Raw genomic sequence first — 55,873 nt, 5'->3', positions numbered from 1 at the left:
CGCTTCGCCGGGCCGTTCTTCTTGAAATCGCGCGCCAGTTCAGCAAGCGCCTTCCAGGTGATCTGATCCTGTGGAACGGAAACACCCGCTTCTTTCAGCGTGTCGGCGTCATACATCATGCAGAAGGAATTGAGCCCGAGGCCGACGCCGTAAAGCTTGCCGTCGATACGGCAGAGATCGATCTCACTTTTGCCGAAGGTGGAAAGATCAAGCGACTTGCCGACGAACTGATCCAGCTCCATGCAGGCGCCTCGACCCGAATAATCGGCGATGGTGGAAGGTTCAAGCTGGAAGATATCGGCGACGTTTCGCCCCGCCATCGATGTCGCAAGCTTGGTCCAGTAATCGGAACCGGCGATCATTTCACCGCTGATCTCGGTCTGCGGATTGGCCTTCTGGTAAAGGGCGATCACATCGTTGGTGCGCTTGCTGCGATCGGCAGATCCCCACCACACGCAACGAAGCCGGGTTTCAGCCGCAGCCGCGCGAAAACCGCCCGCCGCAGCACCCAGGCTCGCCAGCGCCGCCGTCACCAAAAACCCGCGTCTATCAATCATTTGCATCTGCTCCTCCCGCGTTTTGCAAATTTTTCTGATATCACTTAAATTCTTGCAAATTTTCTTTGTTTGCAATATTTGCATCATAATAGATTTTTTTGCAAGCGCAGGAGCCGATATGAACGATACGCCCGACATCAGCCGTCCGCGCCAGTCGGATATCGCCCAGCGCGCCGGGGTTTCCATCAGCACAGTCTCGCGTGTTCTCGCAGGGGAAAAAGGAATCAGCGCGTCGATCCAGACCAAGGTTCTGGGAGTTGCGGCGGAGCTCGGTTACCCCTTGCGACCGGCAACCAATCAGGCGGCGGGTGTGCAGCTAGAAGGCAAGACAATCCTCGCGCTCATGTCCGCGGAAAGGGCGACGGGCGATATTGGCGCGTTTTATCACGATATTTTCGATGTGCTGCGCAGCCTCGCCCAGACGGACGGTTTCGAACTCGACATCAGGCTATTGCACCAGAAGCAGATCGACGATTCCCTGATCCAGCGGGTCTGTGAGGTGGACGGCCTCCTGGCCATCGGGCTCGATCCCGAGGAGGAGATCATCCACCGCATCACGCAGGGCGTACTGCAACCTGTTCTTGTCAACAGTGCTGACCCCTCCATGATGCTCGATTGCGTTTCGCCGTCCAATTTTTACGGCGGCGCGCTGGCGGCCCGGCGGCTTCTGGAACTCGGCCATCGCAAGGTCGCCTATATTGGTCCGCATCATCGCCACACCATCAGGGAGCGCATGCGCGGCTTCCGCCATACGATCCTTGAGGAGAAAGGAACGACCTATGAGGAGTTCCTGCTTTCGACGGCAGATAGCGGCTTCGGGCAGGCGGGCGACGCGGTTCGCCAGCTGCTGGCCAAAAACCCTGAACTGACAGGCATTTTCTGTATGAATGACGCAATTGCCCTTGGCGCACTCGGGGCAGCGCAGGAGCTGGGCCTCGGCGTTCCCGACGATCTTTCCATCATCGGTTTCGATGACCTGCCCTTTGCCGAACTTTCCACCCCACGTCTCAGCACGATCCGGGTCGATCGCCGCGAAATTGCGCGCGAAGCGGTTGACCTGCTGCGGCGGCGCCTGACCGAGCCTTCCGCCAATGCCCGTCAGGTGCAACTTGGCGTGCAGCTGGTGGAAGGACAGACAGCCGGCAAGGCGAAAAAGACGGGAAAGGCGACACGCGATGCATGACACCATGAGCAGACCCCATATGGCGCGATTTAATCCGCTGCACGGCAATCCGCTCAAAAGCCGCGCCGATGTCCGGCGGGCGCTGGATGATAGCTTTGCGCCGCTTCTTCCCTATTTCTCGCAGGGTGGCGCAAGGGTGACGCTCAGCGGAGCGGCCGCGCACTTCGACCGGGCCGCGGCCGATCTGGAAGGCTTTGCCCGACCGCTCTGGGGCATCGCACCGCTTGCGCTGAGTGGCGATCGTTTCGACCATTGGCCGCTTCTCGCCCGGGGCATAGCCAACGGCACCGATCCTTCCCATCCTGAATACTGGGGTGATGTCCGCCAGAAGGATCAGCGGCTGGTGGAGCTCGCTGCAATCGGTTTTGCACTGCGGCTTGCGCCGCAGCATCTGTGGGAACCACTGTCCGATACACAGAAAGACAATGTGCGCCGCTATTTGCTGACCGCCCGTGAGCGCGGTTACGCCGATAATAACTGGAAGTTCTTTCGCATCATGGTCGACATGGCGCTGGATCATCTCGGTATCGAATTCGATCGCAGCCTGACCGAAACCTTCCAGAAGGAGCTCGACGATTTCTATATATCCGACGGCTGGTATCGCGACGGCAACTATCGCCGCATCGATCACTACATTGCCTTCGCCATGCATTTCTACGGGCTGATTTACGCGAAACTCAGCAAGCCTGATGACGCCTATGCCGAGCGTTACCGGCAGCGCGCACGGCTTTTCGCTGGCGATTTTGCCAGCTGGTTCGATGAGGATGGCGGAACCCTGGCTTTCGGCCGCTCCATGACCTACCGTTTTGCCTGTGGCGGTTTCTGGGCGGGCCTTGCCTTTGCCGACGAGGAGGCGCTGCCCTGGGGCGAGATCAAGGGCCTTTATCTGCAGCATCTGCGCTGGTGGGCCAAAAAGCCGATTGCCGATCGCGATGGCGCGCTCTCCATCGGCTACGCCTATCCGCAGCTCACCATGTCGGAAAGTTATAATTCGGCAGGTTCGCCCTATTGGGCTTTCAAGGCTTTCCTGCCGCTTGCCCTGCCGGAAAGTCATCCCTTCTGGCAGGCGGAGGAAAGGCTGCCCGAACCGTCCGCAAGCCCTAAGCCGCTTGTTCATCCCGGCATGGTGATGATGCGGACGAAAGGCAACGTCACGGCGCTCTCCAGCGGCCAGGAAAATCTCTCCATGCGCGGCGGGCCGGAAAAATACGCAAAATTCGCCTATTCCTCCCGCTACGGCTTCGGCGTGGAAGTGGACGAGCGTGGCTTCAAGACCAACGGTTTCGACAATATGCTGGCCTTTTCCGAGGACGGACTGCATTACCGCGTGCGCGAGACCAACGAGAAGGTTCTGCTGGCGGGAGCAAGCCTGCGGGCGACATGGAAGCCGTTTGCCGATGTCGCCGTTGAAACCACGCTGGTTGCGGCTGGCGACTGGCATATCAGACTGCACCGGATCACCTCTGCCCGCTCCCTTTGGGTTACGGAAGGTGGTTTTGCGATCAACCGCAACGATGGCGACCGCGACGCCGTGAGCGAAGAGGCCGGACGGGCGACGACGGATTGTGGCACTGACATATCGGCAATCATCGATCTCGGTTGGAACATAGACCGGCACGGCGTGGCGCTGAAGGCACTGCCCAATACAAATCTCATCAACGCCAAGACCACCGTGCCGCAATTGCGCGGCCAGATCGCCGCCGGCGAGAGCGTTCTGGTTTGCGCGGTCTTTGCCGGAGTGAGCGGCCCGGAAGGCGAGAAAGCAATGGCTTCGGTTCCAGCCATTCCCGACCTGGAGGCGCTTGATCGCCTCTTCGCGAGAGAGGGCGTGCCGGTCAGCAGCATGGCGGCCAGGGGAGAGCCGCAATGACGAGCCCGATTCCGCGTCTCAGCATAGCCATGGACCCGGAACGGACCGAGCATGTGCTGACATCGCAGGCGCTCGACAGGTTGTCAGAGAGGGTCGAGATTCTCGACACAGGCACAATCCGCGATTTCCACGATCCCGCGGTGAAAGAGCAGCTGGCGAAGACGGATATCCTCCTGACCGGCTGGGGCTGTCCGGATATCGGCGCGCAGGAACTGGCGCTGATGCCCCGCCTCAGGCTCATCTCCCATGCTGCCGGCACGGTAAAATATTTCCTGTCGCAAGCGGTGTTCGATCGGGGCGTTACGGTGTGCAGCGCCGCAGAGGCGAATGCGCAGCCGGTCGCAGAATTTTCTCTGGCGATGATCCTGCTGGCCGGCAAGCGGACCTTCGGCTTCAGGCGTCTTTATCTGGAGCATCGCGACCGAGCCCCGGTCGAGCGATTGCAGGCGCAGGCCATCGGCAATCTCGGCCTCACGGTCGGCATCGTCGGCGCGTCACGCATCGGACGTCGCGTCATTGGTCTATTGCAGCCCTTCGATCTCAATCTCATGCTTTTCGACCCGCTTCTCGGTGCTGCGGAAGCGGAAAAGCTCGGCGTCCGTCTTGCCTCGCTCGAAGAGCTGATGGCGGCGAGCGATGTCATTTCCCTGCATGCGCCCTCCCTGCCGCAGACGCGGCACATGATTGGCGCGGCAGCGCTTGCCCGCATGAAGGACGGCGCAACCCTGATCAACACGGCGCGCGGCGCACTTGTGGATGAAGACGCGCTTCTGGCCGAACTGAAAACCGGACGCATCGAAGCCGTCATCGACGTGACCGATCCCGAAGTGCCGCCGCCGGACTCACCCTTTTACAGCCTGCCGAACGTCTTCCTGACGCCGCATATTGCCGGCGCCACCGGTCTCGAACGGGCGAGGCTCGGCGACATGGCGATTGCCGAAATCGAACGCTTCTGCTGCGCGGTGCCTTTGCAGCAGCAGGTGCGGCCCGAACATCTGGACCTGATCGCGTGAGACCTTTCGAACCCGGCCTGTGCTCCGTCACCTTCCGCTCCCTGACGCCACAGGTCGTGATAGAGCTTGCGGCCAGCAATGGCATCAGGGCAATCGAATGGGGTGCGGATGTCCATGTCCCGCCGGGCGACCTCGAAAATGCGCGGCAGGTTGCTGCGCGGACGGCAGAAGCGGGCCTCTCCGTCTCGTCCTACGGCTCCTATATCTTCGCGCCGGATTTCACACCTGACGATGTGACCAGTGTGCTCGAAACCACAAGGGCGCTCGGCACACAGCATATCCGTATCTGGCCGGGGCAACGCAAACGTCCATCCGCCGATTACACACCCGCGGAACGCCGCGCGGCAACGGAAGCGCTGGCGACAATTGCTCACCGAGCGGAAGACTACGGCATGACGATCGGCCTCGAATATCACCCGAATTCGCTGACCGACGCCCTCCCCTCCGCCCAGCAGCTGGCGCAGGATTTGCCGATGCCCAACCTGTTCTTCTACTGGCAGCCCGCCCCGGGCCTGCCGCTGGAAGAGGCACTCGCGGAAATATCCGCGCTCGGCCCGCGCATCTGCCATCTGCATGTGTTCGCCTGGCTCGCCGACGCCAGCCGCCTGCCGCTTGCCGACCGCGCAGACTACTGGCGGGCGTGCATCGCGGCTTTGCCTGAGGGCGAATGGACGAGAACCGCCTATGCGATGCTGGAATTCGTCAGGGGTGATGACATCGGCCAGTTTGCGGAAGACGCGCTGACGCTTCGGAAGATTCTCGACAGGTCTTAGATCCCGCCTGCTCATCATAAATATCCTGCAGCCGAACTTGCCATAGTGAAAATTATGCACCATATTTATTGAGGATATGGGTGCTGGATGGGCAAGCTGGTTCAAATTGGAAACATGATCGTACGCGTGTATGCGAACGATCACCTGCCACCACATTTCCACATCATAACACCTGATGCGGATGCCCTTGTCCACATAGAAACTCTGGAAATCCTGCGTGGCAAACTATCCCGCAGGGCGGAGGCCGAAGCTTTGGCATGGGCGAAGGCCAATGGGAGCCTGATTGTTGAGGAGTGGAATCGCACTAACCCGCGTTTTCCTATTGCAGCTAAGGGAAGCAAGTCATGACACCACGCGTCAAAGCCATCCTGCCCACCCTGCCCAGCTCACTCACGATCGACTGGGCCGATGGCAGACGGTCAACCGCCAATCTGACGGGGTGGATCGCGACGGGAGGAGAGTTACTCGCTCCCCTCCGTTCAGCGGGTATCTGGGAGACTGCGAAAGTCACCGACTATGGCGCCAGCGTGGAATGGGAAGGCGATGATCTCGCAATCGACTCCTATCATCTTTACCAGATCGCCGAGGACCAGCGCGACTTTGACGTCGACGACCTGCGCAAATGGCAGGAGGACATCGGCCTTTCCAACAATGAGGCGGCGGATTTTCTTGGTGTGACCTTGAGGACATGGAACAACTACCGCGCTGGCACACCGGTAAGCCATGCCGTGAAGATGCTGCTACGAGCAAGCCAGCGCGACCCGCTTCTATTACATGCTCATTTCCGCCCCCGGCGGCCGGGACGTCCCAGGCATGCCGCATAAGACAGTTCCTCTGCGGCACTATATCCGCCGTCCATCCGCCCCGAACAGATGCGTCTTGCCCAGATCGAAGGCAAAGGGAATCGTTTCGCCGATGCGGATATGGCGCTGGCCATCGAGAAGCACGGTCGCTGGCTGGCCGTCGGGGGTGCTGGTGTAAACCACCGTCGAGCCGCCGAGATGTTCCACGAGCTGGATGGAAGCTTCACCGAGCGAGGATTGGGCCTGCGGGTTCACATGTTCCGGGCGCACACCGAAGGTGAGCGGTTCCCCCTGCTGAGCAGTGACCGGTTTTTCAAGCACGATGCGCTGTCCCGCCACTTCGATGGTGCGGTTGGAGGCGTCGCCTGAAGCCACTTTTGCGGAGAGGAAATTCATCTTCGGTGAGCCGATGAACCCCGCGACGAACTGGTTTGCGGGATTGTTGTAGAGATCGAGCGGGCGGCCGACCTGCATGATGCGGCCGTCGCGCAGCACGACGATCTTGTCGGCCATGGTCATGGCTTCCACCTGGTCATGCGTCACATAGATCATGGTGCTGCCGAGCGTCTGGTGCAGCTTGGCAATTTCGACGCGCATCTGCACGCGCAGTTCCGCATCGAGGTTGGAGAGCGGTTCGTCGAAGAGGAAGATTTTCGGCTCGCGCACGATGGCGCGACCGATGGCGACACGCTGGCGCTGGCCGCCGGAAAGTGCCTTCGGCTTGCGCTGCAACAACGGGCCGATCTGCAGGATATCGGCGGCCTTCTGCACCCGCGCCTCGACTTCCGGTTTTTTGTAGCCCGCCGTTTCCAGCCCGAAGGCAAGGTTCTTGTAGACACTCATATGCGGATAGAGCGCATAGGACTGGAAGACCATGGCGATGCCGCGCTTGGAGGCAGCGGTTTCGTTGACCCTCTCACCGTCGATACGCAGATCGCCTTCGGAGATTTCCTCAAGCCCGGCGATCATGCGCAGAAGCGTGGATTTTCCACAGCCCGAAGGGCCGACGAAGACGGTGAATTCGCCCGGCTCGATCTTGAGATCGATGCCGTGGATGACCGGAAAAGCGCCGAACCGCTTGACGATTTTTTCGAGCGTAATGCTGCTTGCCATGCTGTTTCTCCCGACTGTCGCGCCGTATGCAGGACGGCTGCGACAGTGTTGATTGTCTTAGAATACGTTCCCGATCCGGGATCCGTTCAGCGTTTCATTCCCGTCGTCGCGATGCCTTCAATCAGCAGCCGCTGGAAGAACAGGAAAAACAGGAAGACCGGCACCAGTGACAGGTTGGACATGGCGAAAAGCGAGGTCCAGTCCGAGCTGCCGGTGGAATCCACGAAGGACCTGAGACCAAGCTGCACGGTGTAGGTGTTGATGTCGTTCAGATAGATCAGCGGACCGAAGAAATCGTCCCAGGTCCAGATGAAGGAAAAGATGGCGGCCGTTGCCAGAACCGGCAGCGACAGGGGCAGCATGATCTTCCAGTAGATACGGAAGGGCGAGCAGCCATCCATGACAGCCGCTTCATCCAGCTCACGCGGAATACCGCGGAAGAACTGCACCATCAGGAAGATGAAGAAGGCGTCCGTCGCGAGATACTTCGGCACGATCAGCGGCAGGGATGTGTTCACCCAGCCCATTTCCAGAAACAGGATATATTGCGGGATGAGCACAACGTGATAGGGCAGCATCAAGGTGCCGAGCATCAGCGCGAACCAGAAATTGCGCCCGCCGAAGCGAAGCCTTGCAAAAGCGAACGCTGTGAGCGAGCAGCCGACCACGTTGCCGATGGTGGCCAGCACCGAAATGAAGAAGGAGTTCCAGAAGAACTGCCCAAAGCTCACCTGCAGCCCGGTCCAGCCTCTGATATAACCGCCGACATCCACCGCCGAGGGAATGAGCGAGGATGAGCCGAACAGCTCGTCCTGCGGCCGGAAGGAGCCTGAAATCATCCACAGGATCGGATAGAGCATCGCAAAGGAGGCGATGATCAGCGCCGTATGGAGCATCACCGATTTCAGCGGCGAGCGTTGCGGGCCTTGTCCCGGCCGGGGAGCGGTAACAGCGTCAGTCATCGTAATGCACCCAGTATTTTGCGCTGAGGAACGAGAAGGCCGTGAACAGCGAGATGATGATCACCAGGATCCAGGCAAGCGCCGAGGCATAACCCATGCGGAAGAAACCAAAGGCTTCCTGGTAAAGATAGAGCGTGTAGAACAGAGTCGAATTGATCGGCCCGCCGGTGCCCTCGGAAATGATGAAGGCCGGCGTGAAGGCCTTGAAGGCGTCGATCGTCTGGATCACGGCGTTGAAGAAGATGACGGGCGTCAGAAGCGGCAGCGTAATGCGGAAGAACTGCCGCACCTTGCTTGCGCCATCGATTTCGGCGGCCTCATACATGTCCTGCGGAATTTGCCTCAGACCTGCGAGGAAAATGATCATCGGCGAACCGAACTGCCAGACCGACAGGATGACCAGCGTGTAGATCGAATAATCCGGATTGGAAATCCAGCTCGGCCCTTCATAACCAAAGGCCTGCCAGAGTATTATGTTGACGAGACCGTCAGAGGCGAAAAGCTGACGCCAGAGAACGGCAATCGCGACGCTGGAGCCCAACAAGGACGGCAGATAGAAAATCGCCCGATAGAGGGTCAGGCCGCGGATGCCGCGGTTGAAGGCGAGCGCCACCAGCAGCGCGAAAATCAGCTTCAGCGGCACCGACAGCAGCACATAGGTGAAGGTGACCTGCATGGCTGCGGCAAACTTCGGGTCGGCCGTGGCGATGCGCACATAATTGGCCGCACCCACCCAGTCCGGCGACTGCAACAGGTCGTAGTTGGTGAAGGACAGATAAAGCGACGCAAGCGCCGGGCCCAGCGTAAGGCCGAAAAAGCCGATCAGCCAGGGCAGGAGAAACAGGTAGGCGTGAATGTTGCGGTCGAAGATCCGCTTCAGGCCGCCCCGTTTCGGGAGAGCCGCGCCACGGCTCTCCCCCACAAGAGTTTCAGATCGAAAGGCCATAAACCATCACTTCCGTTTGATAACGGTTTCGGATTCCTTGACGAGGCGGTCACCGCCTTCTTCCGGGGTGATCTTGCCGAAGCCGACTTCTTCCGCCGTGCGTTTCAGGACAAAGGCGAATTCCCCCGCACCCGGAGGTGGCGCCGGCGGCAGATCGCCGACGCCGGGTGTAATTTCGGCGATGTATTCCACCATGCTCTTGCTGACTTCATCGAGTTTCGGGGTCAGCGCGTTGCGCATGGATTCCGACGCCGGAACGCCGCGCTCCACGCCGAGAATATCGATGCCTTCCGGCTCGGCGACGAGGAAATTGATAAACCCGACGGCCTGTTCGATACCGGCACTGCCATTGGCGACGCTGATGAGCATGGAAGGTTTAAGGTAGTGGCCGGAAGGGCCGTCCTTCGTGCTCTTCGGATAGGAGCTGATGGCAAGTTTGGCCTTGTTGAGCTTCTGATACCCGACGAACTGGTTGGAATGGGCAAATGCGGTTGCCGCTTTGCCCGTCGTCAAAGGGTTGGTTTCGATATTGAGCTGGTCGAGCGCCTGCACATCGGCGGGCACGCAGGCACCACTCTTGCGCAGATCCGCCCAGAGCGTGAACCACTTGGTCGCGTCGGTCGGATCGAAGCCGATGCCGCCATCCTGCGTGTAGAGTGACTTGCCGTTCTGGCGCAGCCAGTTTTCAAAGCTCGGCTCCACGCCGCTCGCATCGGCTGTGGCGTAATAACCGGGCTTCGGCTTGTTCTTGCTGAGCTTGGCGGCATTTTCGGCAAACTCCTCCCAGGTCTGGCCGATGGCCGGCGGTGTCGCGCCGGATTTTTCCCAGGCCGCCCTGTCAAAGAAGACGGCGCTGGAATTGACCCCCAGATTGATGCCGTAAAGCTTGCCATCGACCCTGCCGGAATCGATGTTCATCTTGCCGAAATCCTCGATCTTCAAGCCCTTGCCGATGTAATCATCCAGCGGCGCCAGCGCGCCGCGCCGGCCATATTCGAAGATGTAACGATAATCCATCTGGATCAGATCGGGCGCATTGCGGCCCGCCACCTGCGTTGCAAGGCGGGGCCAATAATCGCTCCAGCCGGCGAATTCCCCGGCGATGTCGAGATCGGGCTTCACCTGCTTGTAGGCTGCTATCGCCTTGTTGGTGCGATCGGCACGCTCCTGCGACCCCCACCACAACATGCGAAGGCGCGCGGCCTGCGCCTGCGCCGAACCACCTCCCAATGCTGCAAGCGACAGGGCCGCAAGCCCTGCCGAAAGCACAGTTCTCCTCTGAAGCATCACGGGCATTGGCAACTCCTCCCTATTGACTGCCAATTGATGATGAACGCAAACGACACTTGCCGTTTTATAACTAATTGGTTACATGGGAACACCGATCGCAAACATTGTCAAGCGGGTGCCGAAATGGAAGAAACGACTAAGAACCAGCCGTCCGATCCGGGCCCCGATCCGGCCGTGGAGGAAACGGTGCCGCCAAAGCGCAAACGGGCCACAGCTCAGGTGCGAAACCCGGAAAGAACCCGCGCCGCCATTCTTGAAGCTGCCCGCCGCGAGGTGGCCGCCAAAGGGCTGGCGGGGGCCAGAATCGATGTCGTCGCCCGCCGCGCCGGGACCAACAAGAGGATGATCTACCATTACTTCGGCGACAAGGATGCGCTTTATCTCGCCGTTCTGGAAGACGCCTACCGCCATATCCGCCACACTGAAAGACGGCTTGATCTGGCCCGTAAGGCCCCGTCCGAGGGCTTGCGGGAACTTGCGCTTTTCACCTGGCACTACTTTCTCGACCACCCCGAATTCCTGAGCATCCTCGCCACGGAAAACCTCAATAAAGCCCGGTATCTCAGGCAATCACCGACGATCACAGCGATGCACTCAAATTTCATTTCCGAGCTTGAGGACGTGCTGCGGCGTGGCAGCGACGCCGGCGAATTCCGTGACGGCCTCGACCCGATCGACGTTTATCTGACCATCGCTTCGCTCGGCGCCTTCTACCTGTCGAACAGGTTCACCCTGTCAACGATCTTCCAGCGCGACCTGACAGACCCTGCCGAGCTGGAGCGATGGGGCCAGCACATCGTCGACACGTTGCTTGCTGCAGTGCGGCGGGTCTGAACGAGCCAAACCGGATTCCTGTTTAACTACAGCGATGACGCGCCATTCGCATCCGCGAAGCGTGTCATTTTCTTTTGCGGCGCAGCGAATAACTGCAAGGGCGAGCCTTCAAACCTCATCAATTTTTCCTGTCAAAAAACACCTTGACAGATCGTGTTCTTCGCGATCACAAATAACCAAATGGTTACAAATTACCATGTTTGACGGAAGCGGCCTTGCGGGAAAAGGTCGCCTTGGGAGGAAATTCATGAAACGTATCGGCGTCATCATGCACGGCATCACCGGCCGCATGGGTTACAACCAGCATCTCGTGCGCTCCGTTCTCGCCATTCGCGATCAGGGCGGCGTGCTTTTGAAGAACGGTGAAAGGGTGATGCTTGATCCCATTCTCGTCGGCCGCAACGGCGCGAAGATCGAGGAAATCGCCAAAAAGCATAATGTCGCGCGCTGGACGACCGATATTGATGCCGCTCTCGCCAACCCTGACGACACACTGTTCTTCGACGCTGGCACGACACAGATGCGTGGCAGCCTTTTGGAAAAAGCCATCAAGGCCGATAAGAACGTCTATTGCGAAAAACCGATTTCGGACACGATGGATGAGGCGCTGGCGATTGCCCGCCTGGCCGAAAGTGCGGGCATCAAGCACGGCGTGGTGCAGGACAAGCTGTTCCTGCCCGGCCTTCGCAAGCTCGCCATGCTGCGCGACAGCGGCTTCTTCGGCAAGATTCTCTCCGTGCGGGGCGAGTTCGGTTACTGGGTCTTCGAGGGCGACTGGCAGCCAGCGCAACGCCCCTCATGGAACTACCGCCTGAAGGATGGCGGCGGCATCATTCTCGATATGCTTTGCCACTGGCGTTATGTGCTCGACAATCTGTTCGGACCGGTGAAATCCGTGAGCTGCCTCGGCGCGACGCACATTCCGGAGCGTTTCGATGAACAGGGCAAAGCCTATAAGGCGGATGCGGACGACGCCGCCTACGCCACCTTCGAACTGGAGGGCGGAATTATCGCCCACATCAACTCTTCATGGGCGGTACGGGTGCGCCGTGACGATCTCGTCACCTTCCAGGTGGACGGCACTCACGGCTCGGCCGTCGCTGGCCTGACGAAGTGCTTCACCCAGCACCGCACCAACACGCCGAAGCCGGTATGGAACCCCGACCAGCCGCAGACCATCGACTTCTACAAGACCTGGCAGGAGGTGCCGGACAACGTCATTTATGACAACGGCTTCAAGGCACAGTGGGAAATGTTCATCCGCCACCTCGTCGATAACGACCCGTGGCCTTATGGCCTGATGGAAGGCGTGAAGGGCGTGCAGCTTGCCGAGCTGGGGCTGAAATCATGGAAGGAACGCCGCTGGCTCGACGTTCCCGCCCTTTCCTGAGGAGGCTGACATGAGTGAACTCAAGCTTCCGAAGGACGACCGCAGCATCGAGGTTTACAGATTATCCGGCACGCCGGTCGCGGTTGAAAAACGAAGTGCCGCCGATTTCAACCGCGTCGCTTTCGCAGCCGCCCACGTGGTGGCCGATCCGCTTGCCGACAACGACCCGTGGCTGACCCCCGCGATCGATTGGGACGCGACCTTGCGGTTCCGTCATCGCCTTTGGGACCTCGGCCTCGGGGTCGCGGAAGCGATGGACACGGCTCAGCGCGGCATGGGGCTGGCATGGCCGCAGGCCCAGGAGCTGATCTCCCGTTCGCTCAAGGAAGCCGCCAGCCGCAAGGATGCGCTGATTGCCTGCGGGGTGGGCACCGATCATCTGAACGGCAGCGGTTACGATCTGAACCAGATTGTCCACTCTTACCTCGAACAGCTTGATTTTGTTCAGGGAGAAGGCGGGCGCGTTATCCTGATGGCCAGCCGCGCGCTCGCCGCCGCCGCCCGTTCGCCCGATGATTACCTCAAGACCTACACCAGGGTGCTTTCCCGCGCCGAACAGAAAGTGGTGATCCACTGGCTGGGCGAAATGTTCGACCCGGCGCTCGAGGGCTACTGGGGTTCGGGCGACCATATGACCGCCATGGACACCTGCCTTGCCATGATCGAGGAGAATGCCGACAAGATCGACGGCATCAAGATTTCACTCCTCTCCAAGGAAAAGGAAATTGCCATGCGCCGCCGCCTGCCCGCTGGCGTGCGCATGTATACCGGCGACGATTTCAACTATGCCGAACTGATCGCCGGCGACGAGAAGGGCCATTCGGATGCGCTCCTCGGCATTTTCGACGCCATCGCGCCTGCTGCATCCAAGGCGCTGGCCAGCCTGAAGCGCGGTGCCGACAATGAGTTCTTCGATATTCTGGAGCCGACGGTGGCGCTTTCACGCCACATCTTCAAGGCGCCCACCCGCTTCTACAAGACCGGCGTGGTGTTCCTCGCCTATCTCAACGGATTGCAGGATCATTTCACCATGGTCGGCGGCCAGGAAAGCACCCGTTCCACGCAGCATTTCGCCGAGCTTTTCCGGCTGGCGGACAAGGCCAACGTGCTGGCTGAACCTGACCTGGCGACGCACCGGATGAAGGCATTTCTCGCCGTCCGGGGTATCAGCTGAAGCAGAACGAGGGAGGATAGAACATGAGCCTTGAAGGCCTTTCCATCAATTTCGCGACCGTGCGGCAAGGCGCAAATTTCGGTGCCATCGTGGATGCCTGCCTCGCCCATGGCATCACCACCATCTCACCGTGGCGCGAGCAGGTGAACGGTATCGGCCTTGCGGAAGCCGCCCGCATCGTTGAGCGGAACGGCCTGCGCCTGTCCGGTCATTGCCGCGGCGGTTTTTTCCCGGCTCCTGACGCTGAAGGCCGACGTCTCGCCATCGAGGACAATAAGCGCGCCGTCGATGAGGCCGCCGCCATGAAGGCCGACTGCCTTGTGCTTGTCGTGGGCGGCCTGCCCGCCGGTTCGCGCGATCTGAAAGGTGCGCGGCAGATGGTGGAGGACGGCATGGCAGAACTTCTTCCTTATGCGCGGGCTGCCGGCGTGCCGCTCGCCATTGAACCGCTGCATCCTTTCTATGCCGCGGACCGCGCCTGCATCAACACGCTGAAACAATCGCTCGACCTCTGTGACCGGCTGGGTGCCGGCACCGGCGTGGCCATCGATGTCTATCATGTCTGGTGGGACCCGGAACTGGAGGAGCAGGTGGCGCGGGCCGGCAGGAATGGCCAAATTCTTGCCCATCACATCTGCGACTGGCTGGTGCCAACCACTGACCCGCTCAACGATCGCGGCATGATGGGAGATGGTGTGATTGACCTCAAGGCATTTCGCGCCATGATCGAGGCTGCGGGCTTCCACGGCCCGCAGGAAGTGGAAATCTTTTCGCATCGCTGGCAGGCGCGCCCGGTGGACGAGGTCCTCGCCACCGTGGTCGAGCGTTTCAAGACTGTTTGTTGATAGATCCGGGAGAGAGACAATGCCTGAAAGGGTGAAACGCAAACGCTATGCGCTGGTCGGCACCGGCAATCGTGGCACCACCATGTGGGGCCGCGAATTGCTGGCCGGCTGGAGCGACTATGTCGAACTCGTCGGCATTTGCGACCTGAACCTGATGCGCGCCGAGCGCGCGCGCGCCATGATGGGATCGAGCGCCCCGCTTTACGACGATTTCGACCGGATGATGGAAGAGCAGCGCCCGGAGCTGGTGATCGTCTGCACGCCCGACGATACGCATGACGACATCATCATCCGCGCGCTGGAAGGCGGGGCAGACGTCATCAGCGAAAAGCCGATGACCACCACCCCCGAAAAGATTGACCGGATTCGCGCAGCCGAGGCCAAAAGCGGCCGCCGGGTCGATGTCTCCTTCAATTATCGCTTCTCTCCCACCGCCGCCCGCATCAAGGAACTGATCGACGAAGGCGCCATCGGCACCGTTACCTCGGTGGATTTCCACTGGTATCTCGATAACCAGCACGGCGCGGATTATTTCCGCCGGTGGCACGCCTTCACCGAACATTCCGGCAGCCTGTTCGTGCACAAGGCCACGCACCATTTCGACCTCCTTAACTGGTATCTCGACTCCGACCCCGTCGAGGTGAAGGGCTTCGGGCAATTGCTGCATTATGGCAAGAACGGCCCGTTCCGCGGAACGCGCTGTCGCACCTGTCCGCACAAGAATGAGTGTGATTATTTCATGGACCTCGGCGCCGATCCTTTCCTCGATGCGCTCTACGAGGACCCGTCGAGCATTGACGGATACATGCGTGATGCCTGCGTCTTCCGGGAGGACATCGACATTCCCGATACCATGAGCGCTTCGATCCGTTATGCCAGCGGCGTGCAGGTTTCCTATTCACTCAACACCTATATGCCGATAGAGGGTCACCACATCGCCTTCAACGGCCACAAGGGTCGCATCGAGATGCGCCAATATGAAAAGCAGCCCTGGACGGAGCCGCCGGCCGATGAAATCCTGCTGGTGAAGAGCTTCGGCGGCGGTGTTGAGCACATCTGGGTGCCGCATGAGCCGGGCGGCCATTATGGCGGCGACAACCGCATGCGCGACATGATCTTCAAGCCCGGCTCCAACGACCGGCTGCGGCAGCGGGCTGGTTCGCGCGCTGGCGCCATGTCGGTTCTGACAGGCGTGGCGGCACTGAAAAGTGCGCTGGAAGGCGGCTCCCAGCCGGTGAAATCCCTGCCCCTCTAGCTGCCTCAGCCCGTGGCGCCATCCGCCACGGGCAACCACCAAAAAGAACGGGCGATATTCCGCAGATTACGCACTCCTTCCATACCGATAAATTGATTGCCGGGGGAAGAAAGAGTGAGTCATGTCCAGTTTGCAATCCATCGTTCCGCTCATCATCATCGGCGTCAGCCTCGTCGTATTCTTCAAATGGGTGGGGCGCGACATGAATCGGGAAGAGAAGAAGCCGCGCTCCCGCCGCTGACCGATCACGCCCGCCCGCGCCCTTGCACGGTTACGGAACCTCGTCTTGCCGTCAGCGTTTCCCTGTCAGAAGGAGAACGCCATGACGCAAGAGCAAAAGACGAAAAACGACGACAACAGGGCTTCGAAGGCCAGCGACATTCCTCCTGCAGGCCCGCACGCCAAACCTTCTCTGACCGACCATGAAAAGACACCAGGCGCAGGAAGCCTGCCGGATGGCGACAGCAAGGACGTCACGCCTGGCGCCGGCTGATGACCATTTGCGCCGAAATATCATACATTTATTATATTTCGGCGCATTAACAGTAACTTAGCCCCCGAACCGTCGCGAAATACCTGTTTCTTCACGGTGGTCATTGCAAAATCGAAAATTGAGCTTATATTTGCCTTATCGACCATTGCTTGTGACGTCGTTCTGGAACAGACTGTTCCCCGTCGGATTTCCTCTCAAATAATCGATCTTATCCCGCAAGGTATCGCGGGAACCACAACGATTCTACGAAAGGAAATCGTTATGAACACTGGTACTGTAAAGTGGTTTAACGCCACCAAGGGCTTCGGCTTCATTCAGCCTGACAATGGCGGCACGGACGTTTTCGTCCACATTTCCGCTGTCGAGCGCGCTGGCATGCGTTCTCTGAACGACGGCCAGAAGATCAGCTACGAGATCGTCCAGGACCGTCGGTCCGGAAAGAGCTCTGCCGACAACCTTCAGGCAGCTTGATATTCGTCATTTTGGCACCGCAGACCACGGATGTACTGGCTGCGCTTGCCGATGACTGTGAGAGGTCGGGTTAAAGCCCGGCCTTTTGTTTTTGGGCCATGGAGGTCCTCATGCGTAAAAATTCCTATCATTGCGGTGACACCGTCTTTTTGAAGTCCGGCGTCCTTGGCAATGCACAGCCCGATGGTCCCGGCCGGATTGTGTCAGTCATGCCCGAAGCCCAGGGAACGGTTCGTTACAGGGTGCGTTTCCAGCACGAGAATTTTGAGCGCAGCGTCGCACTCGATGAGATAGATGCGTCGATGTCGACGGCCTCGCGGCTAGGCAAAGGCGAAAGCCTCTCGCCACGCGAAACCGGATCAAGCTGGATCAACCTGAACACAATCAAAATCAGAAAGTAGCGGAATTGGCCGCTTAAAGGAGATAGTCTTGCAGGTACTCGTCAGAGACAACAATGTTGAACAGGCCCTTCGCGTCCTGAAAAAGAGAATGCAGCGTGAAGGCATTTTCCGCGAGATGCGCGCCCGCGAATCCTATGAAAAGCCGTCGGAAAAGCGTGTTCGCGAAGAAGCCGAAGCCGTACGCCGCCACCGCAAGCTGGAGAAAAAGAAGATGCAGCGCGAAGGGCTGCTGCCTGCGCCCAAAAAGGCCGCCCGTACCCGGTAAACGCCCTACACCGCACTTCCGCGAAGGAGACTGCCATGGCCGCCACGAAAGAAGTTTTTTTCAAGCCCGGTAAACTGTCCGCTCAGGACAAAGCATCATTGACCGACAGCGCGGCAAAGCAGATCATCAACGCCGAAGCCGACCAGCGCGCCCGCAAGACGGAACGCCTTCGCCAGCTTCGCGAGGCACAGGAAGCGGCGGTTGTCGCCGCCGATCCGGTGCCCGCAAAGAAACGATCCGGTAACAGATAGCGGGCGCTTTTACATCGCCCGGTCAACGCAGGAGGACGACACCATGGCAAAGGGTCAGTTGCGCAGTAACAAGGAAATCCGCAAGCCGAAGAAGGACAAGACGAAAACACCCGCCGCGGCGCCAGCCGGTTCGCAGGTGAAGTTCGCAAACGCCACGACAGCGGATGGCAAGAAGAAGTAGGGCACGGTGTCGGCGCGCAGGTCACGACGATAAATCTCTCGTCTGGGAGACCGGACTTGTTTTGGCCATATTGCTCTTCTATATATCTCTCATAGCAACTGCTGGTGAGCGCGAATGAAATCGTCGTTCGCAGTTGTTCTAGTCGCTTCAGACTTTTGACCACGGATGTACTGGCACTGGTGTTGAGAGCGATATGAGGAAGGTCGGTGCAATATTGCCCCGGCCTTTTTTGTTGCCGTGAGCAGCCGAAGATAAATATGCACGACTGCCGCCGACTGCGACGGAATTAACTTGCCTATTCCGCCCAATGGGCGCACCCTCCCAATCACTGAAAAGGGCGTTACCGCCGCTTTACGACGGCCGCTGAAGCCCTCGTCCTGCTCATGTCGTTGACCCGCAGGAACGATACGGACCCACACGACATGAATGTCCAAGGCGCGACGCTTTAATGGCACGGCCTGTCGCTCGGATGCACGGAAGCGGCGTCGCATGACATCCGCAGCGACGCGAGACACCACAGTTTTGGTGAACCCCATAGAAAGGAGGACGTGATGTCTTCCGCATATGAAAATTGCATCATTTCGTCACAGGACCTCAAGATGCTCCAGTCGGTGCTGGCAGACCTCGGTTATGACCGGCACACCATGGACGAGGAGGTCATGCTTTACAACAATGCCGCCCGAAAGGTGATCCAGCTGTTTCAGGGCGGGCTGACCGACCCTGCCGAGCTTTCGAAGGAAATGCGCTTTCTTTTTGGCGTTCATAAACATGAACGCAGTAATTCATGGAAACCGTTGCCACGTTACGCGATCCAGGGGCTGCCGCCTCTCTATCGATAACGGCGCTCTTCCATTCATGACGACGGGAAACCAGGCCTTCAAAATCACCGATGAAAATAACGGCTTGGCAAATGATGTATATCAGGCAACACTGAAATGGATACCTCCGTGCGCCGATCAGGCGGCACGAAGGTGACGGATGGAACATGCGCGCTGAAGGCCGGGACAGGCCTCGACGTCAGCGGGTTTCATACCGGCGAGTTTGCGTCTGCGTGGAGAGAGAGTATGACGTATGACTGGAGCGGCCGCAGAATGCGCCGCATGCGAGCGGCGAAACTGACGATCATCAGCCTTGTGGCCGCCTTTGTGCTGACCGCGCCTATCTTTGCCCACTACTGAATTTCAGGCCCGCTTGTTTCGACTAGACGGGCTGGCGGGTTTCTGCGCGTTTCCGCAGGCGGTTTTTCACCCATTTCTGAACGGGCTGATCGTAACGGACCGTCAGCCACCATGAAATCCACGTCGTGCCGATGAGAAACAGGACGCCGGCTGGCAGGGCGATATTCTGCTGCGTGATGGACGGGATCAAAAACTCCGTCCATGCCAGAAGCGGAATATGCAGGACATAGACGGCGTAAGACGCCGTACCAAGAAACCCCGAAAGTGCACTCACCATGGGGCCCGGCACCGTTCGGCTGGCCACGAACAGCAGCAGCGGCCAGAGGAGCAGGACGATTGCGAGGTCGAAGAAGGGCCGGACTTCGCGTGATACGGGCACGGCAAGGATAACACAGACGAGCACCAGACACAGCGCGGCCTGGACGGGCTTCAGCTCCGGCACACGGTTGCGGAACCGGTAAACCAGCACGCCGGCGAAAAACGAAAAGAATACCCGGCCCATGCCGGCATACATTTCATGCCAACGGAAACCGAGATGCAGCTTTCCAGACGCGGCGGCGGCCACCACCAGCACGATGGCGCTGGCAACGATGACGGCTGCGATCTGTTTCACCGTCGCCCGCACGCCCCAGCGGGCATAGACCACGTTCACCACCAGTTCGTTGAAAAGCGACCACGCCGGGCTGACGAGAAACAGCGCGCCATTGAGGGTCAACGTGAAAGGCGCCGGCAGAAAGAGAAGCCCCGTCACCAGCGCAAAGGCCAGTTCACCGGGATCGATGAGACGATGCAGATCGTCGATCGGCGTCGGCAGACCCAGCACATAAAGGCAGATGAAATAGGCCACCATCAACGCCAGTGCCAGCACATAAAGCGGATAAAGCCGGGCGAAGCGCGCCTTCATGAAAAAGCCGGGCGTGATAGCCCCGTCACGCAATCTGACGCCATAGGCGTGAGCCAGCACGAAGCCGCTGAGAGCAAAAAACAGATCAACGGCAAGATAGCTCGAGGCCGGATCCCTGCCGAAAAACTGCTCGGCATGGCGATGGACGATAAAGAGCGCAGCCACGCCCCTTATGCCGTCAAGCAAGATGAAGCGTTCCGGGGATGATGGGGCCATGGCGTTGATGCTCAATGAGATAGCGGCAATTGTTCAATGGAAACCAGCTTTACCGCGTCCCGGTTCTCCGCTTCCAGTCACAAACCGTTTAATCTTGCAGTCGCCGCGAATTTTTCCGGACATGGGCTCGAGGCCGGCACCCTTTCGCAGCGGAGAAAGGCGTGCTACGTCCGGATGTCATCGATGTTTCGACCCCGTGACACAGCCGTGTTGTTCCTGCAAATGTGTGATTTTGCAAGAACAAGTTCCGGCAATGTCCATGGGGCAGGTTCGGCGACAACCACTCTCGCGGAGCCTTCTCATGCCCACAATTGCCGAACGTATCAGAAAAATCATCGTGGACCAGCTTGGCGCAGACCCTGCCGCCGTCGTGGACGATGCCAGTTTCGCCGACGATCTCGGGGCAGACTCTCTGGAAATAGTTCAGGTGGTCATGGAGATCGAAGAGGAATTCGGGGTGGAGATTCCGGATTCCGCCGCAAATACGATCCTGACCGTCGGCGACGCCATCCGCTTCATCGAAAAAAGCACGCCCTGACGGTGAAGCGCCGGAGGCGGGCCTGATCCGCCGATAGCGTCGCAACCGGGCCAAATTTCGGGGTGTCCCGCTCTAACTATCCTCCTCATCGAGGTGGTGGCACATCAGACCAGCAGGAAATTTTCGGCAAAGGCCATCATCAGGGGACCCACTCCCTTGGCGTCATCGCTAACCACTGGCTCGGTCAGATAATATTCCGGCGAGCCGTCGCGATAATTGCCCTCGAAACCACCAAGTCCAGCGACGTGTACGATGCCGGCAAGACGAGTGACACCGTCTTCGCCCGCCAGAAGCCGGGTCTCCAGCAGAGCCGAAAGCGCGCGACGACCTGCGGACAAAGCCGCGCCCGCCGCCTCTCCCTGCAGCAGCCCAAGACGGACCGCACGCAGCAGCGCATAGGAGAACATGGCGGAGGCGGATGTCTCCTCGTAATTGCCCGCCAGATCCGGATTATCGAGAACCTGCATCCACAGACCGGCGCCTGTCTGGCGTGCGATGATCTCAGCCAGGAGGCGCCGTGTGCTCTGTCGCAATTCATTTGTCCGGCCATCATCGGGCAGGATCGTGAGCGCATCCACCAGCGCCATGGCCAGCCAGCCGACCGCACGGGCCCAGACGGCCGGCGATTTGCCGGTCTGCGGATCGGCCCAGCGTTGGGTGCGGCTTTCATCGTAGCCATGAACATAGAGCCCGCCGGTATCCGCCGTCAGGGCAAGTGCCGTTGAAAACTGCCTCAGCGCGTCGTCGATCAGTTCGGCCCGCCCCGTTGCCTGCGCATATTCAATCTGGAACGGAAGACCCATATAGAGACCGTCCAGCCAGACCTGATGCGGATAGCGTTTCTTGTGCCAGTAATTGCCGCAGGCGATGCGTGGATGGCTGCGTAGCTGCCCCGCCAGATGGTCCGCGGCAGCGAGATACCGTGGGTCGCCCGTTTCTTCCGAAAGGGGAAAGAGGATACGGCCGGCAAGAATATGGTCGATATTATATTCCTGCGGATCGTAACCGGCGAGCGCGCCGTCGGTCGCTATCTGCACATCGGCGAGCCGGTGCAGATGGTCGCTCCAGCGCGCCTCTCCGGTGGCCTTGGACAGCTGCTGCAGGCCGCGGTAGATGCATCCATCCTCATAACACCAGCTGCCGCCCTTGTAATGCCTATAACGACTGCAGAATTGCTCAAAATATTCAGTGGCTTTCATGGATTTTCTCAATCGCGATCTGAAACAGTGGAAATGGAAGCGTCGCTCAGCATGGCGGGATCGTCGCAGACTATATGTGTCTGTTCGACAACAATCGCCTCATGGCGCATGGGACGAACCCGGTCGGCCATGATGGGAGGCGCGGCGATGGCCGATGGATCGCGCGAGACGATGGTGAGATTGCGGATGGCGACATTGCGGATGGGTGCTTCGGGAAGGCCGAGAAAGACGCCCGCAGCATGGGCGAGATTGCGTATTTCGACATCTTCCACGATAATTCCATCGATGAATGGCGTGCCCTTGTCGATCGGCGCCGGCTGCCGCGACTGTACCCGTTCGTCATGTCCATCAGCATCGCAATGATAGTGTGCATTGGCGGAAAGCGCGGTTTGCACGCCGTCCAGCAGCACCCGGCGCATGGCGATATTGCTGACGATGCCGCCCCGTCCGCGCCGCGTCTTGAGGCGCAGGCCGCGATCCGTGCCGACCATGTCGCAATCCTCCACAGATACGTCATGCACGCCGCCGGACATTTCCGAGCCGATCACCAGCCCGCCATGGCCGCGCTCCATCAGACAATGGCGCACACGAATGCCACGGGTTTCCGCGAGATGATCGTCCTCGCCATCCGGGCCGCGCTTTCCTGCCTTTACGGCGATGCAATCGTCTCCGACCGAAAAACGAACGCCCGATATCGTGACGTTGCGGCAGCTTTCAGGATTGAAACCATCGGTGTTCGGGCTGTCATGCGGCGCGTTGATGGTGAGGCCGGCAGCGATCAAGTCTTCGCAGCCCTGCGGATGGATTGTCCATGAGGCGGCGTTTTTTATCGTAAAGCCGAGAAGCTGGATCTTGTGGCAGGAAACGAGATGCAGGCCGCGCGGCCGCCGCGCGCCGTCACGTGTTTCTTTTGGCCAGCTCCACCAGTCACCCCTGTTGCCCGAACCATCGAGAACGCCCCTGCCCTCAATGATGAGATTATCTGTCCCGATGGCGTGAACCGGCGCGGCGAAACAGGCATCCGGCAGGCCCTCCCAGCTTCCGAGCATATGGCCCGCATCATCGCGTGCCGGCAGGATCGGCCACCCTTTGCGGCTCGAAGGGGCGCGCAGCACGGCTCCCTCGGCAAGATGGAAGGTCATGTTGCTTTTGAGGCGGACAGGGAAGGACGTCCACAGACCGGCCGCAAGCTGCAATGTGCCGCCATGCGGCACCGCAGCCACCGCCCTTTCCAGCGCCTCGGCATTGGCACGCGCGCCCTCTTCATCATCGAGCGCGACATCCGGCGTCAGGGAGAACGCCGCAGCCTCCACAAGCCCGGCGCAAGGGCTGGTTCTGAACTCCAGCGCTGCGAACCCCTCGGCCTCGAACAGATAGCAGGTATCCGGGAAGAGATCATGCAGCAGCGTCACCACGGTCGCAGTTTCGCCGCGCCGCTCGTCGCCTTCCGTCGACGACAAACGCCACTCCGTCCTCGCCGGAAGGAAATGGCGAGCGCCGGGTGCGGCGAGGCAAAGCGCTGCCGTTCGCGCTGAAGACGCGATGATAAGAGGTTCGTTCATGTTCATTTCCCGTCTTTCGTCCCTATCCGGCCAGGCCCTGGCGGACATGCCTCGCATGTTCCGGCAGCCGGTCAGTGAGCCCGCCGCCACGGACGCGGCGGCGGGAGATTGCCGTCAATCGAACTTCGCCAGAACATCATTGGTGGAATCGACGATCTGCTCGGCCGCCTCCTCCGCCGTCAGCTGGCCATAGGCATATTCTTCCAGCGTATCGATGAAGGCCGAGCGGATTTCCGGATGTTCGTTGAAGGGCGATACCACCGGCCCGGATGCGGCCATGACGATGGCATTGGCGGCTCGCACTTCCGGCTCGCCCTTGTCGCCCAGACGTGCAGCCGCAGCCTTGGATGCCGGCAAACCACGCGAGGTGCCGAGTGCGTCGATACCCTCAGGCTCGTTCAGCAGGCAGTTCAGTATCTGCGCCGCTGCTTCCGGGTTCTTCGAGTTTTTAGAGATCGAGAACACCATTGAAGGCTTGCGATAGACCCCTTCGGTCACCGCGTCTGCAAGCTTCAGCATCGGCACGGGTTTCAGAACCTGCCCCTGCTTCAGGGGATCGGCATATTTTGAATAGGTCGAATCCCATTCATAGGAGCCGGCAATGCGGCCTTCAGACCAGGACGGCTTTTCATAAAGATTGACATTGCCATCGGCCGCTTCCTCTTTCTGGGAGCGGATGGATCCGGTTTCGACCAGCTTGCCGACAAAGGAGATGCCCTCGGCCAGTTCCTCCGGCGTCCAGGCCACGCGGTTTGTCTTGGGATCGACCAGATCCTTGCCGGTTTTCTGCACAACGGCCAGCGTCACCAGAAGCTGGGCGGTCTCCTTGACGGCGTTGAAGGTATAATAGTCCTTGCCGAGCTTTTCCTTGATGGTCTTCGTCGCCGCGAAGAACTCATCCCAGGTCTTCGGAATTTCGACACCCGCCTTTTCGAAGGTCGTGGCATTGAAGAAGAAGACGCGGCCGGTGGTGGAAACGGAAAGCCCCTGCAGCACGCCGTTCATCGACCCCGCCTCCAGATCGCTCTCGGCCCATTGGGAAAGATCCAGCGGCTTCATCTGGCGCAGATCGGCAAAACCTTCGCCATTCTTGGAAAACAGCGGCAGCCACGGCCAGTTGACCTGAACGATATCAGCTTCCGTCTTGCCCGCCATCTGGGTGGTGAGTTTTTCGAGATAACCGTCGAAACCGGTGAACTCGCCCTTGATCGTGTGGCCGTATTTCTCGCCACAGGCGGCAATCGCTTTCTGGGTGGCGACATGGCGGCTCTCGCCGCCCCACCATGACATGCGCAGTTCCGCGGCACCTGCCGCAGGTGTGGTCGCCATCGCCACATAAGCGGCACCGGCAAGCATCGCCATCATTCTGGTCATCATCTTCATTGTTCTTCTCCTCCTCGAAAAATCAGGCACGCCCGTCCGCTGCTCACAGCGAAACGTTGCGCCCATCGGCCTTGTCGAAAATATGCAGCTTCTCCGGGTCCGGCTTCAGGCGCAGAAGACCATCGCGGCCGAGCACCTCGAATTCCGCCGCGCCGACGACGCTGACGACCTTCTGGCCGCCGAGATCGGCGTGCAGATAGACCTCGTGGCCCATGAATTCCGCATTGGTGAGTTTCGCCTGCAGCGCCGGACCATCGGTCGCCTCCGCCAATGAGAGATGCTGCGGACGGATGCCGATGACGGCGTCCGTGGGTCTCGCCGATAGTCGCTGTTCCAGATGCGCGCCGATCGGCAGGCGCTGACCGGCGATCACGAATTCAGTACCCTCGATTGCCACATCCACGAGGTTCATTTCCGGCGTGCCGATGAAGCCGGCGACGAAGAGATTGGCGGGATGGTTGTAAAGCTCCTTCGGCGTCGCGACCTGCATGATGCGACCTGCCTGCATGACGCAGATGCGGTCACCCATGGTCATGGCCTCCGTCTGGTCATGGGTGACGTAGATAACAGTCGATGACAGGCCTTCCGCTTTCAACTGGCGGTGCAGATCGGTAATGCGAACCCGCATCGAAGCACGCAGCTTGGCGTCGAGATTGGACAGCGGCTCATCGAACAAAAACACACCCGGTTTCTTGATGAGCGCACGGCCGAGCGCCACACGCTGCGCCTGCCCGCCGGAAAGCTGCTTCGGCAGACGGTCGAGCAGCGGCTCGATCTCCAGGATGCGCGCGACATTGTCGATGGCCTTCTCGATCTCCGGCTTGGCGACACCGGCGATCTTCAGGCCGAAGGCGAGATTGCCGCGCACCTTCATATGCGGATAAAGCGCATAGTTCTGGAACACCATGGCAATGGAGCGCTTGCCGGGCGGCAGATCGTTGACGCGCTGATCGCCGATCAGGATTTCACCACCGGTGATTTCCTCCAGCCCCGCCACCATGCGCAGCGTCGTGGATTTGGCGCAGCCCGAAGGGCCGACGAACACCATGAACTCGCCATCCTCGACGTCGAGATTGATGCCGTGCACCGCCTTGAAGCTGCCGCCATAGACTTTTTCGAGATTTTTAAGTTGAACGCTTGCCATTTTCAGCCCTTGACCCCGCCAGACGAGATCCCTTCAATGAAATACCGTTGCGCCGCGAAGAACACGATCAGCGCGGGCGCGATCGTCAGCACCGACATCGCCAGGATGCGGTTCCATTCAAAGGCTTCGGTGGTGTCGATGGAGAGTTTGAGCGCCAGGCTCACCGGATATTTGTCGACCGAGGACAGGTAGATCAGCGGACCGAGAAAGTCGTTCATCGTCCACATGAACTGGAACAGGCAGACCGAGATCAGCGCCGGCGCCAGCATCGGTACGACGATGTAGACCAGTGTCTGCAGGCTGTTGGCGCCGTCCACCCGGGCGGCCTCTTCCATGTCCGAGGGCAGCGAGCGCAGAAACTGCACCAGCATGAAGACAAAGAAGGCATCACCGGCGAAAGCCGAGGGCACCCAGAGCGGCAGGAAACTGTCCAGCCAGCCGAGATCGCGAAACAGGATATATTGCGGAATGCGGGTGACGACATTGGGCAGCAGCAGAATGGCGATGACCGAGCCGAACAGGATCTTCTTCAGCGGAAAATCGAAGCGGGCAAAGGCATAGGCCGCCATGGTGCAGGAAATCGCCGTGCCGATGACCTTCGGCAGGATGATCAGGAACGAGTTCCAGAAGAACCGGCCGAAGGTGTAGGGCGTCGAGGTTTCCCAGCCGCGGATATAGCCATCCAGCGTCGGGTTTTCCGGGATGAAACCGGCACCGGAGAAGATTTCCGAATTGGTCTTGAAGCTTGCGCCCACCAGCCAGATCAGCGGATAGAGCATGACGAGTCCGACCGCGAAGAGAAGCACGTAGCGGACCGAGGTAGAAAGCAGCCTGAGCCGCGCCCGGCGGGCCGCCTGCATGTCGTTTAGGGTTGCGATATCGGTCATGGCATCAGTTCCGCTTGTCGCCGGCGTAATAGACCCACTTCTTGGAGGACCAGAAGGCCACGAGGGTCAGCACGGTGATGATGATGAAGAGCACCCAGGCGATTGCGGAGGCATAGCCCATGTTGAACTTCTTGAAGGCCTCGTCGTAGATATAAAGAGGCAGGAGATAGGTGGACTTCAGCGGCCCGCCCTGGGTGATGATGTAAGGACCGTTGAACTCCTGGAATGCCTGCACCATCTGCATGATGAGGTTGAAAAAGATCACCGGCGTCAGAAGCGGCAGGGTGATGAAGAAGAAGGTCCTCACCTTGCCGGCACCATCGATGGCGGCCGCTTCGTAAAGCGATTTGTCGATGGATTGCAGGGCCGCAAGGAAGATCACCATCGCCGAGCCGAACTGCCAGCAGCGCAGCAGCGTGATGGTGAAAAGCGCATTGCCCGGATCTCCGAACCAGTCCACCGGCGACAGCCCCACGGCGGCAAGCGCCATATTGGCAAGGCCTTCGCTGGCGAAGATATAGCGCCACAGAACCGCAATCGCGATCGAGCCGCCGAGGATGGACGGCACGTAAAAGGCGGTGCGGAAAAAGTTGATGAATTGCAGCTTGTAATTGAGTATTGCCGCGATGAACAGCGCAAAGGCAAGCTTCAGCGGCACCGTCAGAAACACGTAGAACAGGGTGACGTTCAGGGATTTCATGAAGGTGCGGTCGCGGGTGAACAGCCGCTCGTAATTGGCAAGCCCTGTCCAGCTGGGATCGCTCATCAAGTCGTAACGGGTGAAACTGAGATAGAGCGAGCCAAGAAACGGAATGGCCGTGAAGACCAAAAGCCCGATGATGTAAGGCGTCAGATATCCCAGCCCCAGGAAGCGCTGAGATTTCATGATGCTCCTCCCCGCGTCCCGGCGGAACGCGACTGACAGAATACAATTTCGTACAAGTGATTCTCCCGGAACGGCCAGCGGCGGGCGCAATAAAGCGTATTTCCTCGCCGCGACCGATCTCCTCCCTCATTGATACGGCGCGTAAAAGCAATTTATGCGGTGACAAAACCAAATTTCAGCGCCAAGGTGAATTAACAAAGACGAGGAAAAAGATGGACGAAATCGAAGGTGGCATCCTGTCATCCGTTCCGCCTGCGGCGCTCGACCTCAACCTGACGCGCGCGACGATCAAAATGGAGCATTCGCGCACCTGGCAGATCGACAAATCCAATCCGGTGGACGATCTCATCATCTGCCTGGAAGGGCGCGGGCACTATCTCGTTGATGGCGAAGCAAGGGTACTGGAGCCCGGTGACGCCATGCTTATTTTCCGAGGGCAACGCTTTGTCGGGTGGAACGAGCAGGCCGTGACCTATCGCGGCGTGGCGCAGCATTTCACGCTCGATATTTACGGCCGCCACAACCTGATCGCGCAGATGGACCTGAAACCGAAACTGCGGCTAAGCCGCTGGTCGCTTCTGGAACCGCTGGTGCGCCACTACCGGCAGAGCGCGCCTCCTTCCTCCGTCACTCTGGGTCAACATCATCTCTTCATGGTGCTTCTGATCGCCTTCATCGATGACGCGTTTCTGGGCTGGGTCGACCGCCCGAGTTTTCAGCCGGAGGGTACGGAAGGCCTCGACCTTGCGGTGATGAAGGCGATCACGATGATTTCCGCCAATCCGTTGGACCCCGACATTGCCGGGCGGGCCACCGATGCAGCGCCCTATAATCGCGATTATTTCCTGCGGGAATTCCAGAAGCGGGTGGGACGGACGCCGCGCAAATATCAGGAGTTCAAACGCATGGAACGCGCCATGCATTTTCTCGAGGCCGGACTTTCGGTCTCGGCAGCGGCGGCCGAGGTGGGTTATGGCGACCCCTATTATTTCTCGCGCATGTTCAAGCGGACATTGGGATTAAGCCCGCGTGACCATATGAACCGGATACGCCGCAGCCGGCACGGCAACCTGATGGCATTTGACGAGCATGAGCAGCAAAGGCTGCTTGCCGACGAAACGGAAAAGGCCCCGGCATAACGGGGCCCCCTCGTTTGAAAGCGCTGGAATTACCGGAACAGTGACGGCAACCACAGGGACAGCGACGGAATATAGGTGACAGCAAGCAGCACTGCGATGCTGGCGCCGAAGAACGGCCAGATCGTCCGCATTGCCTCCCGTATCGATATGCCGCCCACCGCGCAGCCGACGAAGAGCACCGTTCCGACCGGCGGCGTATTGAGACCAATGCCGGCGTTCAGGATCATCACCACGCCGAAATGCACGGGGTCGATACCGAAGGCCTTTACGACAGGCAGAAGCACCGGCGTGGAAATGATGACCATCGGCGCCATGTCCATGAAGGTGCCGAGCAGCAGCAGGATGATGTTGATGACAAGCAGCACGATGATCGGGTTGTCCGAAATCGCGCTGATTGCGGCAATCATCAACGTCTGCACCTGCAGAAAGGCCATCAGCCAGCCGAAGGACGCCGCCGTGCCGATGACCAGCAGCACCATGGCCGTGGTGCGGACAGCACCCATCACCGCTTCCACGAAGCCGTCCCAGTTGAGTTCGCGATAGACCAGCATGGCGACAAGGAAGGCATAGAGCACGGCGATGCAGGAACTCTCGGTCGCGGTGAAGATGCCCGAACGCACGCCGCCGAAAATGATGCCGATCAGCAGGATGCCGGGGAAAGACGCCAGCAGATAATACATCAGCTTCGAGAAACCGGGGAAAGGCTCGGACGGATAGCCCTTGCGCCGGGCGACGATATAGGCCGTCACCATCAGCGCTGCTGCAAGCAACAGGCCCGGAATGATACCGGCGGTGAAGAGATCGGCCACAGAGACATTGCCGCCCGCCGCGATGGAATAGAGGATCATGTTGTGCGAGGGCGGGATCATCAGCGCAATGATGGCGGCGTTGACGGTGACATTGACGGCGTAATCCCTGTCGTAACCGCGTTTTGCCATCTGCGGTATCATCAGCCCGCCCACCGCAGAGGCATCGGCCACGGCCGAGCCGGAAATGCCGCCGAACAGTGTCGAAGCCACGATGTTGACCTGACCAAGACCGCCGCGCAGGTGTCCCACGAGGCCTGCCGCGAAGCGGATGAGGCGGTGGGCGATGCCGCCGCGCACCATCAGGTCACCGGCGAAGATGAAGAACGGTATCGCCATCATCGCGAAGACATTCATGCCGGAATTCATCTGCTGGAACACCACGATGGGCGGCAGGCCGAGATAAAGAACCGTGGCGAAGGACGCGATGCCGAGACAGAACGCGATCGGCGTTCCGATCAGCATCAGCAGGGTGAACACCCCGAAGAGAATGGTGTAAGCCATTTATGCGGCCTCCTGCACGATCACGTCTGCAGCGATTTCCTCGCCGATGGAAAGATCGACGAAACGTTCGGCAGCAAACAGCGCGATAAGGAAACCGCCGCCGATCAGCGGAAAGAAATCCGTCCCGCCCGGCCAGCCGAGAACAGGAATCGTCGCCGTCCATGTCCCCATGGCAAGCGAGGTGCCATACCAGGCCATGCCGGCACCGAAGAAGAAGATCAGCGCAAGGCTTGTCAGGTCCATGCCCTTCTGCACACGCGGCGGCATCATGTAGCGCAGAATATCGAGCCCCAGATGCACGCTCTCGCGCACGCCGACGGCGGCGCCAAGCATGATGAACCACGACATGAGATGCAGCGACAGCGGCTCAGACCAGCTGGGTGAATCGTTGAGAATGTACCGCGCAAAGACCTGCCAGCCGACGATAAGCGTCATGGCGATCATGCCGATACCGGCAATATAAAGCGACGCGTGGCTAAGCGCGCCGAGAAAAGGGCGGATGGCCCGCATGAAGTGTCGCATTGTCTGTTCCTCCCGCATCAACGGCGACGAAAGAAAACCGGCCCTGTTTCCAAGGCCGGTTTCCCACGCGTTACTTGACCGCTTTCACCCGTTCCAGAAGGTCCTTCATCTTCGGATCGGTGACGAACTTGTCGTAGACCGGCCCCATCGCGGCAGCGAATTCCTCCTTGTTGACCTTGATGACATTGACCCCGCCGGCCCGGACCTTTTCTTCCGATGCCTTTTCGCGGGCGCTCCACAGTTCGCGCATCTTGCCGACTGAATCCTTGGCCGCCTGGCGCAGCAGCTTCTGGTCTTCCGGGGAGAGCTTGTCATAGGAGATCTTCGAAATGACGAGGATTTCCGGGTTCAGAGAATGCTCCGTCAGGGAGTAGTTCTTCGCCACCTCGTAGTGACGGGCGGATTCGTAGGATGGCCAGTTGTTTTCGGCACCGTCGACGACACCGGTTTCCAGTGAGGAATAGACCTCGCCCATCGGCATCGGCGTCGGGTTGGCGCCGAAGGCCTGCATCATCGAAATCCACAGGTCCGACTGCTGCACGCGGATTTTGAGCCCCTTCAGATCCGCCAGTTTTTCGATGGGCTTTTTGGTGGTGTAGAAGGATCGGGCGCCGGAATCGTAAAAGGCGAGACCGACGAGACCGTGCGGTTCGAAGGCAGCCAGAACCTCATCACCAATCGGACCGTCGACCGTATTGTGCATGTGCTCCGTCGAGCGGAACAGGAAAGGCAGACCAAGAACGGTGGTTTCCTTGACAAGATTGTTGAAAGGCGCGGCATTGACGCGGTTCATGTCGATGACGCCGAAGCGGGTCTGCTCGATGGTGTCCTTTTCGCCGCCAAGAACGGAATTGTTCATGACCTGTATCTTGATACGGCCATTGGTCCGCTCGGCCAGAAGCTCGCCCATATATTTCACGGCTTCGACTGTGGGATAACCGTCCGGATGAATATCGGCCGAACGCAGGGTGATTTCCTGCGCCATGGCGGAAACGCCTGACAGCGCGATCCCCATCGCGACGCACATCATGCTTGCAATCTTTTTCATGCTTTCCTCCTCCATTGTTGAAACGGCCCAGCCCCTCCAAGGCTTGTCGGGCCGATTTTTTCACGCCCATCCGGGCCGGCATGCAAAGACCTTTCATGTGAAAAGGATGACGGGGCCTCCCTTCCCCAACCATCCCGGATCAAATTAGGCCGCCTTGACCGGCGACAGCTTGAACAGCTCTTCGGGGTTTTCGACCAGCGCCCGATGACGCGCCGCCTCATCCGGCAGCCAGCCGAGCGTCAGTTCCGCAAGGCGGGCATCATCAGGATAGGCAGCCGTCTCGCGCACGGAATTATGCGGCCAGTTGGTGCCCCAGACGATGCGTTCCGGCGCATGCGCCGCGATCACCCGCGAAAAGGCGGCGACATCCTCGTAGGGCCAGCTTTCGCGGGAGCTTTCATAAACGCCGGCGAATTTGAACCACAGATTGCCGCCGTCGATGAGTTTCAGAAGCGCCGCCATTTCCGGCCCGTCGGTTTTGATGCCCTTGAAGAACTTGCCATGATGATCGAACACCCAGCGCGAGCGGATTTTCTGAAGACGCGGCAGATGGTCGAGAAGACCGTTTCCGTCGAACTGCACCGCCACCATCCAGTCGGCCGCATGCGCCCGCTCGTCCACCGCTTCCAGTTCGGAAAGGTTCACAGCGCCACCCGGCAAATCCATGATACGCGCGCCGACCGCACCCGCGGCGGCAAGCTTCTCCATGTCCTTTTCGCTCGTGGTGGCATCGATGATGACGACCGCGCGCGCCGCCTCGCCCATCTCGGCAACACAGGTCAGCGTATTGTCATTGTCTCGCTGATGGGCATTGCCCTGCGTGATGATGACCCGGTCTATGCCGAGCCATTGCATGAGGCGACGATAATCCTCCGGTCCCGGCAGGGCGCCCGGCGGAAGGCCGGGGCCACCCGGCAAGGCGGGATATCCGGGCAGATACATGTGCATCTGCGTATCGACCGCGCCTTTCGGGAAAGCGGGTCTCGGCGCGGTGCCGCTCAGCTTTCTGACGAGTTCACTCATGGGTCTGGCATCCTGAATTCAACGAGTGCATCCCGGTTGATCTCGATGCCGAGACCGGGACCATCGGGAATGGCGACGATACCGTTCACCGCTTCGAGAGGTTCACTGAGAACCGCCTGACGGAACGGATTATGGGTGCGGTCAAATTCCATGATCGGTTCGATGGGATTGACCCGCACCGGATCAGGCGTCATCGCCGCCATGAATTGCAGCGCGGCGGCGATCTGTACGCCGGTGCCCCAGACATGCGGCACGATGCGCACGCCGTGCAGCGTGGCAAGCGTGGCAATCTTCTGCGTTTCTGAAAAACCGCCGCATCCGCAGAGATCGGGCTGGAGAATATCCACGGCACCGGCGGAAAGCGCCTGCCACATGCCGTGACGCCCGTGCCAGGTCTCGCCGCCCGCAACCGGGATCGGCTGCCCTGCCCGTACACGCTGATAGGCATCGAGCTGTTCGGGAACCACCGGCTCCTCAAACCAGTCGATGCCATAGTCGGCGGCGCGGTTGCCAAGCGTGACGGCTTCGGTGACCGTATAACCGTGATTGGCATCGATCATCAGCCGCATGTCAGGCCCGATCGCCTCTCGAACCGCGGCTATGACCCTGAGGTCCTCCTCGATGCCGAAGCCGATCTTGATCTTGCAGGCGTGGAAGCCGTCAGCGCGGCGCTCCGCCATTTCGGACGCATTGTCTGAAACGCGGTCGACACCATCACGCTTGAAGCTGCCGGTGGCATAGGCGCGTACGCTCTCGCGCCAGCGCCCGCCGAGCAGCATCGAGATGGAAGCACCGTAATGCTTGCCCTTGATGTCCCACAACGCGATATCGATGCCGGACAGGGCCGTAAGACTGAGGCCGCGCTGGCCCTGATCGCGCAGGGCATTATAAAGCACGGCCCAGATCTTTTCGGTCTGGCGCGGGTCCTGGCCGATAAGCCAGCCGGAATAGGCCTGGACCACGGCGGCGTTCGGCCGCGCCGGGCCGAGGCATTCGCCCCAGCCAACGGTCCCGTCGTCGCATTCGATTTCCACCAGAACATGGGCCCGCCGGTCGAAACGCATGGAGGCGCTTTCGAATGGCGTATCCAGACGATGTTCGAGCAGATGCGTGCGCACTGCCGTGATCTTCATGGCTCCCCTCCCGTTATGCCGTGATCAGGCTTTGCGCTTGTGCGTGCCGATCAGCGCTTCGAGCATGCCGATTTCCTCATTGGTCAGGTCCTTCAGCGGCGCACGCACCGGACCGGCATCGAAGCCCTGCAGGCGGACGCCGGCCTTGATGGCGGAGACGGCATAACCCTTGGCGCGGTTGCGGATCGCCATGAATGGATAGAAGAAATCGACAAGAATGCGCTCGCAGGTGGCGCGCTCGCCGGCGCGCAGCGCTGCGTAGAACTCGTTGGCAAGGCCGGGCACGAAGTTGAATACGGCCGAGGAATAGGTCGTGAAACCGGCACCGAGATAGGCTTCGGCGAACAGTTCCGCGGTTGGCATTCCGCCGAGATACATCAGGCGGTCCCCCATCTTGGCGGTGATCTGGCGAACGAGGCCGATATCGCCGGTGCCGTCCTTGAAGCCGACAAGGTTCGGGCACTCGTCGCACAGCCGCGCCAGCGTATCGGCCTGAAGAACCGAGTTGTCACGGTTATAGACCATGACACCGATGCCGACCGACTGACACACCTTCTTGATATGGGCGTAAAGCCCTTCCTGCGGCGCATCGATGAGGTAATGCGGCAGAAGCAGGATGCCATCGGCGCCGACCTTTTCGACAGAGCGGGCGATATCAACCGCAATTTCAGTGCCGTAACCGCAGCCGGAAACGATGGCGGTTTCGCCGGCGACTTCCTTGGCGGCGGAAACGATCGTCGGAATCTCATCCGGCTTCAGCGAAAAGAACTCGCCGGTGCCGCCTGCGGCAAACAGCACCGGCGCCTTGTAACCGGCAAGCCATTCGACATGGGCCCTGTAGCTGTCGGCAGCGAAACGGCCCTCGGAATCGAAATGGGTGACCGGGAAAGACAGAAGGCCGGAGCCGAGAGCCGTTTTGATTTGTTCAGGGTTCATGATCGGTATTCCTTTGAAGTTCAATGACTGAAAGTCACCTAAACCACTTGCCGTATATTTGTCAACAATTCATCATACAAGTTATATGATGAATTTTACAGGCGGGCGCGGCTCAGCGCGCCAGCCAGCCGCCATCGACATTGAGAATGGCGCCATGCACATAATCCGCCGCCGGCGAAGCAAGGAAAACCGCCGCCCCGGCTATATCGTCTGAATGACCCCAGCGGCCAGCCGGAATGCGCTCGAGAATGGCCTTGTTGCGGGTCGCATCCGCGCGCAGTGCCTCTGTATTGTTGGTTTCGATGTAACCCGGCGCAATCGCATTCACATTGATGCCCTTCGCCGCCCACTCGTTTGCCAGAAGCTTGGTGAGACCGGCGACGCCATGTTTTGCAGCCGTATAGGACGGCACACGAATGCCCCCCTGGAACGACAGGAGCGAGGCGATATTGACGACCTTGCCGGGGCGGCCGTTCGCCAGCAGCTCCTTTGCAAAGGCCTGCGTGGTGAAAAACAGCGCCTTGAGGTTGACGTCCATCACCTCGTCCCAGTCCAGCTCGGAAAATTCAACGGAATCGGCACGGCGGATGATGCCGGCATTGTTGACGAGAATGTCGAAACCGGCACCGGCAAAACTGTCTTTTGCCGCCAGCGGATCGGCAAAGTCGATAGACAATGCGCTGGCCTTGCCGCCGTCACTCGCGATGATCGCAAGCGTTTCATCCGGCGCACGACGGGCGGCGCAGACGACGTCCGCGCCGGCAGCGGCGAGACCCACCGCAATCGCCTGGCCGAGCCCCGTATTCGCGCCGGTGACGAGCGCCTTGCGCCCCTGAAGCGAAAAGGGGTTCCTCATTTCAGGTCTCCCGGCTGAATGAAGTCCATGTCGGTATAGTCGACATTGTCGCCGGCCATGGCCCAGATGAAGGTGTAGGAGCCGATGCCCGCACCGGAATGAATGGACCAGGGCGGGGAAATCGCGCCTTCTTCATTTGAAATGAACAGGTGCCGGGTCTCCTGCGGCTCGCCCATCAGGTGCAGCACGCGCGACTTTTCATCCATGCCGAAATAGAGATAGGCCTCCATGCGGCGATCATGAATATGCGAGGGAATGGTGTTCCAGACCGAGCCGTCCTCCAGTGTCGTATATCCCAGCACCAGCTGGCAGCTTTCCATGACCAGCGGATGGATGAACTGGTTGATGGTGCGCTTGTTGGAGGTTTCGGTTGCACCAAGCTTGACCTCCTTGCTGTTCGCCAGCGTCACCAGCTTCGCCGGCAGGCTGCGATGCGCCGGGCACGAGGTGATGTAGAATCGCCCGGCGCCGTCGAAGGTCACCGCGCCGCTGCCGGCACCGAGATAAAGCACGTCACCGCGGTTCAGCGTGTAGGTTTCGCCGCCGGCGCTGACCGTGCCCGCCTCACCGATGTTGACGATGCCCATTTCACGTCGATCGAGGAAGGAAGGTGTCCTGGTTTCCTCCACCTTGTCGAGCGTCAGCGGCTTTCCGTCAGGCACGGCGCCGCCCATCACGAAGCGGTCGTAATGGGTGTAGATCAGCCTGATTTCACCGGAACGGAACATGTCGCTGGCGAGGAAATGCCGGCGGAGACCTTCGGTATCCAGCGTTTTTGCATATTCCGGGTTCACGGCCTGCCTTGTTTCGACGGTCAGCATCAAACTCATCCTTCATGATTGTTGCGTATGGCACATAATATATGTTATCCGCTTTTTGTACGATCTGTATGACAAGGTCAAGAGGCGCTGCCATATCTGACTGCGTCGATGACGTATAATGCTGATGGAGAATTGCGATGAAACGGCTTCTTGTTACCGGTGCGGCAGGCCAGCTCGGCCGCGTCATGCGCGAACGCCTCGCACCGGTGGCCGAGATCTTGCGCCTCGCCGATCTTGCTCCGCTAGACCCGGCAGGCCCGAACGAGGAATGCGTGCAGTGCGACCTGGCGGACGCAAATGCCGTGGATGCCATGGTCGCCGGTTGCGACGGGATTATCCACCTTGGCGGCATATCGGTGGAAAAGCCGTTCGAACAAATCGTTCAAGGCAACATCATCGGGCTTTATAATCTCTATGAAGCCGCCCGCGCCCACGGACAGCCGCGGATCGTTTTTGCCAGTTCCAACCACACGATCGGTTATTATCCCCAGACGGAGCGTCTTGGCCCCGACGCCCCCTTCCGACCGGACGGGCTTTACGGCGTCTCCAAGTGTTTTGGCGAAAACCTGGCCCGCATGTATTTCGAGAAGTTCGGGCAGGAGACGGCGCTTGTGCGCATCGGTTCCTGCACCCCGGAACCCACCAATTATCGCATGTTGTCCACCTGGTTCTCGCACGACGATTTCGTATCGCTGATCGAAGCGGTATTTCGGGCACCGATCCTCGGCTGCCCCGTTGTCTGGGGCGCGTCTGCCAATGACGCCGGCTGGTGGGACAATTCGCATCTCGGTTTTCTCGGATGGAAACCCAAAGACAATGCGGAGGCCTTCCGGCGGCACATTGCCGAGACAACGCCGAAACCCGACCCCGGCGATGCCATGGTGCGGTTTCAGGGCGGTGTTTTCGTCGACAACCCGATCTTCAAGGCGACGTGAAATGCGGCAGGGAACGTTCCCGGCAGGCGGTGGGATTGCAAGCCGGGCCGCGAATAACGTATCGAGGAACGGTAGACGCAACCGATATTTTTAGAACGGCGACGAAGATGACAAGAACGACGACCTCCGAACCGGCAGCGCCACAGGCCAAAACGCTTGTGGTGAAGGTTTCGGAGGAACTCCGCAGCCAGATCGCCAAGGGCCGTTACAAGACTGGCGACCGCCTGCCATCGGAAGCGCAGATGACGCAGGAATTCGGCGTGAGCCGAACCGTTGTGCGCGAGGCGATTGCCTCCCTGCGCTCAGACGGTCTCGTCGAACCGCGTCAGGGCGCCGGTGTCTTCGTACTGGAGCCCGCCCCGGTCGAACGGCGGCCTTTCCATAATGTCGATCTGGCCCGCGTCTCCTCGCTGATCGAAATGCTGGAACTGCGCACCGCGGTGGAAGGCGATGCCGCGGGCCTTGCTGCGATCCGCCGTTCGCCGGCGCAGGAAGAAAAGATCATCGAGGCCTTCGACGCCTTCCGCGCCAGCGCCGCCAAGGGCAGCCCGACGGCCGAGGCCGATTTCGCCTTCCATCTGGCAGTTGCCGAAGCGACCAACAATCCCCGCTTCAGCGAGTTTCTGCAGGTGCTCGGCCCGACCGTCATTCCCCGCCGCGCCGTGGCCGAAAACGGCTCCGAGACCGTGCTTTCGCCCGCTGATCTCAGCCGTCTGGTGGGAGAGCACGAGGCGATACTGATCGCGATACAGGACGGCGACGAGGAGGCGGCGCGAAGCGCCATGCGCAACCACCTGAAAAGCAGCCAGATGCGATACCGCGCGATGTTGCGCGCACCGCGCTGAGATTGCCGCCTGAACCGCATTGACTGAGGAGAAAGATATGCAGCAGCTTCCGACCTTCCCCACTGTTTCGCCCGACGATGGCGTAGAACGCACCGTGCTTTCCGAAGCGCCTGAACTGATGGTGGTATCGTTCCGTTTCAAGACCGGCGCGGAAGGCAAGCTGCACAGCCATCCGCATGTACAATCGACCTATGTCGCCAGCGGCAGCTTCCGCTTTTATCGTGATGGCGAGGCCTACGACCTCAAGAAGGGCGATAGCCTCGTCATTCCCGGCCATATCGAGCATGGCTGCCTGTGTCTGGAAGAGGGCGAACTGATCGACTGCTTCACGCCGCGCCGCGACGATTTCCTCTGATCCGGCGATCAGTCTGCAGATAAATCCCGTAGGGTGCGTGGCAGGCTGTTCATGCACTCTGCGCCAGATGCGGTGACGAGGAACTGGTCCTCGATCATCAACGCACCCACGCCTTCCCCATAAAACGGCGCTTCGAGCGCAACGACCATGCCGGGAAGAATGAGTTCCGGATTGTCGTGGGAAAAGAACGGCCATTCCTCGATACCCACGCTGCCACCAACGGAGTGGCCGAAGTGGCCGCGATAATATTCACCGAAGCCGTCCTTGCGCATCGAGGCCAGCATGGCGGCGTGCACTGCACCGAATGTATTGCCCGGGCGGAGCGCGTCCAGCCCGCGGGCGAAGGCCGCTTCCAGAGCCTTGAAGATATCGCCCGCCAAAGGCGAAACCGGCCCCCATGAAAAAGTCCGCGCGCCATCCGAAGAATAACCGTCCACCAGCGTACCTACATCGGCCTTGATCAGCGCACCCGGCGCGACCGCTGCCGTCATATCCGACAAAGCCGGGCCGACCGAAATGAAGTCCCAATGCCCGGTCAACGAAAAACCTGATTTCGCGGCATATGCCTGCGCGCCGGATTTCCAGGCGGCGGAGAGTTGACCAAGGGCCGCCCCCGGTCGGACGGCGGCTGCCATCTCGACCAGCCCCGCCTCGGCGGCGGCTGACGCCTGCCTGAGAAGTTTGATCTCGCGTTGGGATTTCACCGCCCTCAGACGTTTCAGCACCGTCGAACCATCAACCCAATTCACCTCGGGCAGCGCCTGACGCAGGGCGAAAAAATCGGCGGCGGGCATGAATTCAAGGTCGGCACCGATCCGCGCCGCGGACAGTCCGCGCTCCCGCAGCAGATCGGATAGCAGGCCGAAGCAGGCGGTACGATCAAATGTCTCCGGCCGCGGCCCACCGGAATTGTTGCGGCGATAGGCATCATCCACCTGCGCGATGGTTTCCACACCCGAAAGATCGACCAAATCGATCCAGATGCGATGGCAGCGCAGATCGATATCAGGTGCCGCCCTCCTGATGATCGGCGCGGCATGATCACTGACGACGGCGGCCAGCCCTGCCCCGGAAGCGGCAGGCACCAGCGCAATTGCGGAACCCGCTTTGCCCCACATGGTCGCAACACCGGCAGGCGCACCAACCGCATAACGAAAGGCCTCGGGCTGGAACAGTACCAGCGCATCAATCTCCGCCTCCCGCATCAGCTGCTGGGCGCGGCCTCGGTCGATATCGCTCATGGGAACTCCGGTGATTGTTTGGCGGCAGGTTTGTGAACCTACGCTTTAGCAGTCACCGGGATAGGAAAGAAGGTGGAAGATGATGTCACAACCCTGAGATTCATCAGTGTGAGCGAGCGGATGCCCCTTGTTTCTTCTCCCCGCCGGGGAGAAGTCCGCGGCAGCGGGATGAGGGGGCTCGCTCTCCGAAATCCGGCAACGTTCCCCCCTCATCCGACCCTTCAGGCCACCTTCTCTCCGGCGGGGAGAAGAAATATGCCGCAACGGCTTGCCCTATCCGAAAGAGGCGGCGGATAAATCCGTAGCCTCAATCCACTCTTACGCCTCCAGCCACTTCACCTGCTCATCCGTCAGCGCAATATCAAGCGCCGAAAGACTGTCCTCCAGCTCCGCAATCGTGCGCGGCCCGATCAGCGGGATGACCGGGAAAGGCTGGGCGATGACATAAGCGAGAGCGATATGGATTGGGTGGCGCCCGAGTTTCTGCGCAAGCTCGATCGCCCGATCGCGACGGACGAAATTGCGGTCGGAATACCAGACGCGGACGATTTCCTCATCGTCATGCTTGTCCCGCCCTGCCCGCTCGGTGAAGAAACCGCGCCCCTGGCTGGACCATGCGAAATTGGGGATTTGTCGGGATTTCAGCCATTCTTTCCATTCGTCATCCGATGCCGCCACGCAGCCTGCCCAGATGGGATCGAGCATTTCGGCAAGCGAGAAATTGTTGGAAAGCGCGCCGGGGGCCTGTTTGCCGTTCTTCTGCGCGTAAGCCGCGGCCTCATCCATGCGTTCGCGCGTCCAGTTCGAGCCGCCGAAAATGCCGCGAATGCGCCCACGCCGGACTTCAGCATCCATGGCATCAACGAACTCGCCCACCGGGATGTCGAGATTATCGCGATGCATGAAATAAACATCGACGTAATCCGTCTTCAGACGCTCCAGCGACTGATCTAGCTGTTTGGCGATCATATCGGGATAGCAGAGCGGCGAATGCGCGCCCTTGCCGATCAACACGATCTCTTCGCGCGGCACGTTGCGGCTGGTGTGCCAGTCGCCGAAAATCGCCTCCGTTTTGCCGCCGCCATAGACATAGGCCGTATCGAAGAGATTGCCGCCCGCCTCGTAAAACGCATCGAGCGTCAGGGATGCGGAAGCGAAATTGGGGAAAAACTCGAAGCCGAGCGCGACTACCGAAGCGGGTTTGGCAAGGCCCGGTATCTGCCGCTTCGGGACCGTATTTCCGGATACAACCTTACCACCTGCTATATTGGCGGTGCGCGACGTCGCCTTTTCGACGCTGTATTCCAGCCCGACGCAAGCCCGCCACTGGTCCATGACGCGCAGGTTGCCGAGGCTGTCCGCCCAGGCCATGCCAGGTGCCGCGAATTCGTGTCTGCCCTGGCGAATTGCCTCGCCCGCCGCATCGACCTCAAAGGAATAAAGCCAGCGATCCTCGGGCAATTCGATGGTTTCGACCTTGTCGCCCCTGATGATATCGATCCGGCCGGTGCCACCCTTGTGGCCGGCAGCAAACCAGAAATCCTTGACCTCGATGCGCCCTTCCGAGCCGATGATGCGCAGCACATTGTCCTGCGCCGCCATGATCGAGCACGAGACTTCGGCGACGATGCCGTTTGCGAATTTCAGCACGGCCGAGGCCCATTCATCAACGCCCGACTGGCCGAGATGCGCCGCACCCGCGACCTTTTCCGGTTCGGCGAAAGGTTTGCCCTCCACGGCACCTGCGATCATCCGCACCATGGAAACCGGATAACCACCGACATCGAGAATGCCACCACCCGCGGTTTCATTGGCGAACAGCCGGTGATCGGCCCGGAACGAGCCCATGTTGAAACCGAAGCTGGAGCGGATGATGCGGATATCGCCCACCGCGCGGGCTTTCACCAGTTCCAGCAGCTTCGCCGTCTGCGGATGCAGGCGATACATATAGGCCTCGCCGGCGAAGACGCCTGCCTTTTTCGCCTCGTGGAAAATGGCGTCGGCATCATAGGCCGAGAGCGCGATGGGCTTTTCCACCAGCACGTTCTTGCCGGCCCGGATCGCCTTGATCGCCCATTCGGCATGGCCGGTATGGGGTGTGGCGATATAGACCGCATCGATAGTAGGATCGGCAAGCAGCGCGTCGTACCCATGGATGATGCGCGCGCCGGCAAAAGCTTCTGCAAGGCCGGGCTTGTCCGGATTGCGGGTGGCGATGGCCTCTAACCTGCCGGTGCGGGAATGGGCGATACCGTCAGCAAAGGTTCTGGCGATGGTGCCCGGGCCGATGATGCCCCAGCGGATCGGTTGTTCGGTGGTCATGAAATCCTCGTCTTTCGTATCGGTCTTGGGTGCTTGGGAAAGGGTTCAGCGCAGGCGTTCGCCCTTGCTGTCGAAAAGGAAAGCCCGGCGGGCGGAAAGGCCGACCGTCAGCCGGTCGCGATTGCCGACATCACGCGATTCCGGCCGCTCGATGATGATCTGCTCGCCGCCTTCGGTTCGGGCATAGACATAGCTGGTATTGCCGAGATGCTCGGCGACATCGACATGCACGGTGAGATCGGCATCGCCCCCGCCCGCATCGGCAAAATGCTCCGGCCGGATGCCGAGCGAGACCCTGGCGCCCTCGTTGACGCGCTCTTTGATCGGCAAAGTCAGCCGCACCGCAGGATCGCTGTCGAGGGCGAGCGTGACGCTGTCGGCGCCGCCGCCGATGACAGTGGCGTCGAGAAAGTTCATCTTCGGCGAGCCGACAAAGCCGGCGACAAAGCGGTTGGCGGGATCATCGTAAAGATCGAGCGGCGCACCCACCTGTTCGATATTGCCCGCCCGCAGGACCACGATCTTGTCGGCCAGCGTCATCGCCTCGGTCTGGTCATGCGTCACATAGATCATCGTGGTGCCGAGTTGCTTGTGCAGGCGCGAAATTTCGACGCGCATCTGCACCCGCAGTTCCGCATCGAGGTTGGACAGAGGCTCGTCGAACAGGAAGACCTGCGGCTCGCGCACAATGGCCCGGCCGATGGCCACACGCTGCCGCTGGCCGCCGGAAAGCTGTTTCGGCCGGCGATCCATCAGTTCATTGATCTGCAGGATTTCGGCGGCGCGGTTGACCCGCTTTTCCGTATCGGCCTTTGGGTTGCCGTTCATCCTGAGGCCGAAGGAGAGGTTTTCGGCTACCGTCATGTGCGGATAAAGTGCATAGGACTGGAACACCATGGCAATGCCACGATCGGCCGGATCAGCATCACTGACCGTCTTGCCGCCAATCACGATATCGCCACCGGAAATATCCTCCAGCCCCGCGATCATTCTGAGAAGCGTGGATTTTCCGCAGCCGGACGGGCCGACAAAAACGACGAATTCCCCGTCTTTCACCTCAAGGTTGGCGCCATGGATCACCTCCAGCGCACCGTATCGCTTGACCACGTTTTTGAGCGAAAGTTCCGCCATGCGGCCTCCCCTTACTTGACTGCCCCGGCTGAAATGCCGGCGATGAAGTGACGCTGCAGGACCACGAAAACCACGAGAATGGGTGCGGTCAGCAGCACCGCGCCGGCCATGATGCCGCCCCATGACACCTTGGTGAGCCCGATAAGGGTGCCAAGCGCCACGGGTGCGGTCATCATTCCTGGGCGGGAATTGATGAGAAGCGGCCAGAGGTAATTGTTCCACGAGGCCAGGAAGAGAATGATGGAGAGCGCCGCCATTGTGGGCCGCGCCAAGGGCAAAGCAATGCGCAGAAAAATCTGCCATTCCTTGACGCCTTCCACCCGCGCGGCATCGAAAAGCTCCGTCGGCATCATCGAGAAGGATTGCCGCATGAACAGCACGCCGAGCGAGTTGAAGAGCGGCGGCACGATCAGCGCCACCCAGGTATTGGCGAGCTTGAATTCCCGCGCCACCATGATGAATTGCGGAATGACGACGACTGCAAACGGCAGGGTGATGGTGCCGAGAATGATGGCGATCACCACGCCCCGTCCCGCAAAACGGTAACGCGCCAGCGCCCAGCCCGCCATCGACGTCAGGAAGACCGAAAGGACGGTGTAAATGCAGGCGACGGTGATCGAGATGAACATGGCCCTGAGGAAATTCGTATCCGCCTGCAGGTTGTTGAAATTCTCGATGAAGTTGGTGGACGGCACCAGAACGATATCGGGGCTGAAGATGCCGTAATCCGGCATGGTCGAGAACACGAACATCATCCACAGCGGAAACAGCCAGATGACGGCAAGTGGCGTCATCACCGCATGCAGCGCGATCTTTTGCCAGAAAAGCGATCTCGATTTCGATCTCATTTCGGCTCCCTCCCGACCCAGAGATTAAGCAGCGAAATGGCGATGGCGAGCGCCGCCATGGTGTAGGCGATGGCCGAGGCGTACCCGAAATTGAGCGAGGTGAAGCCCTGCCGATAAAGGAAAAGTCCCAGCGTTTCCGTGCCGCCGCCCGGCCCGCCCCTGTTGGTGATGAGGAAGGGTTCGGCAAAGAGCTGCATGGTGCCGATGACCGACAGGACAACGCAGAACAGGATGATGGGCTTGAGGAGCGGCAGCGTGATATGAAAGAACTGCTGGCGCTTGCTCACCTTGTCCAGCGTCGCCGCCTCATAGACATCGCCGGGGATCGATTGCAGACCGGCGAGAATGATGATGGCATTATACCCCGCCCAGCGCCATGTCACCGCGATGATGACCAGCGCCATGGCCGCATTGGCATTGTCGAACCACGAGATGGACGAAAGGCCGACTGACGTGATGAGCTTGTTGATGATGCCAAAATCGGCGCTGAACATCAGCCGGAACACCGCCGCATAGGCCACCTCACCGACAACGACAGGCGCGAAGAAGGCAAAACGATAGAGCGGCCGCGCCTTCAGCAGCGGCGAATTCAGGAGCACCGCCATGACGGTGGCGAGCGCGATCATGACCGGCACCTGAATGACCAGAATGATCAGCGTATTGTAGAGCGCGTTATAAAAAGCCGGATCGGAGACGAGCCGCCCCCAGTTCATGGACGGTGCAAACCGCCACGGGTTAATGCGGGTATTCTGGAACGACAGCATGAACGAGCTGATGATCGGCCAGACCCAGAAGGTGGCGAAAATCAGGAGATAAGGTGCAAGGAACGCATAAGCGATCCTGTTCCTAGACGGCATGACGACCTCCAGATGCCGGACATGGACCGGATAAATGGAAAAGCTTGAAGGCCTGCCCGATTTCGAGGGCGAGACCATTGCAGGGCGGTTCGGCCTATTTCTTCTCCCCAAGGGGGAGAAGGTGGCCCGAAGGGTCGGATGAGGGGGGTAGCTCGCGATCTATCACCAACGTTGCCCCCTCATCCCGCTGCCGCGGACTTCTCCCCCTCGGGGAGAAGAAGCCCGTGGCACCCGCTCGGTCCTGGCCGCGGGCTTACTGCGCGACAGGCAGCCCCGTGGCCGTTTCGATCTGCTTTGCCGCATCATCGAGCGCAGCCTTCGCATCGGGATAGCCACCTGCGAAATATTTCGTCTGCGTCGCCTTGTAGATCGCATCCGCATCGGACTGGAATGCCGTGCCGCGGCTTGGAACGATCTTCGGCAGCGTGGCGAGAATATCGGTCCAGACCGCCTGCCCGCCCCAATAGGGGTGCTTTTCCTTCACGAAGGGATCGTCGATGGCTGATAGCAGCGAGGGAACGAGGCCGAAGGATTTCAGCATCGTCACCTGGCCCTCATTCGTGGTCAGCGCGTAATCGATGTATTTCCATGCGGCTTCCTTGTGCTCGGACGTCGAACTGATCGCCAGCGAAGACCCGCCAAGATTGGCCGCATGCGGACCGTCAGGCGTGAGGCTCGGCATCAGATAGACGCCCCATTTGCCCGCGAGATCGGGCGAGCCGGAGCGGATCGTGCCCTCGTACCAGGCGCCATACATCTGGCTTGCCGCCTTGCCGGCGGTATTGGCCTGGATCTTTTCATCCCAGATCGCCGCCGTGATGATGCCGGCGTCCTTCATTTCCTTGACCTTTTCAAGGGTCGCGACACAGGCGGGCTGGTTGATGGTAATGTTCTGGCCATCGGTCGAAAAGTAACCGCATCCCTGCTCATTGGCGATCATGCGGAACCATTCGCTATCGCCGTTGAAGTCGGCCTGCGCCATGACCGTTCCGGGATTGGCAGCCATGACCTTCTCGCCGGCGGCGATGAAATCATCCCAGCTCTTGATGGTGGCCGGATCGACGCCCGCCTTTTCATAGAAGTCGCGGCGATAGAAAACCGCTACCGGGCCGGAGTCCCACGGAACCGCATAGGCTACACCGTCAACCTCCAGTTCCGTGCGCTTGAAATCAGGAAAAAGCGCCTGTTTCTCAGGCGTATAGCCAAGCTCGGTCAGATTGGCGAAACAATCGGGAAAACGGCTCCAGAACAGTTCCGCTTCGAAATTTTCAATGGTGACGATATCAGGAAGACCATCGCCCCCGGCGGCGCAGGCGGCCAGCGTCTTGTCAAAAACCTGATTGTTTCCAAGGTCTTCAACGACGATCTTGATATCCGGATTCTGCTTGTTGAAGCCCTCTACCGTGGATTTCAGCGCGGAAGCCGCGACATTCCAGCTCCAGATGGTGACGGTCTCGGTTTGCGCGAAAGCCGGGGCTGCAAGAAGCAGCATGGCCGTAGACGCGCCAAGAAATTTCAAGCACATTGAAAACCTCCCTTTTTCAATTGCCGTTCTTCAGCGAACATGGGCACATTACCGGCGGCAGGAAATCTGTCTCGTAAAAAGGGAACATCGATTTGGCGGAAAGTAAGATTGCTGAAAGAGCCTTCTACCAGCCGGGTGCAAGCAGCATCGAAGGCATGCCGACAACCCTTCAGCTTTTTCACAATCACCCGCCCATCATGCTCAGGCCACACTGGCACGCGCAGGTGGAGGTGAATTACGTGATGGCGGGATCGGTGCATTATCGCATGGGCGATCATGACCTTACGCTTAATTCCGGCCAGATGTGCATCTTCTGGGGTGGCCAGCCGCACCAGATGGACCACTCTTCCGACGATTCGTTTTACGCCGGCGCGCATCTTCCGCTCGTGCACTTTTTCCGCATGCGCCTGCCCGCTACCGTTTCGAGCCTGCTGATGGGCGGTGCGACGATGGTGAGTGCTGAGACGGACAAGGCAGACGCCGAAAATTTCGGCCGCTGGTTTCGCTATGTCACCTCCGGCGACCCGGCGAAAGCCCAGCACGCGGTGGAAGAATTGCTGCTCAGGGTCGAGCGGATGTTCCTCGAGCCATACTCCGTCATATCTTCCGCCGCCAGCGGCAAACGCAGAGAGAATGATGAGGGCATGGCGCCCTCCATCGGCGTGGTACGCATGTGCGATTTCATTGCCGCCAATTTCCTCGACGATATCGACGCAACCGACATCGCCCGCGCCGCCGCGCTTCACCCGAAATATGCGATGAACCTGTTCCGCAAATCCACCGGCATGACGCTGATCAAATATCTGACCCTGCTCCGGCTTTCGCGCGCGCAGGCCATGCTGATGACGGGCAAGGACAATATCCTGCAGATCGCCATGGAAAGCGGTTTCGGCTCGGTCAGCGCATTCAACAAGGCATTCCGCCAGATATCAGGCATGTCGCCTTCCGATTTCCGCCGCGACATGCGGGCGGCGGCGGCTTAGGGTGCCCTCCTCATTCCTGTGCTCGTCACAGGGATGAGGTTGAGTGAGCACCCCAACCCTAGCCACCCATCTCTTCAAAATCGGGAAAAGCAGCGCTGCGCTGCCGCGCCGCCTGGCGATAAGCCCGGGGCGAGCTGCCCAGCATTCGCCGGAACATCGTTGTAAAAGCGGGGATGTTTTCATAACCGGCATCCAGCGCCACGTTCGTCACGGCCTCCCCCGCCGCCAGCCGCGGCAGGGAGGCGAAGATGCAGGCCTGCTGACGCCATGTGGCGAAGCTCACCCCCAGTTCCTTGCGAAACAGACGCGTAAAGGACCGGCGGCTGATGCCCATGGCCGCCGCCCAGTCATCGATCTCCACCCGCGCCACGGGCCTGTTGAGGAAATCCCGGCAAAGCGCTGCCAGCCGCTGATTGTCCGGAAATGGCAAACCCAAAGGGCGTTCCGGCAGGCGGTTCACTTCATCCAGCAAAAGTGCGCGCACGAGACCCTGCCGGTGAAAAGCAGCTGGCTGATGTTCCTCGGCCAGCAATTCGGAAATCAGGCTCGAGGCGAGATCTGTTATTTCCACGACCCTTGGAGACGTTGCCTGGAAGAGATCGGGATGGACATAGATGGAGTGCATCTCGACATTGGAGATGACTTCGGCCTCATGTTGCAGACCGGCGGGAATGAGCAGCCCGTGACCCGGCGGTATCATCCAGCGCCCATCCGCCGTGCTGACCAGCACCACCCCCCGGCGCGCGCACCATATCTGCACGCGACTATGGTTATGGGGCGGAGTGCGATGCCCCGTCGGATAGATGCGATGGAGCGCCAGCACCGGCTCATTGGTGCCGTCGATCAATTTCAGGCTGCGCTCATGCTCCTCGAGCGTCACACCGACTGTCTGTCGCGATTTGATTTTTGCCATTTGGCCCACTCACAAAGAAACTCGTCCAGAACACAAATGCAGGCCAGACACAATATGAATAAAAGCGGGAGCAAATAAAGACATGTTTCCCGTTTCATCGGCGGGGATCTGGAGAGGATAATTCATGGCCACCGTCACCAGCACCGGGTTCAACCCGCAACGCACGGCGTTTTCAATCATCGCAGCCGCGAGCTTCTGCCACATGCTGAACGACATCATGCAATCGCTGCTGACGTCGCTTTACCCGTTGCTGAAAGCCAATTACGCGCTCGATTTCGTACAGATCGGACTGCTTACCTTCGCCTTTCAGGTCACGGCATCGCTGCTGCAGCCGGTCGTCGGCATGGTGACAGACCGTTGGCCCATGCCGTTTTCCCTGCCCGTGGCCATGCTCTCCACCTGCGCCGGCCTCATCACGCTCGCCTTTGCCCATAGTTTCGAGGTTCTGGTGATTGGCGCCTGCCTCATCGGCATCGGCTCGGCGATCTTCCATCCCGAAGCCTCGCGCGTTGCCCGCCTGGCATCCGGCGGCCGCCATGGTCTGGCGCAGTCCTTCTTCCAGGTGGGTGGGAATACCGGCACGGCCATCGGCCCGCTGCTCGCCGCCTTCATCGTCATTCCATTGGGCCAGTCGAGCCTCAGCTGGTTCTCGCTGATTGCGCTCCTCGGCTTCGGCGTGCTGTCCTGGGTCGGCGTCTGGTATACCCGCCACCGCCGCGCAACCGTCGGCAAGGCTCCGGCCAGCCGCGCCCTGCCGCTCTCACGCGGAACCGTGATGATGACGCTTCTGGTGCTGGTGGTCCTGACCGCCACCAAGAATGCCTATCTCGCCAGCCTGTCGAGCTACTTCACCTTCTACACCATCGACAGGTTCGGCCTTGGCGTGCAGGACGCGCAGGTACTGCTGTTCCTCTTCCTCGGGGCTTCGGCACTGGGCGTGTTCTTCGGCGGCCCGATCGGTGACCGTTTCGGCTCGCGCGTCGTCATCTGGTTCTCGATCCTCGGCGTCATTCCCTTCGCGTTGATGCTGCCCTATGCGAACCTGTTCTGGACAGCCGTTCTGGTCGTCGTCATCGGCTTCGTCTTCTCTTCCGCTTTCTCGGCCATCGTCGTTTTCGCGCAGGAGCTTGTGCCGGGCCGCGTCGGCCTCATCGCCGGCATGTTCTTCGGTTTCGCCTTCGGTTTCGGCGGCATCGGAGCTGCGGTTCTGGGGGTCTATGCGGATAAGGAAGGCATTGAATTCGTCTACCGCATCTGCTCCTACATGCCGCTGCTCGGCCTTTTGACGGTCTTCCTGCCGAAACTGCCGAGCCACCGCTAAAAGCCTCGCGTTCAACGCTTTTCAACACGGCGGTCACCTGTGATACTCGGGTGACCGCCGTATTCCGTTGAGCAAAGCCCTATCCATGCAAATCCCGATAAAATCGATCCTCGTTTTCCACGCCGCGGCAAGGGCGGGCAGCATTTCCCGGGCGGCGGAAGAGTTGAGCGTGACGCCTTCGGCCGTTTCCCAGCAGATCCAGCTGCTGGAAGGCCAGCTCGGCACGACGCTGATGGCGCGGACGGGCCGCAAGGTGACATTGACGGAAGCGGGCGAGCGCTATTTTTCGATGATCACCGCCCAGATTGAGCAGATATCCGACGCGACCGACAGCATTCGTGGTTTCCGTTCCGTCACGGCACTGACGATCCGGGCGACGCCGACCATTTCCAACAAATGGCTTCTGCCGCGTCTCGGCTCCTTTCTGGAGGAGCATCCTGAACTGGAAGTGCGCTTGGACGGCACCAACGAGCCGACCGATTTTTCGCAGGAGCTCGTCGATGTGGAGCTGCGCCACGGCGATGGTCGTTGGCCGGGCCTCTTCGTGGAAGGGCTGGTGGAAGAGGAATTCCTGCCGGTGTCCTCACCGGACTATGCCGCCACCGGAAGCCTTCAGGCCGCCGATCTGCTCGAACTGCGGCTCATTCATTCGGTGAAGGCGCAGGCGCAGTGGACGCACTGGTTCCCGATGGCGGGCGTGCATTCAGACAAAAGATGGCGGCGCGTGCTGTTCGACCGCAGCCATATGGCCATCGACGCCGCGGCCGGCGGTCTGGGCGTCGCGCTGGAAAGCACGCTGATGATGGAACGGGAACTGAGTACCGGAGCGCTTGTCTGCCCTGTCATCGACGCACCGCGCATCAAGCTCGTTACCCAATGGATCGTTTGCCCGCATTCTCACCTGCGGCAGCGAAAGGTGACGCTTTTCCTGGAGTGGATGCGAAAACAACGCGACGAGTGGCGTGACCGTCGCGTTGTCTGAGTTTTTCAGGCGTACTGTTTCGGCTCAGTAGAGACCCATCAGCCGTATCGGCCCAAGCGTCAGGATCGGGAAAAGCACCAGCGCAAATATGGCGAGCGTCAGCACCGTCATCGGCGCCAGCGAACCGCGGATGACATCCTCGATCTTCATATTCGCGACCTGGGCTGCGGCAAACAGGCAGACCCCGACTGGCGGCGTCACCAGCCCGAGCGTCAGCGTCATGACAGTCACGATCAGGAAATGGATCGGATCGATACCGAGCGCTTCGACCGGCGGCATCAATACCGGAATGAGGATGAACATGGCGGGGATCGCTTCCATGAAAATGCCGATGATCAGCAGGAACACGAAGATCACGAGCATGCCCGTCATCGGCCCGAGGTTCATCGCCTTCAAGAGTTCGGCGACCTGTTCCGGCAGGCCGTCAAAGGTGAAGACCCAGGCAGCCAGCTGCGAAGTGGCGGCGATGAACAGGATGGTTCCGGAAATGCGTGCCGTCGAGATGAGGATTTCCGGCAGTTCGCGCACCGGCAGCGTGCGGTAGACGATGACGCCGAGCACCGCGACATAAACGACCGCGATGGCAGCGGCTTCCGTCGGCGTGAACAGGCCGCTGGCGATGCCGATGATGAGGATCAGCGGGGTGAGCATCGGCAGGATGGCGCGAAGTCCGGTGATGACAACCAGACGGAAGTTGAAGGGGGTCGGCGGGTTATATCCGTAGTGCACGGAATAGAAGTGATTGAAGACCAGGAAGGCGAAGGCGATGAAGAGGCCGGGCACCAGGCCCGCGATCAGCAATGTGCCGATGGACACGTTGGCGATGGAGCCGGCAATGACGATCAGGATCGACGGCGGAATGATCGAGGAGAGCGTGGAGGTGCAAAGCGTCATGCCGACGGCATAACCCTTCGGGAAGCCATGCCGCTCCATCGCCTTGATCTCGATGGCGCCGACAGAGGCGATGTCGGCGACGGACGAGCCGGAGACACCGGAAAAAATCACCGAAGAGATGACGTTGACGTGACCGAGGCCGCCGGGCAACCAGCCCACCATGGCCTCGGCGAAATCGAAAATGCGCTCCGCAACACGCCCCCGCTCCATGACGGTGCCGACGAGGATGAACAGCGGCACGGCGACGAGCAGGAAGGAGTTCATGGACGAGAACATCGTCTGCGACAGCAGGTCCATCGGCATGGAGGTAAAGAGCCAGAGCGTGCCGACGCTGGCGAGCGCCAGCGCAATGGCAAGCGGTACACCGAGCATGCTGAGACCGAAAAAGGCGACGAGAAGAAAGACCGACATGAATCAATGTCCTGCTGAAATGGAGATGTCGGCGTGTGCGATCTCGTCCGCCGGCAGGCCAAGCTCGGGAAGCGCGATGAGCTCCCGGCGGCTGCGCAGCGATTCGACGATGGCGAGCACGGCGATGATGGCGGAGACCGGCAGAACGATGCCGATGGTCCACATCGGGATGGGAAGCGTGGCGGCGGTTTCGTTCATCATGACCTGCTGGCGCACCATGGTCAGGCCCGTCCAGCCCATCATGCCGAAGAAGAACACGGATGAACCGACGTAGATCGGCACCGCGAGCCGCCGGAAGAAGCGGTGAAACAGCACGAGAAACACCACAACACGGGCGCTTTCAACGGTGCGGAAGCCGGCGGCGAGGCCCAGAAACACCATCCAGATGAAGAGAAAGCGGGTCGCTTCCTCGGTCCAGGGGAGAGGACTGCCGATGAGGCGGCCAATGACCTGGAGGAGCACGACGATGAGAATGCCGGCGCAGGCCGCGCCTGCGGCCACATCGGCGATGAGTCTTACGATGGTGCCGAGCACCGAAGGTTTCGTATCGTTCATGACAATACCCTTCCACTGCTGAAACCGGATATCCGGTAAAACGAATGCCACCCTGCCCTCACGGCAAGACGACCCTGCCTGACATTTGGGAAGGCCGGATCGAAACCCGGCCGTCCGTTTGCGGAAAGGTCAGTTCGTCTTGAGGAACGCCTGCGTCTTGTCGAAGAAGGCCTGATCCTTCACCAGAGCGGAGAATTTCGCCGAAAGGCCGGCCGCCACGGCCACGAAAGCCTTGCGCTCGTCATCGGTCAGCGCGTTCACCTCCATGCCGTTCTTTTTCAGCGTTTCCAGTGACTTGTCGATATCGGCAGCGTCGTTCTGCGCCTTCCAGGCCTCCGTTTCCACGGCGGCCTCCTTGAGCGCGGTCTTGAAGTTCTCATCAAGACCTTCAAAACGGGCAGGATTCATGCCCAGCACCCAGGCGTCGGCGATGTGGTTGCTGATCGTCAGGTATTTCTGCACCTCGTAGAGCTTGGCGCTGACCGGCACATTGACCGGATTTTCCTGCCCGTCGACCACCTTGAGCTGGAGGGCATTATAGACTTCGGCAAAAGCCATCGGCGTCGGGGCGGCCCCCATGGCGCCGAAGAATTCAACCCAGAGCGGATTGTTCGGCACCCGCAGCTTCATGCCCTTCAAATCGGCTGGGGATTTGATCGGCGCCCTCGAATTGGTGATCTGGCGCAGCGGCCGTGACCAGAGATCGAGCCCGAGAATGCCGATCTTGCTCAGATCGCTGGAAAGCTCCTTGCCGAGATCGCTGTCGAGATAGACCCGGAGCTGGTCGATATCGCGGAACTGGTAGGGAATGGCGATAGCTGTGAATTTCGGGTTGAACGTCGCGTAGAGCGATGTCGAATTCAGGAGCATGTCAAGCGAGCCGCCGGCCAGCTGCTTGACGCCCGCCGAAGGATCGCCGCCATAAAGCGTACCGTTGGGGAATACCTTGATCTTGAGTTTGCCGTCGGTCTTTTTTGAAACCAGTTCCGCGAACTTGTTGGCGGAAAGCGTGATTTCGGAATTGTCTGCATCCGGCGTCGACAGCGTCAGCGTCTCGGCCCGTGCAATCGATGCGACCAGCATGGTGGCGGCAAGGGCCAGCCCGTAAAGTTTTGAAATTTTCATGTGTTCCTCCCTTTGTTGTGTCTTAAACAGTTTCGAGCGTTCCTCCGAACGCATTCATGCGCTTAATTTCAAGGATCACACCGCTGTGATCAAGCTCGCCCGCACCATGCTCGACCATGGAGCGAAACAGCCGGTCAACCTCCTCGCTGACCGGTAATGTCAGGCCGCGGCTTCTGGCGAAGGCCAGCGCCGTGGACGTATCCTTGACCTGATATTTCGCCGGCCCGCCGGGGCGGAAATCGCCCTCAACCATGCGTTTTCCGTGCTGACGGAAGACGGTGGAATCGGCAAATCCGCCAAGCAGGGCGTGGCGCACCTGTGCCGGGTCCGCTCCCCCTTCTTCCGCAAGGGTGAGAGCTTCGGCAACGGCGCAGATTGTCGAGGCGACGATCAGCTGATTGGCAAGCTTGGCCAGAGAGCCGCAGCCCACCGGCCCTACGTGCGTGACGCGGCCAAGACAACCGAAGAGCGGCCGCAGCGCATCCACATCCCGCTGTTCACCCCCGGCCATGATGGCGAGCGTTCCTTCGATCGCTCCCTTTTCACCGCCGGACACGGGCGCATCGACATATCTGACGCCGCATGCCAGGGCGACTTCAGCCTGTTCAATTGCAATTTCAACGGGAATGGAACTCATGACCAGCAGAACCGCACCGAGCTTCATGGCTGAAACGATGCCCGGCGAACCGAGCAGAACATCGTTGCAGACCGGCCCGGAACTCAGCATGCAGAGCACCACATCCGCTTCGGCCGCAGCCTCGGCAGCCGTTACGGTCGGCTGCACGCCCTTCTCCGCCAGAACCGCAGCCTTGTCGGCACTGCGGTTCCAGGCCTTGACGGAAAACCCGGCCTCTGCCAGGCGCGCCGCCATGGGTGCGCCCATGATACCCGTACCGATAACGGCGACCTGGCGGATGTCTGCCATCGTTCCCATCCTTCAAAGCCATTGCCGGTTCAGGAAGCGCACCGGCAGTTCTTCTTCGATAAGCGCCGGGAACGCCTCGCGGAATCGGTCGAGATGCGGTGTCTTCAGGTGGTCGTCAAAAGCCTGTTTGTCGTCATAGACCTCGTAGAACACCACATTGTTTCCCGTTTCCGGCCGCACCACGTCGAATTGCCGGCAACCCGGTTCATCACGAACCGAATGGGTGGCGTCATCACGCGCAGCGTCGAGAAAGGCCTCCATCGCGTCGGGCTTGACCCGAAATTCCGCTATCACCACGAAGGCCCCCTTCGACATGTCCTGATCCCCGCCCGTCACGCCGCAGCGTCCTTTTGCGGGCGGAAGCGGTTTTCCATGTCCTGACGCAGCTTCACCACGTCGAGATCGTTGACCAGCTCCACATCGTCGAAGCTGACGATCTGGTCTTTCCCGATGGCGCGCTTCAGCTTGACGTTATGGGCGAGGCCGATCGGCAGCGCTTTCATGTCCAGGCTGCGGGTCGCTGGAATGGCGTTCGCCCAGACCGCATAACCGCCCTCGCCGTCCAGCATTTCGCCGGGCTGCATGTCCTTCTTGGCTGTGGCGACGGCATCGCCGCGGAACTCCTTCGAGCAGCCGGTTGCCTCGTTTCGCAATACGGCAGAGAGCACGCTGATCGAGGTTTCGAGTCCGATGATATGGAACGGACGCCACATGGAGGCGTACCAGCCGGACGGATCGGTCAGCAGGCCATATTGCTTGAAGCAGGCGCGGGCATATTCATTATGCGCCTTGAACGTGACGAAGACGCCGTAACGGATGTTGTTGAACACCTCGCGTCCATCCGGTTCCTGGCTTGCGGCGATATCCACCAGGCCTGAACGGGCCATGCGGCCGCCATCGGCGGCGGGACGGAAAACACGGGCGAGATCGTGCAGGCCGGCGGGCGGGAA

Annotated in this window: 60 protein-coding genes (2 of these 60 only partly in view); 27 read left to right on the top strand and 33 right to left on the bottom strand. The window is 60.0% G+C overall.

The window, feature by feature from the left end; translation table 11 throughout:
• Positions 1-563, bottom strand: partial view of an ABC transporter substrate-binding protein gene (locus EGT36_RS26640; RefSeq protein ID WP_022562627.1) — the 5' end (the start) only. The gene continues 730 nt to the left of window position 1, outside the view; only the first 563 of its 1,293 coding nucleotides appear in the window; its start codon is at positions 561-563; its stop codon lies off the left edge, out of view.
• 112 nt (positions 564-675) lie between these two features.
• On the opposite strand from EGT36_RS26640, the gene EGT36_RS26635 reads away from it, so the two are divergent.
• The 6 genes from EGT36_RS26635 to EGT36_RS26610 all read left to right on the top strand — a co-directional run bounded on the left by EGT36_RS26635 (position 676) and on the right by EGT36_RS26610 (position 6,220).
• The gene (locus EGT36_RS26635; RefSeq protein WP_022562628.1) at positions 676-1,740 is read left to right on the top strand and encodes a LacI family DNA-binding transcriptional regulator; all 1,065 of its coding nucleotides are present in this window, start codon (positions 676-678) and stop codon (positions 1,738-1,740) included.
• A complete protein-coding gene (locus EGT36_RS26630) occupies positions 1,733-3,610 on the top strand; it encodes a DUF2264 domain-containing protein (RefSeq protein ID WP_125271383.1) in 1,878 nt (625 codons plus the stop codon). The genes EGT36_RS26635 and EGT36_RS26630 overlap by 8 nt, the downstream gene beginning before the upstream one ends.
• Positions 3,607-4,623: a hydroxyacid dehydrogenase gene (locus EGT36_RS26625; protein WP_034496587.1), complete on the top strand. Its 1,017-nt coding sequence runs from the start codon at positions 3,607-3,609 to the stop codon at positions 4,621-4,623. Before EGT36_RS26630 ends, EGT36_RS26625 begins: the two co-directional genes overlap by 4 nt.
• Positions 4,620-5,396, top strand: coding sequence for a sugar phosphate isomerase/epimerase family protein (locus EGT36_RS26620; protein ID WP_006700538.1), 777 nt, complete (start codon positions 4,620-4,622; stop codon positions 5,394-5,396). The genes EGT36_RS26625 and EGT36_RS26620 overlap by 4 nt, the downstream gene beginning before the upstream one ends.
• An 87-nt stretch (positions 5,397-5,483) precedes the next feature.
• Entirely contained in the window at positions 5,484-5,744 is a 261-nt protein-coding gene (locus tag EGT36_RS26615) for a DUF4160 domain-containing protein (RefSeq protein WP_006700539.1), read from the top strand.
• On the top strand, positions 5,741-6,220 hold the full coding sequence (locus tag EGT36_RS26610) for a hypothetical protein (RefSeq protein ID WP_006700540.1): 480 nt from the start codon (positions 5,741-5,743) through the stop codon (positions 6,218-6,220). The genes EGT36_RS26615 and EGT36_RS26610 overlap by 4 nt, the downstream gene beginning before the upstream one ends.
• An 18-nt stretch (positions 6,221-6,238) precedes the next feature.
• On the opposite strand, the gene EGT36_RS26605 is transcribed toward EGT36_RS26610, so the two are convergent.
• The 4 genes from EGT36_RS26605 to EGT36_RS26590 all read right to left on the bottom strand — a co-directional run bounded on the left by EGT36_RS26605 (position 6,239) and on the right by EGT36_RS26590 (position 10,516).
• Positions 6,239-7,312 (bottom strand): ABC transporter ATP-binding protein, encoded by a 1,074-nt coding sequence (locus tag EGT36_RS26605; RefSeq protein ID WP_037092651.1) that lies wholly within the window; start codon positions 7,310-7,312, stop codon positions 6,239-6,241.
• A gap of 86 nt (positions 7,313-7,398) precedes the next feature.
• The gene (locus tag EGT36_RS26600; protein ID WP_004444935.1) at positions 7,399-8,274 is read right to left on the bottom strand and encodes a carbohydrate ABC transporter permease; all 876 of its coding nucleotides are present in this window, start codon (positions 8,272-8,274) and stop codon (positions 7,399-7,401) included.
• Complete coding sequence (locus EGT36_RS26595) at positions 8,267-9,220, bottom strand: carbohydrate ABC transporter permease (protein ID WP_172965719.1); 954 nt, start codon at positions 9,218-9,220, stop codon at positions 8,267-8,269. The genes EGT36_RS26600 and EGT36_RS26595 overlap by 8 nt, the downstream gene beginning before the upstream one ends.
• Positions 9,221-9,226: 6 nt before the next feature.
• Positions 9,227-10,516 (bottom strand): ABC transporter substrate-binding protein, encoded by a 1,290-nt coding sequence (locus EGT36_RS26590; protein WP_004444937.1) that lies wholly within the window; start codon positions 10,514-10,516, stop codon positions 9,227-9,229.
• Between the two features lie 117 nt (positions 10,517-10,633).
• On the opposite strand from EGT36_RS26590, the gene EGT36_RS26585 reads away from it, so the two are divergent.
• From EGT36_RS26585 to EGT36_RS30845, 13 genes are all read left to right on the top strand, one after another.
• A complete protein-coding gene (locus tag EGT36_RS26585; protein ID WP_125271382.1) occupies positions 10,634-11,344 on the top strand; it encodes a TetR/AcrR family transcriptional regulator in 711 nt (236 codons plus the stop codon).
• Positions 11,345-11,591: 247 nt separating this feature from the next.
• Positions 11,592-12,734: a Gfo/Idh/MocA family protein gene (locus EGT36_RS26580; protein ID WP_172965718.1), complete on the top strand. Its 1,143-nt coding sequence runs from the start codon at positions 11,592-11,594 to the stop codon at positions 12,732-12,734.
• Between the two features lie 10 nt (positions 12,735-12,744).
• Entirely contained in the window at positions 12,745-13,908 is a 1,164-nt protein-coding gene (locus EGT36_RS26575) for a dihydrodipicolinate synthase family protein (RefSeq protein ID WP_022562635.1), read from the top strand.
• Positions 13,909-13,931: 23 nt separating this feature from the next.
• Positions 13,932-14,753 carry a sugar phosphate isomerase/epimerase family protein gene (locus EGT36_RS26570; protein ID WP_004444942.1) on the top strand — a complete coding sequence of 274 codons (822 nt, stop codon included), beginning with the start codon at positions 13,932-13,934 and terminating at the stop codon, positions 14,751-14,753.
• 19 nt (positions 14,754-14,772) lie between these two features.
• Positions 14,773-16,008: a Gfo/Idh/MocA family protein gene (locus EGT36_RS26565; protein WP_006700545.1), complete on the top strand. Its 1,236-nt coding sequence runs from the start codon at positions 14,773-14,775 to the stop codon at positions 16,006-16,008.
• A gap of 322 nt (positions 16,009-16,330) precedes the next feature.
• A complete protein-coding gene (locus tag EGT36_RS30675) occupies positions 16,331-16,501 on the top strand; it encodes a hypothetical protein (protein ID WP_022562637.1) in 171 nt (56 codons plus the stop codon).
• A gap of 261 nt (positions 16,502-16,762) precedes the next feature.
• Complete coding sequence (locus EGT36_RS26560) at positions 16,763-16,972, top strand: cold-shock protein (RefSeq protein ID WP_003508146.1); 210 nt, start codon at positions 16,763-16,765, stop codon at positions 16,970-16,972.
• 110 nt (positions 16,973-17,082) lie between these two features.
• Entirely contained in the window at positions 17,083-17,373 is a 291-nt protein-coding gene (locus EGT36_RS26555) for a hypothetical protein (RefSeq protein ID WP_004444954.1), read from the top strand.
• A gap of 28 nt (positions 17,374-17,401) precedes the next feature.
• On the top strand, positions 17,402-17,638 hold the full coding sequence (rpsU, locus tag EGT36_RS26550; protein ID WP_006700627.1) for a 30S ribosomal protein S21: 237 nt from the start codon (positions 17,402-17,404) through the stop codon (positions 17,636-17,638).
• A gap of 35 nt (positions 17,639-17,673) precedes the next feature.
• The gene (locus EGT36_RS26545; RefSeq protein WP_004444958.1) at positions 17,674-17,889 is read left to right on the top strand and encodes a hypothetical protein; all 216 of its coding nucleotides are present in this window, start codon (positions 17,674-17,676) and stop codon (positions 17,887-17,889) included.
• A gap of 43 nt (positions 17,890-17,932) precedes the next feature.
• Positions 17,933-18,070, top strand: coding sequence for a hypothetical protein (locus EGT36_RS30670; protein ID WP_004444959.1), 138 nt, complete (start codon positions 17,933-17,935; stop codon positions 18,068-18,070).
• 551 nt (positions 18,071-18,621) lie between these two features.
• Positions 18,622-18,909 (top strand): hypothetical protein, encoded by a 288-nt coding sequence (locus EGT36_RS26540; RefSeq protein WP_064263390.1) that lies wholly within the window; start codon positions 18,622-18,624, stop codon positions 18,907-18,909.
• A 96-nt stretch (positions 18,910-19,005) separates the two neighbouring features.
• Positions 19,006-19,248 (top strand): hypothetical protein, encoded by a 243-nt coding sequence (locus EGT36_RS30845; protein ID WP_210211241.1) that lies wholly within the window; start codon positions 19,006-19,008, stop codon positions 19,246-19,248.
• A gap of 22 nt (positions 19,249-19,270) precedes the next feature.
• Here EGT36_RS30845 and EGT36_RS26530 read toward each other — a convergent pair whose 3' ends face one another.
• Positions 19,271-20,368, bottom strand: coding sequence for an acyltransferase family protein (locus EGT36_RS26530; RefSeq protein ID WP_034496605.1), 1,098 nt, complete (start codon positions 20,366-20,368; stop codon positions 19,271-19,273).
• 301 nt (positions 20,369-20,669) lie between these two features.
• On the opposite strand from EGT36_RS26530, the gene EGT36_RS26525 reads away from it, so the two are divergent.
• Entirely contained in the window at positions 20,670-20,906 is a 237-nt protein-coding gene (locus EGT36_RS26525) for an acyl carrier protein (protein WP_125271380.1), read from the top strand.
• A 104-nt stretch (positions 20,907-21,010) separates the two neighbouring features.
• On the opposite strand, the gene EGT36_RS26520 is transcribed toward EGT36_RS26525, so the two are convergent.
• The 6 genes from EGT36_RS26520 to EGT36_RS26495 all read right to left on the bottom strand — a co-directional run bounded on the left by EGT36_RS26520 (position 21,011) and on the right by EGT36_RS26495 (position 27,967).
• The gene (locus tag EGT36_RS26520) at positions 21,011-22,105 is read right to left on the bottom strand and encodes a glycoside hydrolase family 88/105 protein (protein ID WP_125271379.1); all 1,095 of its coding nucleotides are present in this window, start codon (positions 22,103-22,105) and stop codon (positions 21,011-21,013) included.
• A gap of 8 nt (positions 22,106-22,113) precedes the next feature.
• Complete coding sequence (gene pglA / locus EGT36_RS26515; RefSeq protein ID WP_125271378.1) at positions 22,114-23,667, bottom strand: polygalacturonase PglA; 1,554 nt, start codon at positions 23,665-23,667, stop codon at positions 22,114-22,116.
• 114 nt (positions 23,668-23,781) lie between these two features.
• A complete protein-coding gene (locus EGT36_RS26510; protein WP_108081621.1) occupies positions 23,782-25,050 on the bottom strand; it encodes an ABC transporter substrate-binding protein in 1,269 nt (422 codons plus the stop codon).
• Positions 25,051-25,093: 43 nt separating this feature from the next.
• A complete protein-coding gene (locus tag EGT36_RS26505) occupies positions 25,094-26,194 on the bottom strand; it encodes an ABC transporter ATP-binding protein (RefSeq protein ID WP_100911167.1) in 1,101 nt (366 codons plus the stop codon).
• A 2-nt stretch (positions 26,195-26,196) separates the two neighbouring features.
• The gene (locus tag EGT36_RS26500; RefSeq protein ID WP_004444975.1) at positions 26,197-27,081 is read right to left on the bottom strand and encodes a carbohydrate ABC transporter permease; all 885 of its coding nucleotides are present in this window, start codon (positions 27,079-27,081) and stop codon (positions 26,197-26,199) included.
• A gap of 4 nt (positions 27,082-27,085) precedes the next feature.
• Positions 27,086-27,967: a carbohydrate ABC transporter permease gene (locus EGT36_RS26495; RefSeq protein ID WP_125271377.1), complete on the bottom strand. Its 882-nt coding sequence runs from the start codon at positions 27,965-27,967 to the stop codon at positions 27,086-27,088.
• Positions 27,968-28,179: 212 nt separating this feature from the next.
• Here EGT36_RS26495 and EGT36_RS26490 point away from each other — a divergent pair, with 212 nt between their 5' ends.
• Positions 28,180-29,106, top strand: a complete 927-nt coding sequence (locus tag EGT36_RS26490) for a helix-turn-helix domain-containing protein (protein ID WP_125271376.1) — start codon at positions 28,180-28,182, stop codon at positions 29,104-29,106.
• Between the two features lie 29 nt (positions 29,107-29,135).
• On the opposite strand, the gene EGT36_RS26485 is transcribed toward EGT36_RS26490, so the two are convergent.
• The 8 genes from EGT36_RS26485 to kduI form a co-directional block, all read right to left on the bottom strand.
• On the bottom strand, positions 29,136-30,416 hold the full coding sequence (locus tag EGT36_RS26485; protein ID WP_004444979.1) for a TRAP transporter large permease: 1,281 nt from the start codon (positions 30,414-30,416) through the stop codon (positions 29,136-29,138).
• Entirely contained in the window at positions 30,417-30,938 is a 522-nt protein-coding gene (locus tag EGT36_RS26480) for a TRAP transporter small permease (protein ID WP_022562649.1), read from the bottom strand. It lies immediately after the preceding gene.
• A 70-nt stretch (positions 30,939-31,008) separates the two neighbouring features.
• The gene (locus EGT36_RS26475) at positions 31,009-31,986 is read right to left on the bottom strand and encodes a TRAP transporter substrate-binding protein (RefSeq protein ID WP_034497550.1); all 978 of its coding nucleotides are present in this window, start codon (positions 31,984-31,986) and stop codon (positions 31,009-31,011) included.
• A 144-nt stretch (positions 31,987-32,130) separates the two neighbouring features.
• On the bottom strand, positions 32,131-33,009 hold the full coding sequence (locus EGT36_RS26470) for a D-galactarolactone isomerase (RefSeq protein WP_081859419.1): 879 nt from the start codon (positions 33,007-33,009) through the stop codon (positions 32,131-32,133).
• Positions 33,006-34,142, bottom strand: a complete 1,137-nt coding sequence (locus tag EGT36_RS26465; RefSeq protein WP_004444983.1) for a D-galactarolactone cycloisomerase — start codon at positions 34,140-34,142, stop codon at positions 33,006-33,008. Before EGT36_RS26465 ends, EGT36_RS26470 begins: the two co-directional genes overlap by 4 nt.
• 24 nt (positions 34,143-34,166) lie before the next feature.
• Positions 34,167-35,078, bottom strand: a complete 912-nt coding sequence (gene kdgD, locus EGT36_RS26460; protein ID WP_004444985.1) for a 5-dehydro-4-deoxyglucarate dehydratase — start codon at positions 35,076-35,078, stop codon at positions 34,167-34,169.
• Between the two features lie 112 nt (positions 35,079-35,190).
• Complete coding sequence (gene kduD / locus EGT36_RS26455) at positions 35,191-35,934, bottom strand: 2-dehydro-3-deoxy-D-gluconate 5-dehydrogenase KduD (protein WP_107339606.1); 744 nt, start codon at positions 35,932-35,934, stop codon at positions 35,191-35,193.
• Entirely contained in the window at positions 35,931-36,755 is an 825-nt protein-coding gene (gene kduI / locus EGT36_RS26450; RefSeq protein WP_006700393.1) for a 5-dehydro-4-deoxy-D-glucuronate isomerase, read from the bottom strand. The genes kduD and kduI overlap by 4 nt, the downstream gene beginning before the upstream one ends.
• Positions 36,756-36,892: 137 nt before the next feature.
• Between kduI and EGT36_RS26445 the strand changes: the two genes are divergently transcribed.
• The 3 genes from EGT36_RS26445 (at position 36,893) to EGT36_RS26435 (ending at position 38,890) form a co-directional block, all read left to right on the top strand.
• Entirely contained in the window at positions 36,893-37,690 is a 798-nt protein-coding gene (locus EGT36_RS26445; protein ID WP_006700392.1) for an NAD-dependent epimerase/dehydratase family protein, read from the top strand.
• A gap of 107 nt (positions 37,691-37,797) precedes the next feature.
• Entirely contained in the window at positions 37,798-38,535 is a 738-nt protein-coding gene (locus EGT36_RS26440; RefSeq protein ID WP_004444990.1) for a FadR/GntR family transcriptional regulator, read from the top strand.
• A gap of 37 nt (positions 38,536-38,572) precedes the next feature.
• Positions 38,573-38,890: a cupin domain-containing protein gene (locus EGT36_RS26435; RefSeq protein ID WP_006700391.1), complete on the top strand. Its 318-nt coding sequence runs from the start codon at positions 38,573-38,575 to the stop codon at positions 38,888-38,890.
• Positions 38,891-38,898: 8 nt separating this feature from the next.
• Here the strand turns inward: EGT36_RS26435 and EGT36_RS26430 are convergent, their stop codons facing one another.
• The 6 genes from EGT36_RS26430 to EGT36_RS26405 all read right to left on the bottom strand — a co-directional run bounded on the left by EGT36_RS26430 (position 38,899) and on the right by EGT36_RS26405 (position 46,814).
• A complete protein-coding gene (locus EGT36_RS26430; RefSeq protein ID WP_125271375.1) occupies positions 38,899-40,131 on the bottom strand; it encodes a M24 family metallopeptidase in 1,233 nt (410 codons plus the stop codon).
• Positions 40,132-40,449: 318 nt separating this feature from the next.
• Positions 40,450-42,453, bottom strand: a complete 2,004-nt coding sequence (locus EGT36_RS26425; protein ID WP_125271374.1) for an aldo/keto reductase — start codon at positions 42,451-42,453, stop codon at positions 40,450-40,452.
• Between the two features lie 45 nt (positions 42,454-42,498).
• On the bottom strand, positions 42,499-43,584 hold the full coding sequence (locus tag EGT36_RS26420) for an ABC transporter ATP-binding protein (protein ID WP_125271373.1): 1,086 nt from the start codon (positions 43,582-43,584) through the stop codon (positions 42,499-42,501).
• Between the two features lie 11 nt (positions 43,585-43,595).
• Positions 43,596-44,432, bottom strand: coding sequence for a carbohydrate ABC transporter permease (locus EGT36_RS26415; RefSeq protein WP_112766303.1), 837 nt, complete (start codon positions 44,430-44,432; stop codon positions 43,596-43,598).
• A complete protein-coding gene (locus EGT36_RS26410) occupies positions 44,429-45,289 on the bottom strand; it encodes a carbohydrate ABC transporter permease (protein ID WP_112766341.1) in 861 nt (286 codons plus the stop codon). Before EGT36_RS26410 ends, EGT36_RS26415 begins: the two co-directional genes overlap by 4 nt.
• A gap of 253 nt (positions 45,290-45,542) precedes the next feature.
• Positions 45,543-46,814, bottom strand: a complete 1,272-nt coding sequence (locus EGT36_RS26405; protein WP_125271372.1) for an ABC transporter substrate-binding protein — start codon at positions 46,812-46,814, stop codon at positions 45,543-45,545.
• A gap of 86 nt (positions 46,815-46,900) precedes the next feature.
• Here EGT36_RS26405 and EGT36_RS26400 point away from each other — a divergent pair, with 86 nt between their 5' ends.
• Positions 46,901-47,797, top strand: coding sequence for a helix-turn-helix domain-containing protein (locus tag EGT36_RS26400; protein WP_169692187.1), 897 nt, complete (start codon positions 46,901-46,903; stop codon positions 47,795-47,797).
• 58 nt (positions 47,798-47,855) lie between these two features.
• On the opposite strand, the gene EGT36_RS26395 is transcribed toward EGT36_RS26400, so the two are convergent.
• Positions 47,856-48,710, bottom strand: a complete 855-nt coding sequence (locus tag EGT36_RS26395) for an AraC family transcriptional regulator (RefSeq protein WP_004445008.1) — start codon at positions 48,708-48,710, stop codon at positions 47,856-47,858.
• Between the two features lie 124 nt (positions 48,711-48,834).
• Here EGT36_RS26395 and EGT36_RS26390 point away from each other — a divergent pair, with 124 nt between their 5' ends.
• Positions 48,835-50,031, top strand: coding sequence for an MFS transporter (locus EGT36_RS26390; RefSeq protein WP_004445010.1), 1,197 nt, complete (start codon positions 48,835-48,837; stop codon positions 50,029-50,031).
• A gap of 85 nt (positions 50,032-50,116) precedes the next feature.
• Positions 50,117-51,013: a LysR substrate-binding domain-containing protein gene (locus EGT36_RS26385; RefSeq protein ID WP_006700384.1), complete on the top strand. Its 897-nt coding sequence runs from the start codon at positions 50,117-50,119 to the stop codon at positions 51,011-51,013.
• Positions 51,014-51,037: 24 nt separating this feature from the next.
• Here EGT36_RS26385 and EGT36_RS26380 read toward each other — a convergent pair whose 3' ends face one another.
• The 6 genes from EGT36_RS26380 to EGT36_RS26355 form a co-directional block, all read right to left on the bottom strand.
• Positions 51,038-52,318 (bottom strand): TRAP transporter large permease, encoded by a 1,281-nt coding sequence (locus tag EGT36_RS26380; protein WP_004445017.1) that lies wholly within the window; start codon positions 52,316-52,318, stop codon positions 51,038-51,040.
• A gap of 3 nt (positions 52,319-52,321) precedes the next feature.
• Positions 52,322-52,873 (bottom strand): TRAP transporter small permease, encoded by a 552-nt coding sequence (locus tag EGT36_RS26375; RefSeq protein WP_004445019.1) that lies wholly within the window; start codon positions 52,871-52,873, stop codon positions 52,322-52,324.
• Between the two features lie 129 nt (positions 52,874-53,002).
• Entirely contained in the window at positions 53,003-53,998 is a 996-nt protein-coding gene (locus EGT36_RS26370) for a DctP family TRAP transporter solute-binding subunit (protein WP_035210337.1), read from the bottom strand.
• A gap of 22 nt (positions 53,999-54,020) precedes the next feature.
• Positions 54,021-54,923, bottom strand: coding sequence for an NAD(P)-dependent oxidoreductase (locus tag EGT36_RS26365; protein ID WP_125271371.1), 903 nt, complete (start codon positions 54,921-54,923; stop codon positions 54,021-54,023).
• A gap of 12 nt (positions 54,924-54,935) precedes the next feature.
• The gene (locus tag EGT36_RS26360) at positions 54,936-55,238 is read right to left on the bottom strand and encodes a putative quinol monooxygenase (RefSeq protein ID WP_034497555.1); all 303 of its coding nucleotides are present in this window, start codon (positions 55,236-55,238) and stop codon (positions 54,936-54,938) included.
• A gap of 17 nt (positions 55,239-55,255) precedes the next feature.
• Positions 55,256-55,873, bottom strand: partial view of an NAD(P)H-dependent oxidoreductase gene (locus EGT36_RS26355; RefSeq protein ID WP_125271370.1) — the 3' end only. 741 nt of this gene lie beyond the right edge of the window; 618 of the gene's 1,359 nt are visible here — the last part of the coding sequence; its start codon lies off the right edge, out of view; the stop codon is at positions 55,256-55,258.

Origin of the sequence: Agrobacterium sp. FDAARGOS_525 (genome assembly GCF_003938925.1) — a bacterium.
In the GTDB taxonomy this organism is placed as follows: Bacteria; Pseudomonadota; Alphaproteobacteria; order Rhizobiales; family Rhizobiaceae; genus Agrobacterium; species Agrobacterium pusense.
Note: the sequence above shows the minus strand (reverse complement) of the source record. Positions and strands in the feature narration are given on the sequence as shown.

Coding starts and splice junctions, on each gene's coding strand:
- kduI (WP_006700393.1), bottom strand. CDS start 36,755: ATGCTGACCGTCGAAACAAGGCAGGCCGTGAACCCGGAATATGCAAAA.
- EGT36_RS26585 (WP_125271382.1), top strand. CDS start 10,634: ATGGAAGAAACGACTAAGAACCAGCCGTCCGATCCGGGCCCCGATCCG.
- EGT36_RS26430 (WP_125271375.1), bottom strand. CDS start 40,131: ATGAGCGATATCGACCGAGGCCGCGCCCAGCAGCTGATGCGGGAGGCG.
- EGT36_RS26570 (WP_004444942.1), top strand. CDS start 13,932: ATGAGCCTTGAAGGCCTTTCCATCAATTTCGCGACCGTGCGGCAAGGC.
- EGT36_RS26500 (WP_004444975.1), bottom strand. CDS start 27,081: ATGACCGATATCGCAACCCTAAACGACATGCAGGCGGCCCGCCGGGCG.
- EGT36_RS26615 (WP_006700539.1), top strand. CDS start 5,484: ATGGGCAAGCTGGTTCAAATTGGAAACATGATCGTACGCGTGTATGCG.
- EGT36_RS26360 (WP_034497555.1), bottom strand. CDS start 55,238: ATGTCGAAGGGGGCCTTCGTGGTGATAGCGGAATTTCGGGTCAAGCCC.
- EGT36_RS26545 (WP_004444958.1), top strand. CDS start 17,674: ATGGCCGCCACGAAAGAAGTTTTTTTCAAGCCCGGTAAACTGTCCGCT.
- EGT36_RS26560 (WP_003508146.1), top strand. CDS start 16,763: ATGAACACTGGTACTGTAAAGTGGTTTAACGCCACCAAGGGCTTCGGC.
- EGT36_RS30675 (WP_022562637.1), top strand. CDS start 16,331: ATGACGCAAGAGCAAAAGACGAAAAACGACGACAACAGGGCTTCGAAG.
- EGT36_RS26465 (WP_004444983.1), bottom strand. CDS start 34,142: ATGAAGATCACGGCAGTGCGCACGCATCTGCTCGAACATCGTCTGGAT.
- EGT36_RS26520 (WP_125271379.1), bottom strand. CDS start 22,105: ATGAAAGCCACTGAATATTTTGAGCAATTCTGCAGTCGTTATAGGCAT.
- EGT36_RS26420 (WP_125271373.1), bottom strand. CDS start 43,584: ATGGCGGAACTTTCGCTCAAAAACGTGGTCAAGCGATACGGTGCGCTG.
- EGT36_RS26580 (WP_172965718.1), top strand. CDS start 11,592: ATGAAACGTATCGGCGTCATCATGCACGGCATCACCGGCCGCATGGGT.
- EGT36_RS26530 (WP_034496605.1), bottom strand. CDS start 20,368: ATGGCCCCATCATCCCCGGAACGCTTCATCTTGCTTGACGGCATAAGG.
- kdgD (WP_004444985.1), bottom strand. CDS start 35,078: ATGAACCCTGAACAAATCAAAACGGCTCTCGGCTCCGGCCTTCTGTCT.
- EGT36_RS26370 (WP_035210337.1), bottom strand. CDS start 53,998: ATGAAAATTTCAAAACTTTACGGGCTGGCCCTTGCCGCCACCATGCTG.
- EGT36_RS26495 (WP_125271377.1), bottom strand. CDS start 27,967: ATGAAATCTCAGCGCTTCCTGGGGCTGGGATATCTGACGCCTTACATC.
- pglA (WP_125271378.1), bottom strand. CDS start 23,667: ATGAACGAACCTCTTATCATCGCGTCTTCAGCGCGAACGGCAGCGCTT.
- EGT36_RS26415 (WP_112766303.1), bottom strand. CDS start 44,432: ATGAGATCGAAATCGAGATCGCTTTTCTGGCAAAAGATCGCGCTGCAT.
- kduD (WP_107339606.1), bottom strand. CDS start 35,934: ATGAGGAACCCCTTTTCGCTTCAGGGGCGCAAGGCGCTCGTCACCGGC.
- EGT36_RS26540 (WP_064263390.1), top strand. CDS start 18,622: ATGTCTTCCGCATATGAAAATTGCATCATTTCGTCACAGGACCTCAAG.
- EGT36_RS26590 (WP_004444937.1), bottom strand. CDS start 10,516: ATGCCCGTGATGCTTCAGAGGAGAACTGTGCTTTCGGCAGGGCTTGCG.
- EGT36_RS26525 (WP_125271380.1), top strand. CDS start 20,670: ATGCCCACAATTGCCGAACGTATCAGAAAAATCATCGTGGACCAGCTT.
- EGT36_RS26510 (WP_108081621.1), bottom strand. CDS start 25,050: ATGAAGATGATGACCAGAATGATGGCGATGCTTGCCGGTGCCGCTTAT.
- EGT36_RS30670 (WP_004444959.1), top strand. CDS start 17,933: ATGGCAAAGGGTCAGTTGCGCAGTAACAAGGAAATCCGCAAGCCGAAG.
- EGT36_RS26375 (WP_004445019.1), bottom strand. CDS start 52,873: ATGAACGATACGAAACCTTCGGTGCTCGGCACCATCGTAAGACTCATC.
- EGT36_RS26390 (WP_004445010.1), top strand. CDS start 48,835: ATGGCCACCGTCACCAGCACCGGGTTCAACCCGCAACGCACGGCGTTT.
- EGT36_RS26565 (WP_006700545.1), top strand. CDS start 14,773: ATGCCTGAAAGGGTGAAACGCAAACGCTATGCGCTGGTCGGCACCGGC.
- EGT36_RS26595 (WP_172965719.1), bottom strand. CDS start 9,220: ATGGCCTTTCGATCTGAAACTCTTGTGGGGGAGAGCCGTGGCGCGGCT.
- EGT36_RS26625 (WP_034496587.1), top strand. CDS start 3,607: ATGACGAGCCCGATTCCGCGTCTCAGCATAGCCATGGACCCGGAACGG.
- EGT36_RS26605 (WP_037092651.1), bottom strand. CDS start 7,312: ATGGCAAGCAGCATTACGCTCGAAAAAATCGTCAAGCGGTTCGGCGCT.
- EGT36_RS26445 (WP_006700392.1), top strand. CDS start 36,893: ATGAAACGGCTTCTTGTTACCGGTGCGGCAGGCCAGCTCGGCCGCGTC.
- EGT36_RS26365 (WP_125271371.1), bottom strand. CDS start 54,923: ATGGCAGACATCCGCCAGGTCGCCGTTATCGGTACGGGTATCATGGGC.
- EGT36_RS26385 (WP_006700384.1), top strand. CDS start 50,117: ATGCAAATCCCGATAAAATCGATCCTCGTTTTCCACGCCGCGGCAAGG.
- EGT36_RS26505 (WP_100911167.1), bottom strand. CDS start 26,194: ATGGCAAGCGTTCAACTTAAAAATCTCGAAAAAGTCTATGGCGGCAGC.
- EGT36_RS26485 (WP_004444979.1), bottom strand. CDS start 30,416: ATGGCTTACACCATTCTCTTCGGGGTGTTCACCCTGCTGATGCTGATC.
- EGT36_RS26635 (WP_022562628.1), top strand. CDS start 676: ATGAACGATACGCCCGACATCAGCCGTCCGCGCCAGTCGGATATCGCC.
- EGT36_RS26440 (WP_004444990.1), top strand. CDS start 37,798: ATGACAAGAACGACGACCTCCGAACCGGCAGCGCCACAGGCCAAAACG.
- EGT36_RS26575 (WP_022562635.1), top strand. CDS start 12,745: ATGAGTGAACTCAAGCTTCCGAAGGACGACCGCAGCATCGAGGTTTAC.
- EGT36_RS26435 (WP_006700391.1), top strand. CDS start 38,573: ATGCAGCAGCTTCCGACCTTCCCCACTGTTTCGCCCGACGATGGCGTA.
- EGT36_RS26600 (WP_004444935.1), bottom strand. CDS start 8,274: ATGACTGACGCTGTTACCGCTCCCCGGCCGGGACAAGGCCCGCAACGC.
- EGT36_RS26470 (WP_081859419.1), bottom strand. CDS start 33,009: ATGAGTGAACTCGTCAGAAAGCTGAGCGGCACCGCGCCGAGACCCGCT.
- EGT36_RS30845 (WP_210211241.1), top strand. CDS start 19,006: ATGGATACCTCCGTGCGCCGATCAGGCGGCACGAAGGTGACGGATGGA.
- EGT36_RS26555 (WP_004444954.1), top strand. CDS start 17,083: ATGCGTAAAAATTCCTATCATTGCGGTGACACCGTCTTTTTGAAGTCC.
- EGT36_RS26425 (WP_125271374.1), bottom strand. CDS start 42,453: ATGACCACCGAACAACCGATCCGCTGGGGCATCATCGGCCCGGGCACC.
- EGT36_RS26480 (WP_022562649.1), bottom strand. CDS start 30,938: ATGCGACACTTCATGCGGGCCATCCGCCCTTTTCTCGGCGCGCTTAGC.
- EGT36_RS26395 (WP_004445008.1), bottom strand. CDS start 48,710: ATGGCAAAAATCAAATCGCGACAGACAGTCGGTGTGACGCTCGAGGAG.
- EGT36_RS26380 (WP_004445017.1), bottom strand. CDS start 52,318: ATGTCGGTCTTTCTTCTCGTCGCCTTTTTCGGTCTCAGCATGCTCGGT.
- EGT36_RS26410 (WP_112766341.1), bottom strand. CDS start 45,289: ATGCCGTCTAGGAACAGGATCGCTTATGCGTTCCTTGCACCTTATCTC.
- EGT36_RS26630 (WP_125271383.1), top strand. CDS start 1,733: ATGCATGACACCATGAGCAGACCCCATATGGCGCGATTTAATCCGCTG.
- EGT36_RS26610 (WP_006700540.1), top strand. CDS start 5,741: ATGACACCACGCGTCAAAGCCATCCTGCCCACCCTGCCCAGCTCACTC.
- EGT36_RS26475 (WP_034497550.1), bottom strand. CDS start 31,986: ATGAAAAAGATTGCAAGCATGATGTGCGTCGCGATGGGGATCGCGCTG.
- EGT36_RS26405 (WP_125271372.1), bottom strand. CDS start 46,814: ATGTGCTTGAAATTTCTTGGCGCGTCTACGGCCATGCTGCTTCTTGCA.
- EGT36_RS26490 (WP_125271376.1), top strand. CDS start 28,180: ATGGACGAAATCGAAGGTGGCATCCTGTCATCCGTTCCGCCTGCGGCG.